Raw genomic sequence first — 54571 nt, 5'->3', positions numbered from 1 at the left:
GCAGCTTCGATCCCGCCGCCTTCGATCTCGTGCTAACGAATCAGCGGCTCTCAGAGGTCAAGTTCTGATCGTCAAGACGGCCTCAGATTGACGCTTACGACAAAGTGGTGTCCATCAAATCGAAAGTGATGGACATCATTGTGCTGCGTACTGAGGTCACCCCCTACAACGGTCGAGACGAGCCGCTTACGAACTACCCATCTGAGTAGGGTTTGCTCGCCAAGCCAATTACCCCCACAAGCTCCGCCTGTTAGCGCGTTCACATCGGAGTTCTGGAGGCAGGCCGTTGACGCATTTCCCTTATCGACAAACGGATTCGGGTTTCGCATTACTCAACGTCGTTGGCGAAGAAGGCCCCTGGCGGCATGCCGAGATTTCGTTTGAACATAAATGTGAAGGCGCTTTGTGAGCTATAGCCAAGGTCAGCGGCAACATCGATCACTCGCCGACCGTCCGCAAGCCACTCGAGTGCAAGTAGGAGTTGCGCCTGCTGTAGCCACCGCCTATAGGGCATCCCAGTCTCCCGAACGAACGCACGTTGCAATGTCCTCTGATTGATGTGCAACCGGCCAGCCCATTCCGCTAGCGAAACATAGCGATCAGGCTCTCGCAGCACATGTCGTTCGATGCGCACAAGTCTTCCGTCCTGCAGCGATGGCAAATGAAGCGGCAGAACAGGGACTTCATCTAGTTCGTCGATGAGCAGCGCGGTCAGCGCGAAATCTCGGTCCGACATGGGGGTGCCTTCTGGTCTTCCAGCAAGCGCTGCAATGACCTCCCGGAGGAGCGGTGACACGTTCAGCACACAACTCTTGGCTGGCAACAGAGCGTGGGGTGGGGTTTTCAGCAAAACCGATCGAAGCTGAACATTTCCACTCGTTCGAGTCCAGTGCTTTGCGCCAGGCGGTAGCCATAACGCTCGCGTCGGCGGCGCCACCCAATAACCCTGCACGCTGCCGACAACGATAATCCCCGTAGCAGCGTAGATCAGCTGGCCGTCCTCGTGTTCATGTGCGCCAAAGGTTAGCGGCTCCCTGTAGTCTGCCGTACTCCCTTCCACTACGAGAGAATGCTCGTCGGGCACAATACCCGATAATTGCCTCAACGAAAAAATATGCGCGAGATGAGGCACCTCTCGTCTCTTTACAGTTGCCTCCCCCATAACAGTTCCTTAGCGAATAACAGACTTATGCAATTCAATCACCCTCTGACTCCGGCCACTGCTCAAGGTTGGCCATTTTAGGAATTCGATGCCTCAGCGCCTTAAAAGACCTAAAATTCACTCCACGGCACGGGCGATTCCATCGTTTGATCAGCGCGCAAGATTACAGCGCTGCGCAGTGTCTATTCGGAAATCTCAATTCACAGCGAAATATCGTGTCGAGCGAGAGGCTCAAGTGAGAAAAGCTTCCTCTTCTGTCGGGCGAGGACTCTGCCCCTAGTTCCGATCTCAGCATCAAGATGATCGTAACGTCTTAGTCGCGGTGCGGCCCATTTCTATCGGCCATCTATTGTCGACAACAAGCCAACGAATGTTCCTTTAGGGTCACATTAACCTCGAAGAACATGACGTCCCCTAAATTGGACCAATAAGCTTGCGGCTCGAGCTAATGTGAGTTGGACAATGACTAATAGGCTCCTCGTCGAGCGACGGGTCCGATCTCAATGAGTCAGGGCCTCCGACATCGCTATGCATTCCGCCGTCACACACTTCAACACGAAGGGACTCGTGCAAAACCATTTCGCAACAAACGCCCAGGTTGGACCAGGCAAAAAATCTGTCGCAATCTCAATAACTCCAGTCGATCTGTAGAAAACTTCACGACGCGACTTTCAATAGACTTAGGGCAATGCAAAACCCCTTTTACTTTTGATATAGCCATGAGAGGCGTAGGGATATTCCGATGCGGCACATGCAATCTGCACTGACATACGACGATGTACTCCTTGCGCCCGGTCCTTCCGACCTCTCGTCCAACGATGCCGAACTGAGCACCCTTTTTAGTCGGAATATTCCGCTCAGTGTGCCGCTGGTATCAGCTGCAAGATGTGACGTTACGGAATCGAAACTTGCCATCGCGATTGCCGAGATGGGGGGCCTTGGAATCATCCATCGAGGTCTAACTGTCGAACGGCAGTCGCATGAGGTCCAAAGAGTCAAGCGCCACCAAGCCAGCATCGTTACCGATCCACTTACCGTTGATCCCGCGACCACCATAGAGCGCGTCAAGAAAATGGTCGCTGCCTCTGGCATCTCAGGGTTCCCCGTTGTTGAGACCGGTGGTTTGCTGGTCGGCGTAGTCACTAACCGTGATTTACAGTTCGCGCCTTATTCCAGCCACCTCGTTCGAGACGTGATGACCCCTCTCGAACGGTTGATCACGGTTCGGCGTGGGGAGTCCCTGAGCAAGGCTCGTGAGCTCATGCACCAATCTCGGCTCGAACGAATTCTCGTCGTCGACTCGGCATTCGAGTTGTGTGGCATCGTTACCGCAAAAGATATAAACCAAAGCATCGCCTATCCCGACCGATGTCGGGATGCCGAAGGGCGCCTACGAGTGGCCGCAGCAGCCGGAACGTCCGCCGGGGAACGTCACCGCATACGCAGCCTAATTGAAGCCGGGGCCGACGTTGTAGTTATCGAGGCGACCCACGCACACAGTCACGCGGCGCAAGATCAGGTTCGGTGGATGAAGCGAAGCTATCCTTATATAGACGTAGTTGTCGGCAATGTAGTAACTGGCGAGGCGGCACTGGCCTTGGCGGACTGTGGAGCGGATGGCATCAAGGTGGGGATGGGTTCAGGGGAGCCAAATCATCTTCAATCGAGTGCTGGCTTCGGAATTCCATTGCTCAGCGCCATTTTCGATGTCGAAGACGCGCTTGAGGGCACTCATATACCAATAATCGCGGACGGCGCCATTGCCCACTCGCGCGATGCCGTCAAAGCAATCGCCGCAGGGGCGTCTTCGATCGTACTTGATACATTATTGGCTGGCACAAGCGAGGCGCCAGGTGAGGAATTTTTAGATGATGGACGGCTCTATAAGCGGCTCGCGAGGGACCCGCAGCGTACGTTTGCTTCAAACGACATGCAGGGACGAAATTCAACAGATTTCGAAACGTACGATTTCGAATCGGGGAGGTGCCAGGAAGCCCGAGCAAACTATCGTGGCCCGCTTGCATTGACCGTAGATCAGCTGACAGCCGGCATTCGAAGGGGAATGATGTTTTGCGGGACGAGATCAGTCGCAGACTTGCAAAGAGAAGCAAACTTCGTGCGATTGAGCGCAGCCGCGATCTCGGGATCGCGTATGCGCGACGTGGGAGCCATATGAATTTTCGCCCCGTGAATTCAAACGCTCTGCCTTGTTCCTTCAATTGCGTCGTTGACAACAGACTACAGAGCCAAATCAAAATGAACAGTGTAATTGACCGGCGACCCATTTCCTTACGTACTTGCAATCGCCGGGAGAGGCGACTCATCTTTTTTCTGCGGTTGATAGTGCGTAGCAAGGTCGATGACCCAACAATCACTCGCCACGCAGCAGGTCTAAACATGCGCCGCGGAGCAGCTTACGCATTTTCTCGCCTTCTTTCTAAGATATCGTTTCTTCAACCATCATTTCAATTGATGTCTCCTCTCGCCGGCTTTGTTAGCAGCGATGAACTGAACCTATTAACTGGCTTGCGTCGCGCGTCCTTGGCAAACGTGACGAACGAGCAGCCGCTAATTGAACTAGATTTTGCCGCGATACTTTCCCTTGGCGACTTGCTATCGATCGCGGGGAGATTTCTAAGGGCGGCCGGGATCGTGTTGTCCCCCCGCCCTCTTCTTCCGGATGCTATTGACGTCCACGAGATAGCCCTAAGAGACCCGCCAACCGATCCGAGTTGCACGTTTCGGCCTGTCCACGTGAGTTCAAGCCTGCTGATTGCACCGAAGGTTCGGCGACTCCTTCTAACCGGTTCCGCCCTTAAAGAGCTCGCTCCCCACAAACCGGCGCAGTGGATCGAATTATTCTCCGAAAAGAGCCTACCGGACACGGCTGTCGGTTCAAACTCCGAACCCTACCTGTCTGGACGGGTCTATACCGTTCGAGAATTCAATCCGACTGCTTGCACAATCGCGATCGATGTGTTCCTCCGTGAAACGGGGGCCATGTCGCAACAGTTGGATACTGCAAAATCGGGTGATCGATTCGTCATCACAGGAACGCATGGTGGCTTCGCTGGAGTACCCGCAGACTGCGAAGAGTTCGCCCTCGCCGGCGACGAGACTGCGATGCCTGCAATCGCGTCAATCCTTGATTCGCTTCCAGACCACATCACGACTCAATTGTTTATCGACATTGAAGACGAGGCAAGCGTTACGTCCTGTTCTCCAGACCAAGTACGGCCGTTTGAACGAATTTTACGCCATGCAAATTGCCACCTTGTACCTGGTCGACTAGCAAGTACGCTGACTGCGTGGGCCTCTCATCACCCTGGTGCGTATATATGGGCCGCTGGCGAGGCGAATGAGATGGACGAAGTGAAGCGCACGCTTCAATCCGGACCAAAGCTCGATGCGCGACGTGTACACACGCGAGGCTACTGGCGAAGCAGCGCTATGACGTTTGGCTCGCCGAGAAGCCAATAGCTGAGCAGCGAAAGCACGAGCTAGCCGCTATCCTTTCCACGACCGCCAATTAAGAACCGCACTTCGATGCAAGAGGGTTTTCCGAATTTAAATCCTTATTCCTCGGCGGATTTTTAAAATTCCCAACGGCTCACTTCTGACGTGAAAAGAAAACACTCCAAGCACGCGGCGTTCGCGTCATTATGTGAACGTGTACTCTCGCTCTTCGACTGCACAGTTTCTCACCGCGACGTCCCGCTTCATTCATATGACACGGGCAAATCGCTATATGTTCCCGCAGGAATTGCGACATTACGTACACAAATGACTATCTGGATGCTCCGGCCCGCTCGGGAATATGGATTCCGGCTACGACTCCGCATTACCTCGGCCTTGACGACGCCAGGGATGATGGCCCTGTCCGACCACATTCCGTCGCGGAATCCAGTCGCGTTGAACGCGACCCGCTTATCTCTGCGATCGTAGTCGACGAACTGCATCGAGCAGCGACGGCGCCGATCCATCTCTCAATCCCACGAAACCCGGTTATCTTTGGGTCGAGCGAAATATTTATTGCAGATCCGACACGCTTAAATCCACTCGCAGCGGGAGAAAAAACTACATCGTAAATCTCGAATGTTTGCACAAATGTTTCGTTGAGAAACAGGGCTCACATGTGGAGAGTGGCAACGTCGCGTCCGTGTGCTTCTTAGCTTGCCCCAACTCGCATCAGGCGGCACTCTGAATGAAGTCGCTCACGCCTTTGGATACTTGGATACGAACGGCCGTAAGCGGCCAGCCAATCCGTCTTGAGTTTGGTCGAAGCGCTTGGGCGTATCGTGTCCACCTAACGAATAAGCGGACACGTGAACACTATCGAATCGGAATCACTCCCCGAGCGTCGTCGTCGACAACGCTATAGCGAGGAGTTCAAGGCGCAGGTAGTAGCGGCCTGCCAGGGAATCGGCGTATCGGTTGCGGCAGTCGCTCTGGAACACAGGCTCAACGCGAATCTGCTGCGGCGCTGGATCGATCAGGCCGAAGGCCGACTTCCCAAGAGACCGCTGGGTCGTCCACCGGCCACGCCCCCGTCGCTGCCAGCCTTCGTGCCGGTGGCATTGGGAACGCCCAGTCCGCATTCGCCGGAGATCCGCATTGAGATACGCCGAGGAGATCAGTCGATCACGGTGAGTTGGCCGGTATCCGAGGCCACCCAGTGCGCCGCCTGGCTACGCGAGTGGCTGCGGTGATCCGTGTAGACGAGATCTGGCTGGCGGTCGATCCACTGGACATGCGTGCCGGTTTCGACACGGCCCTTGCGCGTGTGGTCAAGGTGTTCGGCGCCGCGCACCCACACCATGCCTATCTGTTCGCCAATCGGCGCGCCAACCGCATGAAGGTCCTGATTCACGACGGGATCGGCATCTGGCTGGCCGCGCGACGCCTGAATCAAGGGCAGTTCGCGTGGCCGTGCATCGGCAGTGAACCGCGGCAGCGTGCCTTGACGCATGAACAGCTGGCCGGCCTGGTGCTGGGCCTGCCCTGGCAACGCATCGGCGAGGATGGCGTGATCCGCATCGTCTAAATCCGGCGGGGAGGTAAACAGTCGCGCTTCCTCCGTCTGCAGGGTTCTGGCAGACTGGCCTGCATGAACCCCGCGGACCTCGACGCACTCAACCCGGAACAGTTGCGCGCCCTTGCCGCGCAACTGATTGCCGAGGTCAGGGAGAGGGAGCGGGAAGCGAGTGAACGAAACCGGGAACTACGCTTCCGTCAGACCCGGATCGATCAACTCACCCACGAGGTCTCGATCCTCAAGCGCCAGCAGTTCGGCCGGCGCAGCGAACGGCTCAACAGCGAGCAGATGAACCTGCTCGACGAGGCGATCGATGGCGACCTGGTTGCCATCGAGATGGAGCTCGAGCAACTTGAGCCGACACGAGTTGAACGGCAACGCGAGCAGCCGAAACGTGCACCGCTGCCGCCGCAACTGCCGCGCACGGACATCCATCACGAACCGGACAGCACAACGTGCCAGTGTGGTGACGAACGCATCCGCATCGGCGAGGACGTGAGCGAGAAGCTGGACTACACGCCGGGTGTGTTCACGGTGGAACGGCACATCCGGGGCAAGTGGGTGTGCAAGGCCTGCGAGACGCTGATCCAGGCGCCGGTTCCGCCGCATGTGATCGACAAGGGCGTGCCCACCGCCGGGTTGCTCGCGCAGGTGCTGGTCGCCAAGTACGGCGACCACTTGCCCCTGTATCGCCAGGAACAGATCTTTGGTCGTGCAGGACTGGCCATCCCGAGATCCACGCTGGGTGCCTGGGTGGGCCGGTGTGGCGTGCAGTTGCAGCCGCTGGTCGACGCACTGCGCCAGGCCATCCTGCAGCACGACGTGCTGCACGCGGACGAGACGCCGGTGCAAATGCTCAGCCCCGGCAAGGGCAAAACACACCGGGCATACCTGTGGGCGTATACGTCGACTCAGTTCAGCGAACTGCGCGCGGTGGTCTACGACTTCGCCGAGAGCCGCGCCGGTGCGCACGCTCGCACGTTCCTGAAGGGCTGGCACGGCAAGCTGGTATGCGACGACTACAGCGGGTACAAAGCCTCGTTCCAGCACGGCATCACTGAGATCGGATGCGCGGCACATGCCCGGCGCAAGTTCTTCGAACTGCATGCCAACCACAGCAGCCAGGTTGCGGGGCAAGCCCTGCCGTTCTTTACCGCGCTCTACGACATCGAACGCGAGGCCGCGGGACTGGATGCTGACGAACGGCAGCGGCTTCGTCAGCGCCGGGCCAGGCCGGTTTGTGATGCCCTCCATGAGTGGCTGGTGACGCAGCGCAAACTCGTTGCGGAAGGCTCGGCGATTGCAAGACGCTGGACTACAGCCTGAAACGTTGGGATGCGCATACGCGCAATCTCGACGACGGGAACGTGCCGATCGACAATAATTGGTGTCATGCCGCTAGCGGCATGAACCCAGTTATGCCGACTCCCCGATTATGCCGCGTCGTGCACATGCGTGGCGGTGGGTGTGGCCTTTCGTGATCGCTGTGCCGGCATAAACCTATGATTTCTCAGGCTGGCTATTGCGCTGGCCAGGAGAGATCAGATGAATGCGACACGTACAGCCAGCGAATCCGGCGCGATACCGGCCCATCACATCGATGCATTTCTTGATCGTCTACGCACGGCACACTATTCCGAGGTATCTCTTCGCAAGAAACGAAGAGTCCTGTGTGCTTTCTCTGGGTGGACGAAGCGCAGGAACATCGACCTGATTGACCTCGATGAGGCTGTCATTGCTCGCTATATAAAGCGCATGATCGACGCTTCGCGAGACCGCGTCCAGCGTGCTCGTCCCACACTACGGCAGTTTCTCGCTTATCTGCGCGCGGAAGCCATTGTGTGTTCGCCGACGTCAGGCGAACAGTCCGAGATCGCGCACATTTATCGCCGATACCTGGACTATCTGAAGCAGGATCGTGGACTCGCGAAGAACTCTCTGCTCGTCTACGCTCCGTTCATTCACGACTTTCTCGACAGCCACTCGGTCAGCAGCGGGAGTTTGTTGCCAGATGCGTTTGACGCGGTAGCGATCCGGAATCATCTTCTTGCCCGCAGCAAAGGCCGATCGGCGGAATACACGCGGCTGATGGCAGTTGCGCTTCGCTCGTTCTGCCATTTCCTCTTTCTACGTGGCGATACGGCCCGAGACCTGGCTGGGTCAGTGCCCTCGGTTCGTAAGTGGCGACAGTCGACTGTGCCAACGTTCCTCACGCCTGAGCAGCAAGAAGCTCTCATTGCATCTGCCGACCGGTCGACTCCGACGGGGCTCCGTGACTATGCAATCCTGCTGCTGTTGGCGCGGCTCGGATTACGTGCCGGAGAAATCATCGCAATCGAGCTCGACGACATTCACTGGCGTTCGGGGGAACTGGTCATTCATGGCAAGGGGAACATGGTCGAGCACGTGCCGCTCTCATTGGAGGTCGGAGAAGCAATCGCAACATATCTCCGCGATGGTCGCGGAGCGAGTGCATCGCGTCGCGTCTTCCTTCGCAGATTGGCGCCCCGGGTTGGTCTGGCGGGACCGGCGGCGATTGGCAAGATTGTTTGTCAGGCCTTCGCACGTGCAGGTTTCCGCCCCGCGTGCCGGGGCGCCGCACATCTGTTTCGTCACGGTCTGGCGACCACGATGATTCGCCACGGGGCCTCGATGGCAGAAATCGCCGAGGTCTTGCGGCACCGCTCTCCCGACAGTACCGCGATCTACGCAAAGGTCGCGTTTGAAGACCTGCGCGGTGTCGCGCGTTCGTGGCCCACGGCGGGAGGTGCAATATGACTGCGATCCATGAGTCTCTCGCCCAGTACGTGGCAGTCCGCCGTGCTCTTGGGGCGTCATTCTATGAGCCTGCGTTGGCACTCGGTCATTTCGTTGATCTGCTGGAACGCGAAGGCGCCGAGTTCATTACAACCGATCTGGCTCTGCGCTGGGCGACGACGCCCGAACTCGTCGAACGCGCTACGTGGGGGCGGCGTCTCTCTCAAGTGAGAGGATTTGCCAGATGGATGAACGTGCTTGACAGTCGAAACCAGATTCCGCCAGCAGGACTCCTCAGTGCCCGCAGACGGCGCAACGCCCCGCATATTTACACTGAGCAGGAAATTGATCTGCTTATGACCCGCGCCGCTCAACTGCGATCCCGAACCGGCATGCGAGCACTGACTTATTCGACGCTCATAGGGCTTCTTGTAGCGACGGGCCTCAGGCCAGGCGAAGCGCTTCGGCTCGACCGGTGCGACGTTGACCTCGTCAGTGGGATACTCTCCGTCCGGGAATCGAAGTTCGGCAAATCCCGCTTTGTTCCAGTCGCAGAGTCTTCACGGGTGGCACTCGAACACTATGCCCGGAATCGCGATCAACTCTGTCCTGTACGCTTGAGCGAGGCGTTCTTGGTTAGTGAGCGCGGCAAGCGACTCAAGGCAAGCACTGTACGAAGCATGTTCGTCAGAATGTCGCGCGCTGTTGGTCTGCGATCGGCCACAGAGGACGGGCGCGATGGTTACGGCCCGCGCCTCCAAGACTTCCGGCATAGCTTCGCGACTGGAAGGCTGGTCGAATGGTATCGCGCTGGTCTGGACGTGAGTCGGGAATTGCCGAAACTTGCCGCGTACCTCGGGCATGTCAACATTGGCCTTACGTACTGGTATATCGAATCGGTTCCGGAGTTGCTTGAACTCGCGGCAGCCTATCTCGACAAGGACTGTTCGGGAGAACGAACGTGAGCGCCGCCAGTCTCCCAGCCCTCGTTCAGCGCTTCTTCACCCAGCGCTTGCTCGAGCAGCAAGGTCTGAGTTCGCATACGGTGGCAAGTTACCGTGACACGTTCCGGCTGTTGCTGGCGTTCGCCACGAAGCATATAGGGCGCGCGCCGTCAAAGCTGCGAATCGAGGACTTCGATGTGTCGCTGATCGCGAAATTCCTGCAGCACCTCGAACATGGCAGAGGCAACTCGGTGCGCACACGCAACACGCGGCTTGCCGCCGTGCATGCCTTCTTCCGCTTCGTCGAAGTCAGCGAGCCTGCGTTGTTTCTGCAGTGTCAGCGCATTCTTGCAATTCCATCCAAACGCTGCGAGCACGGCCCGGTTGAGTTTCTGACCGAGAGCGAGGCCGCCGCTTTGGTAGGGGCGCCTGACATACGAAACTGGATCGGCAACCGCGACCGAACGCTGCTTCTTGTAGCAGTTCAAACGGGTCTGCGCAATAGCGAATTGACCGCACTCCGGCGCCAGGATGTGGCGCTCGGCACAGGCGCCCACGTTCGTTGCCTCGGCAAAGGCAGAAAGATGAGATGCACTCCGCTGCGACGGATGTATTTGCCGTCCTGAAACAGTGGCTGCTGTATCAACCAGGCGAACCAGGCGATCCGGTCTTCCCCAGTTCGCGCGGCGGTCATCTCAGTGCCGATGCTCTTCAGCGACTCGTGTCGCGCAACGCCGAAATCGCGCGCCTCTCATGCCCCTCGCTGAAGAAGAAATCAATAACGCCTCACACGCTTCGGCACACGGCCGCAATGAGCCTGATGCATCACGGCGTCGACCTGGCCGTGATCGCGCTCTGGCTCGGGCACGAGTCCTCCGAGACCACTCAGATCTATTTGCACGCCGACATGCAGCTCAAGGAACGCGCGCTCGCGCACGCGACGGCGAGCGGTGTTGCACCGGCACGGTACAAACCTCCAGATCCGTTGCTCGCCTTCCTGGAGGCTCTCTGATAATGCCGAAAACCGGAGCGACCGGGAACAGAGATCCGCCAACCGTTGTGCCCGTGGATCCATGGCGCGGCATAATGAGGGAGTCGGCATAACTGGGTCGAAAACCAGATCCGTCCTTGGGCAGTCGGCCGGTCCAATTGGCTGTTCGCCGGATCACTGCGTGCGGGTCAGCGCGCGACCGCAATCATGAGCTTGGTCCGCTCGGCACAACTGAACGGGATCGAGCCTCTCGCCTATCTGAAGGACGTGCTGACGCGCTTGCCGACCCACAAGGCCAACGACATCGACTCGCTGCTGCCGCATCGCTGGCAGCCACTCTCGGCTGTCGCCTAAACTCGCTCGTCAAGATGGGTTGGCCGGCCGCTTACGAAAGGCCGAGTACTTTCTCCGATATGTTTAGACGCGTAGTCGGAGTGCGGCCGAGCGAATTTTTTCCTCGGGGAAGGGCCGGGAAATAAATTCGCTCAGCTTCGCTTGAGGCGCAGGACCACTCAAATTGACTGCTGGCGTTAGTCGCATTAGAGCCTGTAGGCACCACCTCCGAGCGTGGCTTAACTAAAGCCGACCTTCGCCTTGCGAGCAACGAGTGCGAAGCGATTTCAGTCATTCGTCGCGTTCAGGAGGTACTTATTTCCCTATCCCTCATCAAGGCAGCTGAAGCGTTACAGATTTTGAACCCGTCAGGTTAACGCGAGACGGCCGTGGGATGAAATCCGAATCAATAGGGAAATTCGGCAGCAATATCTCTATACGAACTACGACCTCGGTCTAAGGATGGCTGTACATCGCGTCCCAGTCGTTTCTTGATACACCCGACCGCCCAGTTTCGCTCGTGCTACCAGTGGCTCCTCCGACCCCTGTTTTCGCATAATGCTGCGAACGTTTAGCTTCCGCAGCCTGAATGTCTGCAGGATAGTTCGGATTCTCGCCAAGAGAGCCGTTGTATCCAAATTCCCTGAGTTCGGCGATTTCAGCACGCACTTGCGCGCGGGTTAACCCGTGACTCTCTTGCGCAAACCCGGCAAGTGGTGAAGCCAAGCAGAGACTAGCAACGATGGTGTGGACTAGCGACTTCAAGATATCTACCTCCAAAAATTGAACATCCGCTGCTACGACACGGTCTGCGCGTAGTCAACAAGAGTAGTTTATGCAAACACTCGCTGTGAATTAACCCCCCGAGGAGGAAAGAACCGTTGTTCGATACGATGGAGTTGAGGCCAGATGTACAGATCTACAAATGCCCGCTTTTACTTCTCTAAGCCGCTGGTCCTATTCGGCATCGCTATGTGAATAATCCTTGGCGTCCGATACCTGAACATTTATTCCGCAGGCGTGTTCTTAAAGAAGATCCAAACTCTCGTCTTTCCGGAATCTGCACCTGGGAAGCGCAAGATGGATGCAACGGCATCAGACGCGTTACTGGCTAGTCCAGCATGGATTTGCGGTTCAGTATGCGATACAAGGATTCCGAGGTAACAGAACTACCAGCTTCCTTAGGATGACTGCCGTCGGATGCCGATCCGTTATGCTTTCGGCTTCTTGTGGGCGTGACGTGCGCTTTAGATCCAAACAAGATTCCTTGCGGTTATTCTTAGAATGGAGGATAGGCACGGCGCACAGGGCGCGGCGACGCCTGTGACCAAGGCACAGACACGTATTACTCACCTATCCGTCATCCACTCGCATTTCCGATTCTTACAGGGGCGTCAGAGTTCGCTCCAGGGATTCGGTCAGCAAGACCAATCGCGTTCGCACAATTTTTTGTTGCTTATTTTTCGAGGACCTCAATGTTTTTCTTTATCGGTTAGATGCGCGAATGGTGACTATTGTGAGGAGAGTTATCGCTTCTACTTTCGACGCTAGGACAGACTGAACAGATGAGTGGTGGGGAATGTAAGGGGCGTGCGCGCCATCGACGTTCATTTTCTCCGAAACCAATGCTAATTGGCTAAATGCCCCAACTTCAGCGAGGTGCGACTCATGAGATGAGCCGCGCGCGTCGTCCAAGATCAGTTACCAGTGAGCATGCTATCCTTACCGCGCACGGCCAATTGCCATCTAACCCGTTACGGAGTTGACGGGCCCTCTGAAGTTCGAATAGCGACGAGGAAACATCACTATCTTAGAAGCGAATCCGATACACGGGCGAATTGATCTGCACAGAATTCCGCAGCGACCTCGCAAATGAGAGGGATATCGTCGAGCGATCCACAAAATCTTCCAATCCCTCGTTCAAGGCATATATCGATCAGCGTCGCAATGTCGGTTAGGCGAATACGGCCGTCGACGAAGGCAGAGACCGCCAGTTCATTCGCCGCGTTAAATATGAGTGACCCATCGCCTCCCATTCTCAATGCCTGCCGAGCGAGACTAAGGGGCCGGAATTTGTTTAAATCGATTTCCTCAAACTCGAGCTTTCTCAGCTTCGCGAGAGAAAGTTTTTCAACTCCGGTCGGTAAGCGATTCGGCCAGCTTAGCCCATATCCAATCGCCGTCCGCATATCCGGACGACCAAGCTGAGCGATCATGCTCCCATCCTGATAGCACACTGCAGAGTGCAGCACGGAGGACGGATTTATTACGACATCAATCCGGGCTTCGTTGCAACCAAATAAGTAGGCGGCTTCGATCAACTCGAGACCTTTATTGGCCAAAGTGGCACTGTCGATCGTGTTTTTAACTCCCATCGACCAGTTTGGATGGTTGAGCGCGGCTTCTGGCGTCGCTTGTGTCATTTCTCCTAGAGTCGCCGTTCGGAAAGGTCCACCACTGGCGGTTAGTAAGAGAGATTCAACTTCTTGATGGCTGCCAGCTAACAGTGATTGATAGATCGCACTATGTTCAGAATCGACTGGTATGATTTTCGCGCTCATACTATCCGCAAGTGCCAGCAGGCTTGGACCACCGCATACCAGCGCCTCTTTGTTCGCAAGCGCCACGTTATTTCTTGATCGCAGGGCCGCCAAAACTGATGGAAGGCCTTCGGAACCGGAGATTGCTGCAAGCACTACGTCGACAGAGTCCGTCGCTAACTGAGCGGCTCCGCTTGGGCCATGAAGCAGTTGAACGTTGGCCGCTATCGAATGTCCAATGAATGACCTAGCAGCTCCTTCATCTTCTATGCTCACGCCTGTGCAGCCAAATTCGTTGCATAACGCGAGGGCGGCGCGCCAGTCGCTTTTCACCGCGATATTCTTTAAAGAAAACTTATCGCGATGAAGGCGCAAAAATGCGACGGCACTCGAACCGATAGAGCCTGAGGCTCCAAGAATGGTGACATCCTTTAGCTTAGTTTCGTACATAACAATTCTTAAAGAGTGGAAGCGTTCTAAAGTCATAGACATAACAGGTGTCTAGGTGCACGATTCCTATGCTAAATCGCCTTAGGTCTTGTGCCGAGGTGCGACTACGCGCCATGCACGTTCTTTAGATGCAGGCTTCGCGTTGCCAAAACAGGAGTGCGACAACGGCGCTGAGTGCTTCGATACTCAGAATCAGCACAACGCATGCACTCCACCCACCTTGGAAATAGGCAATTCCCGGAAGCAACGCGCCAACGCTTCCGCCCGCGTAATAGGCGCAGACGTACAGGCCCGCCGCAGAAGACCTGCCTCGGTTCGCACACGACCGAGAGTGCTGCTTGCAGCCGAATTGGCCACAAAGACCCCTGTTGATACCAGCGCAAGGCCAGCGCAGATAATCACGACGTTGGGCGTAAGCGTCAAAAGCAGTCCAACTGCCGTGATAGAAAGCGCTGCGAAGAGGCCGGTTCTCGCTCCCACGCGATCCATCCAACGACCAGCAACTGGAGTGGCGACGGCCCCGAAGAGGTTTAGCAGGAACAATAGGCCCAGCGCGGTCGACCCAAGGTCGAAGGGAGCCGCAGCGAGACGGAACGTGATGTAGGTAAATGTCGCTACGAAGACGAAGAGGGTGTTGAAGCCAACAGCAGCAACGGCGAGAAAGCTGCGACTTTTCAGGTTCAGTGCCATCGAGCGAAAACCATCAACCGCATTGGGTTGGCGGTGAAAGTTCCTGGAGACCGGGAGAAACGCCCAAACCAGACATCCTCCACAAAATAGCAAGATCGATGTCGCTTCAAATGCAGCCTGCCACCCGGCGTGAGATGCGCAAATTCCTGCGATCACGCGTCCGGAGACACTCCCGAAGACGTTGCCCGACACGTAAGCAGAAGTGGCTGAAGCGCGTGTTGCTCCGGTCCACTCCTCAGAGATATACGCGAGCGAGACTGAAAAGATTCCGGGGATCAGCAGTCCTTGCATAAAGCGCCAGCCGATGAGCCCGTGAAGCGTCGACGCGGTCGCCGCAGATAACGTAGGCACGGCAAGACCCAGCGTTGCTGCCACGATTAAGATCTTCCTTCCCCACAAATCGGCAAAAATCCCGATGAACGGCGCTGCGAGAGCGACCGCGAGCGTAGTCGCAGTAATGGTGAGGCTCGCTACGGCATTCGACGCGGCAAACGACTCGGCGAGCAACGGTAAGAGCGGCTGAGTTGTGTAGACCGCAAGGAACGGGCAAAACCCACAAAGTGCGACTGCAAACATTCGCATCCGCTCCGTACCAACGGAAGCGTTTTCTGCTGCGCCTTTCCTTCGGTTTGGTAGCTTTCGGATAGCCGACATTTTCTGGCCTCACACCGCTTTACATTTCAAGGGCTGGAGAATACGCTGTCTCTTGTTCGATGAATCGCCAACATTTATCGGTAAAATGCCACAAGAGATTGCTTTCGGGGATTTGCGTCCGATTGCGGCCGGTGAGGTCCAAGTTCTGGCACGTAAGTTTGTCCAAGCCGAATTGCTGCAAACGCATACGCACGAGCTCGCGCAAATCCTCTTCGCATCGCACGGCCTGATGCAGGTCACAACGCCGAAAGGTCGCTGGCTTGTCCCCCCGCAGCGGGCTGTGTGGATCCCGCCTGCCACAATGCATTCCATCGAGATTCTGACCGGACTGGAAATGCGTACCGTCTACATACAGCCTGCGCGGGTGGCAGAGCATGCAGAGTCATCGCGGTTGGGACACGAATTTGTAGTCGCGGTCAGCGACCTGCTAAGAGACCTCATACTCGCATTCTTTACTGAACCAGTTCGGTCGGAACGCGTGGAGTTACTCGCTCGACTAACGCTTTTTGAGCTCGTCGAAGCCGAAGACCCGACGACATTTATGCCGATGCCGACTGACTCACGCGTAAGACGCGTCGCTGAACTTGCGCTTGCTGATGTTCGGGGAAGACGCGACCTGCCCGACTTAGCGCATGAAGCCGGAGTATCTCAGAGGACTGTAGCGCGCATCTTCCCTTTAGAAACCAATTTGACTTTCAAGAAATGGCGACAGCGAGTACGCATGATGGCAGCGATTGAAGAACTTGGGCGTGGTCAGGTTCTTATCAAACAAGTCTCAGCCAAGCTTGGCTATTCAAGCGTAGCCGCGTTCGCCGCCGCCTTTCATGAGGTCCTAGGTGAAACTCCGTCCGAGTTTCAGGCTCGCTGCAAAACACCACACGTCAGTTAATTTGATTTGATTAGATCGTACGTTCGCGGGCATCTGTCCTGAGGGATGCAGGGCCGGCGGCATCCCCTCCTCGCGTAGGAATCTAGACCGAACGCCGCAGGCGGGGGACGGTGCAAGAGAAAGTCGCCATCGTGCAGGAGACACTGGCTCCCGGCGCGTCGGTATCGGCAGTAGCGCGGCGGCATGGCGTGAACCCGAACCAGGTGTTCGCGTGGCGCAAGCAATATCAGGAAGGCAGTTTGGCAGCGGTGAAGGCAGGCGAGACAGTTGTTCCGGCGTCTGAGCTGGTCGCGGCCATCAAGGAAATCAAGGAACTGCAGCGGCTGCTTGGCAAGAAGACAATGGAGAACGAGATTCTCCGCGAGGCGGTCGAGTGGGGACGGTCAAAAAACCTGATTGCGCGCTCGCCCTTGCTGGCGGGGGACGACCATTGAAAACGGTCTGCGAAGTTCTCGGCGTGGCGCGCTCTGGTGTGGCGGTAAAACGGGGCCGTGCTAACGATTGGCAGGATGGTCGCTGCGCCCGGATGCCCGATGATACGGGCTTGCTCGATGAGATTCGAATGCATCTGACGGTTCTGCCGAGCTACGGCTACCGACGTATCTGGGCGCTGCTGCGGCGCAGCCGCGAGATGACCCGTGCTCCGTGCGTCAATCACAAACGGGTCTACCGCGTGATGCGCGAGCACCAGTTGCTGTTGCGTCGGCCTGGCATGCGAATCGACAATCGGCGACACGATGGTCGCGTGGCCGTCGACCGTAGCAATGCGCGCTGGTGTTAGGACGGTTTTGAGTTCCGGTGCGACGATGGTCAGCCGCTTCGCGTGACGTATGCGCTGGACTGCTGCGACCGGGAGGCCATCAGTTGGGCAGCGACGACTGGCAGCCATAGCGGCGACATCGTGCGCGATGTGATGCTCGCAGCGGTGGAGCAACGCTTCGGAAACACGCAGCCTGCGCAGACCATCGAATGGCTGTCGGACAATGGCTCGGCCTACATCGACCATCGCACACGCCGCTTCGCGCGCGAGCTAGGACTGGTGTCACTGACTACACCCGTTCGCTCGCCGCAGAGCAACAGTATGGCCGAGCGGTTCGTGAAAACGATGAAGCACGATTACGTGGCCTTCATGGACAAACCTGATGTGCCTACGGCGCTCACACATCTGGCCGCTGCCTTCGAGCAATACAATGAGCGCCACCCGCACAAAGCCCTGAAATACCGCTCACCTCGTGAGTTCAGGCGGGCTGCGGAATCAACTTAACGACGTCTGAGTGTCCTGAGATAACGGGGACAACTACACAGATCGGCATTATCTGAGTTAGACGAACAATAGTCAGCTCTTACGAGCACATCAACTAGAAGCTCACTTACATAGATTCCGCCGTTTCAACACTCACAAACCCAGCGTGAACAGCGTGTCGTGAACTCGACACATCCAGTCTTGACAGCGACAGATAGCACAGTTCTACGTCGCTAAACTGTTGTTACGCGACCGTAGCGGGCGGAGAGTCGTCTTAGATAGCAATGATTCCCATTCCGTATTTCCGACGCACACTTTCATCCCGTGTCCCGCTTTAACCTTCAAGAGGAATCTATGAGTACGATTACGCCCACTGAGACACCCCTTCAACAAGGCGATACAACTTGTGTATCGATCGAGGATGGCCGAACTACAATAGGAGTGCTACTCAGCCGGCAGTCCAGGTGGCCGCTTATTGCTCCGGCTCCTACGGAAAGCGAGATAGACACGATTTTGGACGTTGGTTTGCGTGCGCCGGACAACGGCCGCCTGCGGCCTTGGCGTTTTGTTGTCGTTCGCGACGATGCTCGAGCGAAACTGGGAGAAGTACTCGTGGATGTTGCATGTTCGCGGGAGCCTGAGTTGGCGCGCACCGTACATGAGTCGCGCGGGCAACGCGCCTTCGCCGCACCATTGCTGATTGCTCTCGGCGCGAACGTGACATTGCATCCAGTTGTTCCGGAAATCGAACAGCTTCTGTCCGTGGGAGCAGCTGCAATGAACATGCTCAACGCGGTTCACGCGTTGGGATACGGAGGGTACTGGACATCTGGTCCTGACTGCTACGAACCAGAACTCCTGGACGCGTTGGGTTTTGATGATAATCATCGACTGCTCGGCATCCTATACATTGGAACACCGAAGGATCCACCGCGCACGGCGCGGCGACCTGCACGCAAAGATCATGCGCGTGAGTGGAATTCGGCCTAGGAGCATCTATCGCATCGTGTCGAGAATGCAGGCTCTGGGGGGCGAAAATGATTTCGTCCGGTGTACCGAAATTCATCTTGGCCGGTAGTGAGGAGTCGGAGGCGCGTAGCCGCTGCAGACGACGAGCTGCCGGCGGCGCCGGATCGGCGAGGTCTAGGATGGCTGACTGAATCTTAAAAAGAGGCGGTCAGCCCATGTCTGGAACCCGCATCACCGACCAACAGGTCCGCCTCTATATGAACCAGCGCAAACTTCATTCGCAGAAGGTCGCCGCAGCGAAGGCGGGTGTGCGAGCGAACGGCGAGACGCGTCGAACGTGAAGCTGGGATTCCCTCTCAGCAGCCCCGGCGCTACTGGCGATCGCGTCCTGATCCGTTTGCCGAGGTATGGGAAAACCGAAGTCGTTCCATTGCTGCGCAGTGCGCCAAAGCTGAAGGCGATCACGCTGCTGCGCAAATTGCAGGAAGACTATCCCGAACGCTTTCCCGACAGTATGCGTCGTACGTTTGAGCGGCACGTCAGCCAGTGGCGCGCGCTTGAAGGACCGAACCGGGACGTGTTCTTCCCTGAAACGTATGAGCCGGACGGGCGAGGCCTGTCGGACTTTACGCATATGGACAGGCTGTGCGTGACGATCGGCGGCATCCCGTTCGACCACCTGCTGTATCACTTCGTGCTGGCCTTCTCGCGCTGGGAATACGCCAGTGTGGTCGATGGCGGGGAGAGCTTTCAGGCGCTCGCGACGGGTTTGCAGAACGCGCTGTGGCAGGCCGGCGGCTGCCCACGCGAACACCGCTCCGACAGTCTGTCGGCGGCTTTTAGAAACCTGCAGGAAGAAGAAGACTTCACCGCGCGCTACGCGGCGCTACTCGAACACTACGGGATGGAAGGCACGCGCAACAGCCGTGGCATGGGCCATGAGAACGGCAGTGTGGAACCTCACATCGCTATCTGAAGGATCAGATCGACCAGGCCCTGGAACTGCGAGGTCACCGTGACTTTGCGGACCGAGCCGCTTACGACGAGTTCGTGCGCGTGGTAGTGATGCGCCGCAATCGACGCAATGCTGCAGCGTTCCAGATCGAACGCGAACACCTGCTCGATCTGCCTGAACACCGCACCATCGACTTCGACGAAGAAGAGGCGCGCGTGACACGCTGTGGCACGTTCACCGTGCGTTGCGTCCCGTACAGCGCCCCGTCGCGCCTGATCGGTCATCGCCTGAAGGTACGCCTGTACAGTGACCGGCTCGATTGCTATCTGTCCGGCGCGCTCGTGCACAGCACGGCGAGAGCCACGCACACGAGCAAACGGCGCGGTCGCGGCATCGACTACCGGCACTTCATTGATTCTCTCAAACGCAAGCCGCAGGCCTTCAGGGGTCTTGCGTTCCGTGACGATCTGTTTCCGCGCGAAGCCTACCGTCGAATCTGGGAGCGGCTGGAACAGGCGCTGACGCCGCGCAGCGCATGCAAGACCATGGTGGGTCTGCTTGATCTAGCAGGAAACCACGGCGTCGAGGCGCAACTGGCCGAGAGGCTGGATGCCTTGCTTGAACTCGTTGAACTGCCCGATCTGAAGGCGCTGTTCGATGAGTTCGCACCGCGCCAAACCGCGTGTCCGGTGGTTGTCGTTGAGATGCCGTGCGCCGCGCTTTACGACGCCTTGCTCGCTGAGGAGGTGCTCGCATGAACACCGCCTACGATGCTGGACGTATCGCGCTGATGCTCAACGAATTGCGGCTGCCGATGATCGGCGGGCTGTGGCCGGACTTCGCTGAACGCTCCGACAAAGAAAGTTGGCAGGCGTCCCGGTTACTCGGCGCATTGCTCGAACACGAACTCGCCGAGCGGGCCAAACGAAGAATCGAGCGTCATCGCACCGAGTCACATCTGGATCTGACCAAGACGCTCGCCACCTTCGACTTCGGCGTGGTGCCGATGATCTTGAAGGCGCATGTGATGGCGCTGGCCACCGGAGACTCGTGGCTTGAGAAAGGCGCCACGATCCTGATGTTCGGTCCACCCGGCAGCGGGAAAAGTCACTTGGGGTCCGCCATCGGCTATGCACTGATCGACGCTGACTATCGCGTGTTGTTCACGCGCACCGGCGAGATCGTGCAGAAGCTCCAGGTCGCGCGGCAGAGTCTACAGCTACCTTCGGCGCTCGCGAAGCTCGACCGGTTCGACCTGATCATCCTGGATGATCTCTCGTATGTGAGGAAAGACCAGGCCGAAACCAGTGTGCTGTTCGAGTTGATAGCCGAGTGGTATGAGCGGAAAAGTCTTCTTATAACGGCCAACCAACCCTTTTCTGGCTGGAACGACGTCTTCCCGGACCGCGGCATGACCGTGGCGGCCATCGACCGGCTCGTGCATCACTCGACGATCTTCGAATTAAATGTTGAGAGCTATCGGCGCCGCACAGCCAGCGACAAACAGAAAGAGCGCCGCCGTCAATTACCCGCTGACACCTCCACTGGAGCGACAACCATGATTCCCTGACGCAGCGACAATCACCTCGGCCGACCGGCCAAGATGAATGTCGGTAAACCGGACTTCCTGCTTGACGCTATCCAAGGCTCCCCCCGACATTGGCCTCACCGTGACATGCAAAGTCGGAGGTGGCCGTCCAGACCCGCCTCTGACCGACGTACTACGCTAGCGACCGCATCGGCCGTCCCACTTCCACAGTGCCGCCCACTGCCCTCGCGCGCATAAATAGAAGAGACTAGAACGCGATCCAGACCAAGCAAAATTCCGGAGCAATATTCCATGCCGTCTTTCCCTTCGGACTGCGGCTCTACTCTCGCCGATCCAAGCATGTCGTTCGGAGATGCCCTACTGACGCTCACGGCTCTATCAATACCGCTCACAATACGGGCCGCCCTTGCGGTGATCGTCCCAACCATAATGATTGGCTCGTTTCTCACACGCTCTGGACCGGCCAGCCTCTCGTAGACACCTTCGAGCCATAGTTTATGGTAACCGAGGAGGTCAGTATGAGCGGCAAGCGGTACACGGATGAGTTCAAGATAGAAGCGGTCAAGCAAGTCACCGAGCGGGGGCATCCGGTAACGGAGGTGGCGAAGCGGTTAGGCATCACGACCCATAGTCTGTACGTCTGGAAGGCGAAATTCGGGAAGCCGGATATCGTGCAGCAGACCGAGGCAAATCAGAGCGCCGAGGTCCGGAGGCTGAAGGCCGAGCTCAAGCGAGTGACCGAGGAGCGCGACATTCAAAAAAAGCCGCCGCGTACTTTGCGAAGGGGTGATGGCAAGGTACGCATTCATGCGGGCCCATCTCGGCGAATTCCGTCTACGGACGATGTGTCGGGTGCTCGGAGTTCATCGCAGCGGTTACTACGTCTGGCAACGCCAGTCGGCCAGCACTCGCCAGCGCGAGGACGATCGGCTGCTCGGCCTGATCAAGCATCACTGGCTGGCCAGCGGCGGTGTCTATGGCTACCGCAAGGTCACTGTGGATCTGCGTGAGTCGGGCGAAGCGTGCAGTCGTCACCGAGTGCATCGGCTGATGAAAGGCGAAGGTCTGCGTGCTGAGGTCGGCTACGGCAGCAAGCCTCGCTATCGCGGTGGTCGGGTCGGCGTAGCGGGCAATGTCTTGAATCGGGAGTTTGCTCCTGACGCGCCGAACAAGGTCTGGGTCACCGACATCACCTACATTCGGACATACGAAGGTTGGCTGTATTTGTCGGCGGTCATGAATCTGTACTCGCGTCAAATCGTTGGCTGGGCCACACGCTCAACGATGACCAGCGACCTGGTATTGCAAGCCTTGTTGGCTGCGGTATGGAAACGCAAACCCGGACCTGGCGTCATCGTGCATTCGGACCAGGGCAGCCAGTTCACCAGCGATGACTGGCAGTCGTTCCTGAAAGCCCACCATATGGTGCCGAGCATGAGTCGGCGCGGTAATTGCCACGACAATGCCGTTGCCGAAAGTTTCTTCAGCGCGTTGAAGAAGGAACGAATCAAGCGGCGCATCTATCCGAACAGGGCTACTGCTGCCACGGACGTATTCGATTACATTGAGATGTTCTACACGCGATTCGCCGACATGGTTCCGCTGGCGATCTATCACCTATAGAGTTTGAGCGGCGCTACGCGCTAAACGGCCTGTGAGTGTCTATGAAACTCTGGCCGGTCCACTCAGCCTGTGTTTGCGTAGTCGACTTCAACGTCAAGAACACTTCCGGATCCTACCTTGGGGTTGTGGAAGCTATCCAGGCAATGATAGCGATGCTAGATACTTGGCGGGTGGCTTTCCAAGCGACTTCTTAAACATAGTTATGAATGCAGTCACGGACTCGTAACCGAGGTCGCTCGCCACGCGTTGGACCGTGGCGCCACACGACAGTTGGCGAAGCGCGACTATGAGATGAAGCTGTTGTCGCCAGCGGCCAAACGTCATCCCTGTTTCTTTCTGTACCAACCTCGCAAGCGATCGCTCGCTCATCGCAACAAAATTGCCCCATTCTGTCAGAGTACGACGGTCAGCCGGATTATCCGCAAGGAGCTTGGCGATTCGCTGCAACCGCGGCTCCCGGGACGTTGGTAAATGTGTTCTCTCTATTCGCATCCGTGCGAGTTCCTCGATCATGACTGTGGCGAGACGTCCTGTTGGACTATCCATGTCATAGTCAGGCTCGACATCAGCCATACGCAGGATCAACTCCCTCACCAAAGGTGTAACCGACAGCGTACAGCAGTCGCTCGGGAGCCCGGCAGCACTTGGTTGAACATACAGGTAACACATACGTGCGTTCGCAGTGGCATGAATACTATGTGGCATCCCGCCAGGTACCCACACCGCGCAGTTTGGCGGGACCATCCATATCGAATTGGCGACCTCACACGTAACACCACCTTTCAAGGCAAGTACCAGTTGGCTAGGGTGATGTTGGTGCACGGGCACCTCGCTTTTGTGATCCGCCACCTTGACTCGGACGCCAACCGCAAGAACGGCTAGCGGGCACCTGTCAAAGTTGTGCACCAAGCTTTCGATTTTCATTCAGCTGCGACGTTGTCAGTTTTTGGCGATTGACTGTCAATATATCTCAATCTTTTCACCGCTCCAGCCGGTATCCTACACACACATCTTCCTCGCTAGTGTTGTCAAAGCATGTTTACCCTAACTCGCCTCGTAAATCCTTCTACGGCTTGCAGTATCAGCCCTTCCGTGTCTCGAAAAGAGCAAACGTCAGCGCTCTCTAACGAGCTTCTCCTTAGGCATTCGGCAAATTCCCAGGTGCCTCCCTTGGCCTTCAGACAAAGTAGATCGAGTTGCTTATCGCTGAGCGATTGCTGTCGATACAGGTTCCGCGCTTCTAGTCCGCCTCCGATCATGATGCCGGGTAGGTGCGCGGCTAATTCAAGCGTTTCGCGACACGGCTCAGCGTATCCTTGACGCCGGCACGCAGTCGCCCGCCGCTCAAGACTACGTGGTCAGAACATCGCGTGGCGTTTGCTCCCGCGATACTCGTTTCTACGATCACTAACCTCTCTCAGCTTTTCGAACAAAGAGTGCGATTCGTTCTACGCCAGATGGCAGATCGCGCTCAATGTCTCGAATCGCACAATTGCCGCCCTTCAACTTCGGATTGTTTGTCGAGGTGGTGCCGTGTCGGCGGCCCCGATTGAACATCGACGCTTGCACATACTGATCCGCGGGACATTGACTGTTCATACATCGAAATTCGGTATGTAGGCATACTTAAATTAGGAAATCTAAATGCTTGAGAAACACCATCGACAATGGACAAGCGAAGGTGACGATTTGATCATCCGGTCCGTGGCTTTCTCACCAGAGACGCGCAAGCTCGAACTCTCGGGACAATGCAAATGCTTTTAACCCTCGTACGATATGCGCTGCAATCCGCTGGAACGAGAGCACGCCAGAGCCTCGGACAGTTCGCTAGGACGCTGGATGTCACCTCGCCAACCTCCGTGTACATCTTGCGTTCGATTCTCGCCTGCTCTCTCGCCTTGGGTCTCTCCTACCTGTTGCAACTGGACGCACCGTATTCGGCGGCCACCACGGTAACGTACGTGCTCAACCCAAACCAGGGCGCTGAGATTGGTAAGGGAGCATGGCGGCTTATAGGCACGCTAGCTGGCCTGCTTGTTTCCTTTGCCTTGGTAGCGGCATTTGCACAAATGCCATTGCTCTTCATTTTGGGATTCGGATTTTGGCTCGGCATCTGCGTAGCAGGGACAACTCTTTTCCGGCATTTCCGGGCCTCGGGAATCGTGGTCGCCGGATATACCATCGGACTGGCAACGCACGGCGCCCTTCAGCACCCGGAACTTACATTTGATCGTGTCATGGGTCGAGGATCGGCGGTCGGAGTTGGTGTGATCAGCCTCGGACTAGTTTCATCGCTGCTGAGCTCCCGCCGCATGCGAGGAAAGATCGAGACGCAATTTAGCAAACTGACGTCCTCAGTCGCTTACGCTATATCGTCCCAGCGTGGAGTTGGCCTATCCGATCCGACGAAGGTCCTGATGAGCGAGATCTATGTCGTCGATGACCTCCTGGCACTGGGAAAGGCAGAGTCTGAGGACCTCGCGCAGCGCGCAACGGCCGTTCGAAAAGGCATGGATGCTCTGTTCATGGCGCTCGTCGGCGGTGCAGCACCTCTTCCTGAAAATAGCGAAAGCTCCCGAGCATTAGCACAATTAAAGCCTCCGCTGGAGCACTATTGGCACGAAGCGAGCCAGGCGATGAAGAACGGGACCATTGGATTACCAAAAGCGCATGTCGTACTCTCGTCGGCCAAAAAATTAGTCACAAACTATCTGCAAGATACCGTGATTCAGAACGAAACCCAGAAGGCCGCGTTGCTTGTAGCCGGCGAACGACTTATAGAGCAGCTTGATGCCTATTGTGATGCATTAGGCGGTCTTGAGGCCCTTGTGAGCACTTTGCCGCCGGCACGGGAAGCGGCAGTGAGTTTTGATCGCGACTATGTGGCAGCAGCAAAGAACGGGTTGCGCGCCATGCTGGTCGTCATCACGGGTGGGATTGTGTGGCTCGCGACCGACTGGAATTACGGCGACGTCATGCTCATGATGGCCGCGACGTATTGCGCAGTGCTCGCGGCATCTCTTGATCCATTGCCTGGGACATGGGGATTCGTGAAAGGCACAATACTTGCCGTTCCGGCTGCTTTGATTTGCAAGTTCGGGTTTCTCCAACTCGTCAATGGATTCCCGCTCCTTATACTGACTTTGTCCGTCTTCTGGGTACCAGGTATATACGCCACAAGCAAACCCAAAACTGCAGCCGCGGGTATGGCTTATTTGGGCGGCTTCAACACACTGGTTGCAGCTACAAACCCGATTCACTTCAATTTCGCCGATTTTCTGAACCAGTCAGTTGCGTGGGTGTTGGGACCGACTCTAGCCTACTTGTCGTTCCGGCTGTTTCTGCCCAAAGACATCGAGCGTGAGGCAATTCGTCTACAGCGTCGAATCCGTCGAGACACTATACGTTTAATCAAAGAAACTACGCTAGACAGTGTTAGCTGGCAGCAGAGACAGCAGCATCGTTTGTCCCAACTTGGCGCGCTATTGAAAGGCAAACCTGAAACGATCGATAAACCACTTGCACAAGCTCTCGCTGCTATTCATGTCGGATATGAAATATCACGGATTCGGAAGACTATGTTAATCGATTCGCTGCCGGACAGCGTACGGCGCTGCGCATGTACAGGACTCCGCTATATGTCGAAGAGCGCCTCTAAGCCAGGAATCACGTCTCACCAAGCGAGACGCACAGCAAAGATTTTGGCACGTTTTGCTAAAAACTACCCAGAACAAAGACACAATGTCCATAAAATCGCGGCTGCCTTTTCTGACATCTACTGGTTGATCCATGCGCACACCGACTACTTTGACGGTGTAAGTCACTAGAGACTTAAAATATGCTTTCTGAATTTAACTTCTTCGGGATATATCTCCCGCCATTCTTCGTCTATTCCTGCGTCACTGCGCCGATCTTCTTTTTACTTCGCGCGTTGATGGCAAAGTCAGGTGTCTTGCACTTCGTCTGGCATGCAGCGCTCTTCGAATTCTCGCTGTCGGTAATCCTTTTGTCCGCACTGATTTTGTACGTCTGATTTAAAACACACTATCATGTCAAAATTCAGTAAATTTGCGAGATCCACACTTACATTGTTGTCGATTCTTGTAGCTGGTTTTTTTGTTCTGGGATTGTGGAACGCTTACGAAGTAGCCCCGTGGACGCGTGATGGCCGGGTTAGTGCCGAAACGGTACGTATCGCTCCAGAGGTGTCAGGGACAATCGTTGATGTTCTCGTAGCAGATAATCAGACGGTCCGCAAGGGTGAACTTCTATACAGAATAGACCCTATCCGGTATCAGTTAGCTGTGGAGCAAGCGCGCGCACTTGTCGCCGCTGACGCGCAGACGCTACGCCTCCGTATGGATGAAGCCAAGCGCCGAGTCGGATTGGACGACATTGTGCCCGGAGAGGAAATAGAAAAGACTGGCCGCGCCGTCGCGATTGCGCAGGCAGAACTTCAGAAGTCGCAAGCCCTCCTCAACACGGCTCGCCTCAATCTTGATCGAAGTGTCTTGCGTGCTCCAGTGAACGGATATGTCACGCGCCTTCGCCTACGCCCTGGCGACTATTCCGAAGCGGGAAAACCGAACATCTCTATCGTGGACGAGCAAAGCTTTTGGGTCACGGGCTATTTTGAAGAAACGAAAATACAGCGCATCCGGCTTGGCGCACCTGCCTCAATTAAGCTCATGGGCTTCGATGACCAGTTAAGTGGCAGTGTCGAAAGTATTGGCCGCGGTATCGCGGATGCAAATACTGGACTTAATGGAGAAGGGCTTCCTTCGGTGGATCCGACATTCAGCTGGGTTCGCCTGGCGCAGCGCATTCCTGTACGCATCAAGATTGAACATGTTCCTGCCAATGTCCTCCTTGCTTCCGGCATGACATGCAGCATAGATGTAACGCAGTCTGGGAAGGATTATCACTCCACGTCTCAATATAAATTGCTGTCGTGGTTGCACACACTGATATTGATATAGGCCGGACGATGAGCATCATAAACGCAATTGTTAGATCAAACGTTCTCTGTGCAGCAGCTTTCTTAAGTTCCATCGCAAATCTGACTGCCTGTTCCGTGATCGGGCCTGACTACTCTCCTCCTCATTCAGCTTATCCGGAGAACTGGGCGAGCTCACCGCGCCAACTGGCACCGGCAAGTTCAGCAGATATACAGGCGTGGTGGAAGTTGTTCAACGATCCGATTCTTGACAGCTTAGTCGAGGCAGCAATCAAGAACAATCAGGACCTCGCCGTCGCAGAGCAACGACTCGTCCGCGCGCGTGCCGAGCGCGTACAAATCGCGAGTCACCTGTTGCCATCGGTTGATATAGACACCGGCGCGCAGGCCATGCGGTCAAACACAGTACTGAACCCGCTTGGGGTGGGTCATACCCGTGTGTATTCATTGGGTCTTGATGCCAGTTGGGAGATCGACGTTTTTGGTGAGAGACGCCGAACCATCGAAGCGGCGGACGCAGAGATTCAGGCTGTGGCCGAAGAACGCCATGCTGTGTTGGTCAGCCTTTTGGCTGAATTGGCTAGCGAGTACGCCGCCCTTCGTGCGACTCAACTGCGTACTCAGATCGCACAGGGAAATGTCGAGATCCTTACTCTCAGTAAGCAGTTTGCAGAGCGCGCGTTCCAACGGGGTGTTAGATCGAGCGTGGAAGTTGCTCAGGCACGGACGGAGCTGGATTTGGCCGACGCCAAACTACCTGTGCTAAACGGCGACACCGACCGACTTATCCATACCATCGGTGTCCTTACTGGCGGCTTCCCAGGTGACCTTCTTGACACGCTACGGAATGCTAGATCGGCGCTGGTGGTCCCGCCTACTATTCCCCAGACGGTGCCGTCCGAAATGGTGCGACAGCGCCCAGACATAAGGGAGGCTGAACGTGAGCTAGCTTCAGCGACTGCGCGAATAGGAGTAGCACAGGCCGAGCGATTTCCGAAATTCGCGATACCTTTGACTATCGGCACTGCCGCTGGCGGAATTGGAGATCTACTTTCTTCGGTGGGCCTCGGGTGGACCGCTGCCATAACCTCGGTAGCGCCCCTAATTGATGGCGGTAGCAGAGAAGCTGGTGTTCAAGCCGCAGAAGCGAATGTTGAGGCTAAACGCCTAGCGTATGAGCGCACAGTTCGACGAGCATTCTTGGATGTAGAGGATGCCCGAACCGGGCTAATAGCGGAATTTATTCGACAAAAATCTCTTACCGCGGCCGTAAGCGACAGCCAGACGGCTCAAAAGCGCGTCACACAGCTGTACACCCGCGGGCTTAGTAGCTACGTCTCAGTGCTAACCGCGCAGAGAACGGCATTCGAAGCGCAAGACGCATTGGCGCTCTGTCAGTTGGCCCGAGTACAGCACGTCATCGGGCTATACAAAGCGCTCGGAGCGGGCTGGCGCGAACCATCGATCACCAAAATATCCTCGCGCTAAATAGCTACCCGACTACTTCTCATTAAGCATATGGATGGATCCACCGAATTGCATGTGAGGCCTTGCTTCAAACGTCACCACGCCAGTGGACGGAAATCGATCACAATCGGCCAGGGTCGGGAGCAATGTGAACTTGGATCCTCGAGCAAAGGTCGGTTTGAAGGTTTATCGAACACGAATCGAGCGAGGCATGGATCCGAAAAGAACATTTTCTCTCGATTGCGATGGGCTGATTTCCGATCGGGAATACCTTCCATAACTTGGAAAATCGACCTTAATAGTCGACGAATCTCTCGCCACGGCGCTCGCCTCTACGTCCGAAGAGAGGCAGATACAAAACCTCGAAAAGGATCCAATTGTCGTCACCATAACGGGGGCCTGGCTCCATCTGACTTCGGTGCTTCGACACGCCACGAGTCGCCTCGCCAGGGGACCTCGATAACGTGACCTTCGCATCCTGGCCGGCAGATACCTGACGGATCTCAGCCGGGGATCGGGGTCCGCGCAGCGACACGAACGACATGTGGCGATTAATCGAAAAGGCCGATAAATAGCCTCTTATTCAGGTTCACTAAAACCATGAAACGAGACTTCAGCAATATCGCCTTCGCACTGTTTGAAGGAAACTAATGGATACCTTGCAAAGCATGCGGATTTTTGTCCGCATCGTTGAGGCTGGCACTTTTACTGCTGCGGCTCGATCATTGATGACGTCTCCCGGCGTTTTGTCTCGAGCCATGTCCGACCTCGAGGGCCATCTGCGTACGCGACTGCTTAATCGTACGACACGACGGCTGGTACTCACCACTGCGGGAGAGCAATATCTAAAGCGTTGCTGGCAAATTCTCGCGGACATCAACGACGCTGAAGAAGAGGCCAGCGGTGCGCGCGAACACCCCGCTGGGGTGCTGCGCATGCATAGCTTCGCAAGCATTGGCCAGCAATATGTCCTCCCAGCGATCTCGAAATATCGCGCATTGTATCCAGACGTGACGGTGGAGTTGGTCCTTTCCCAGCGGAAGACAGAGTTATTCGATGGCAACAGCGATGTTTCTATAGTGACCGGCGCTGCTCTACCTGATTCAGAATTGGTTTCCCATAAGCTGGGGGCGACGTGCAGCATACTTTGCGCATCGCCAGGTTACATACAGACCCACGGCGCGCCGCGCTTACCATCCGATCTCGCGAATCACGACTGCCTCATCCTAACAACGCCAACAGCTCCAACCCATGAATGGGTCCTCGAGGGCCCAGACGGAAATGTCGAGATGCGTGTCAATGGGCCCGTTCAAGTAAACATTGCTGAGTCATTAGCCGTCGCGATCCGCGAAGGATCTGGAATCGGCATGCTTCCGGTTTATGCGGCCGTCGAAGGCTTGCGCAACGGCTCCCTCGTCCGAGTACTTCCACAATATATTCTTCACAAAAGCAATGTTTATGCGCTGTACCCGTCTCGTCGATACGTTGACGCAAAAACCAAAACATGGGTCGATTTTTTTCGTGCACATCTTCCATCCTTCATCGCCCGAGACATGGCACTGCTTGAGACACTAACCCGAGCCCAACTCGCGGACCCAGCAGCACCATTGGTCGGTGCCGATGGCTTCGCGCAGACGTCAGTCTCTGCGAGCGCTGTTCCGAGCGTCTAATATACAATAGCGCTCGTGACCGCTAGCCAAACAATAGATCCAAGCCTGCTCTCCGTACCGCAAAGTCATGACCGAATCGCGTGAGCGCCCAGTATTTTTATTAGTGTTCGGGCATTCCGCTGTGCCTGATCTTAAAATTACTGTTCTTTACACCGACGACCGTTATTGGCTGTGCCGGAGGACCGAGGACGACCCTAATCGGCCTCTCGATAATCGCTGGCTCGATTGTCTCTTGTCAAAGATTATCGGACACACACTTTGGCTTAGCTTCCCGTCCCTGTTTCAAGCGATCAGCTTCGGAGGACCTTTTGGACCCGGGATGCTCGACGGTGCAACGCGAGCGCTCCATGTATCACAGCTCCCCACCCAAGTTCACACCATCTTAGATCCGGCGACATGCTGTGAGGGGCATAGCGCCTAATCTGATCAAACAACTTCGCTCGCGGATAGCCTTTCATATCAAGAACGCCGCCACCGAGCAAGACAGTTGACGGACACATCGTTGCGATAACTATGCTGATTGCGATTGCCTGGTAATTCACGAATATGCTCAGTTCTTCAGCAACTTGGCTGCCCGTGTCAATCGCCAAAAAGACCTTTTCAATCGCAACCTCGTGTCGCTGCGCGATTGCACGAAGTGCATAGCCAGAAGCAAAAGCCTCCAAGCAAGAGGACCGCTGATCGTACGGGCCTGCGTCCGTTTCATATTGATCGATTCGGAACGGCATGGCACCAACTTCAAGCGCCCAACCAGCCCCGCGAAAGGGCGTCCCTCCGGAAATGAACGCAGCACCGATGCCCGTCCCGAAGAAAACTCCAAGGATGTGGTCTGCGTTGCGGCCCGCGCCTGCTTCGATTTCGCCGATCAGCGTGAGTACTGCGTCACGCTCAAGCAAAACATCGCATTGCGTCCGACTCCGGAGTTCAGAGGCGAGCGCTATCCCATCAAGGCTGGATACGTTCTCTGCGTGCAGAATTCGATCCCCATCCGAATCGATGAATCCAGGGACCGCTACGACAATTGAATGCGCTCGGACTCCGGTTTCTTCGAATGCAGTTCTTATCATCCGAACCAGAACACCGATTGGGTCACCAACGCGCAGTTCGTCCGTCGAAAAGAGTCGTTGATAGTCCAAAGCAGTGGCACCGAGCGCGTAGCCTAGCTTGATGTGTGTGCCACCAATATCAATGGCGAGCACCGCTGTTGACATTTCGTCTCGGAGCAGACTTTCGGTCACTGTCATAATTTGCTCGGGAGTTGCCCAACAAACTGTTTGATCACCGATTCGAACTCAGAGACGTAGCGATCCCGATTGACCGTCTTCGATGTGATCTGTTGAAAGTTCGCTCCGGAAATGAGTTCTTTGAGAGCGAGTGCAGTCGAGATTGGATGAACAAAGTCTTCACCGCATGCAATGATTAACGTCGGCACCACAAGATGAGAGATTGACTGTCGGCCAACACCTGGCCCTTGCAACGGTATGCGACTGAGGAGTTGAATCGTTGATTTCGTATTCGGGCGGGCGAAGAAGCTACGCAGCGAATTCGCGTTGTCAGGGGACGTTACTTCGATCTCTTGTAAAAGTTCGCTCCTTCCAAACCTCCTACTGCCCTCCTCGATCCCGTAGGTTTCGAGCAGTACACTCACATCGTTGTAGATGCGCAACTGAGGCGGAGCATCTTCCGAGACCCATGCTGGGCGAGCAAGTATTAGCGCCGATACGCGCCCAGGGTGCAATACGGCAATGCGCAGCGCGACTGCCGCACCGAGCGAGATGCCGCCGATCGCAGCACGCTTGATGCTCAAATGATCGCACAAGGCTATGAGATCGCTTGAGAATTGCTCGATTGAGATAGCCGATGAATCTCCGAGCTCCGACGCACCGTGCCCGCGGCACTCAAGCGTGATGCGCCGAATGCCGGGAATGGAAGGGAATACCTCCGCCGGCTGCTTGCGATCCGCACCGAGGCCATGCTGCCAGAAAACGGGCAGCCCTTTTCCTTCGTCAACGTATGCAAGCCGGCACCCGTCAGATGTTATGAAGAAGCCCTCACTCATTGAGCGTCTTCCCGGATGATTTTTGACAGGTACGCCGCAACCCCAGGCGCGTCCGATTCTTCGATGTTATGAGCAATGAGCGGCCCTGTGTAGCCCGCTTCTCTCATCTTCTTAATGAAAGCGGGGAAATCGACGACACCTTTTCCGGCCGGGACGACTTTACCTACTGCGTCCGTATCTTTGGCGTGTACGAGTCGCAGCGATCCTCCCAAGAGGTCAACCGCTTCATCGATTATTTCGGACTGGCGCCCCTGCACCTCAGGGGGCAGTAGATTAGCTGCATCGAGCACAATGCCGAGGCGCGTCGTCTTCATCTCATCAAGAATGCGTCGGGCACAACGCGAGTCTGCAACAACATTGCCCGGCTCGGGCTCAATGCCCAGCACGAGACCGAGGTCCTCTGCCATCCGAAGAGCAAGCGCCATTTCATCGCATAACGTTGTCCACGCAAGAGTGGTGGTGTTGTCTGGATGCGCGCGCCACATGTTCGAGATATCTCGCGAACCGGTACACAGTGTGACCAGAGGGACGTTCATTTCATCTGCGGCGCGAAGAACGTTCGCGAAGCCAACTCGGTCGTGCTTCCTCTGTGCATCATCGGGATGCGCCATGTTGTAGGTGCCCGACAAAGCGCAGATCGAGACACCCTCTTCTTGCAAATGGCTGACAATCTGCGCGGTTATCCCGTGTGGCAAGTCTGGCGGCAAAGAGCCGAGTCCTGCGCAGGATAGATTGAACTGAACCGCGTAGAAGCCGTCCGCCTTAACACGGGCGAACAGATCGCGAAGACCGAGCCCCGTATAGGTGCGAGCAAATACTCCAGGAGTCATCACAGCGGACCTCCGACATCTGCGAGCCTGACAGGTTTGCGAGATCTGACCGATTCGGCAATTCCCACCATGGCCCGGATGGATGCGACGCCGTCGAAAATGTCCGCTCCTGGGATTCGTGTGCCGCCTAGGACAGACGTGGCAAACCCTTCGAGTTGACGCCTATAAAAATGTCCATCCGCACCAAGGACGCGGGTCGTTACGGCATCGCGTTCATGGAAAATCTCTACATCGCTCGACTTGTAGTACCACGGGTTATAGATCTTTGCGCTAACGCTTCCGTTTTGACCATAGATCTGAAATCCCTCATGCCAGTCCATGCGCACGGCAACCGTCAAATCGAGATGCCCGAGTGCTCCACTTTCAAACTCCACTTCGACAAACCAACAGTAAGCGCCAAAACGCTCTCGCAATCGTGCATCAACCGATCGAACGGGCCCGCCGAGATATCTCGCAAGATCGACCAAATGACTGCCATGAGCGAGCATGAAATAGCGTGCCTTGTCCGCTTTGGGGTCACTTTGCGGACGCAAAGGATGCGACCCCTGTCGCGGCATGGGTTGAATCGCGTCGGTATTGGTATAGCGATGTGTGGAATCGCAATACCACGCCTTCAGTGCGAGCATCTCTCCCATTTCGTTGTCGACAAATGATTTTGCCGATTCGATGCCCTGATCAAAGCGCAGCATGTGCCCGATCTGTAACTGCTTACCACTCAAGCGAACCTGCTCTGCGAGTTGTTCTACTTCTTCGACGCTCACACCGATTGGCTTCTCGCACAGAACATGTTTACCGGCGGCAAGCGCTTTGAGGGAGGCCGGCACATGGAACGCGTCGGACGTTCCAATGATTACCGCGTCAATTTCTGGGTCGGCGAGCATCTGCTCGTAGTCAAAATACGTCTTTTTCGAGTCGTAAGCGCGTCCAAAGTGTGTCGCTAGGCCCTCGTCTGCATCGCAAACCGCATGGAGTACTGTGTTGCGCGCCTTTTGCGTCGATTCCAGATGGGCAAATTGAGAGATGGGTCCGCAGCCCAAAATGCCAACGCGAAGTTGCCGGTCGTCTGTTTTCAAGGTTTTTCCAATTTATCGAGAGTGCGCAAAATCTGTAACGGTTACGTCCCAGCGATGCTCTCACCAACTTGCTTTCCAATTTCGCAAGCTGAGATACCCATGTAGGGCACAGACGCGATTGGTTGACCGGACCCATTCACAAGGCGGTCATCAACGGTCATCATTTTCAGGCTGGTTGATTTCGCTTTGGCCACGATCCCAGGACCGAGCTTTACATCTGGCGTGCAAATTACAAATCCCTGTCCGTTTTGCGCCGCAAGATTGTCGATCGCGCTCATGACTTTTTCGCCGGAAGGTGCTGCAATCTTCACGAGCGTGAAGCCATTCTTCTGAGCGGCAATCTCAGCGAATTTCCACTCGTCCTAAAACCAGGGCTCTTCAGGTTGTTTGACGAGAAAGCCAATTTTGACTGGTTCTTCGGCGACTGCGATATTCGGTAAAGCAGATAGGATACCTAAATAGATAAACGATTTGGTTAATCTTTTGATTGCTTTCATGATATGTCTCCTTCCGGCAGTTCTATGGACTGGCGGGCCGCGTATGTCAAGAGAAAGCGCGTCGCGGCGTACGCGCCTCTCTCAATTCAAACGGCCGTCCATCCCCCGTCGATCTTTAGCGTGGCGCCAGTAATCATCGTCGCGGCCTCAGATACTAGAAAGACCACGGGCTCCGCTACGTTCTCTGGCTCTCCAACTTTGCCAAGAGGAATCTGGGCGAGCAGCGACTCTCTCGATGCCTTGTTCTCCAGCCATCCCTTCGTGCTATCCGTCTTGATGAATGTTGGCGCGACCGCGTTCACCCGGATGCCTACTTTGGCCCATTCAACCGCGAGGCATTGGGTCATGTGAATCATTGCAGCTTTGGTCATGCAGTAGATAGGCTCCCCCTCTAACGCAACGATGCCCGCCTGCGATGCAATGTTGACAATAGATCCGCGCTTTCGGGTCGCCATGTAATTCGCGACGGCTTGGGCTGCGAAATATGCACCCTTAACGTTGAGGTCAAACATCGCGTCGTAGTCTTCCTCTGTAACATCACTCGCCGATGCAGGCCGACTGTGTCCCGCATTGTTCACCAGGATTGAGATTGGACCGACCTCTCGTTCAATTTTCTGAACAGCCTCACGAATTGACCGCGTTGACAGCATGTCCATCAGCACAGCTGTTGCCTTTGCACCTCGATTTCGCAGTGATTGGGCGACCGCATCTCCAGCGATGTGATCTCGGCATCCTATGACAACCGTTGCACCTGCATTTGACAACGCTTCCACACAGGCTCGACCAATACCTCGTGCGGCTCCAGTGACCAGAGCGATCTCACCAGCAAGCCCAAGACCGGTTTTTTGTTCGATACGCACATTCGCTTCCATATTTCAGTCGGTAATCTTGCGTTCAAGCGAGATTTTCGCTCATCGCTGCTTCGAGGTCTCTGCGTAAGCCTTGTGAGCACGCGATTACACAATTTCCCTCAGTGATGCACGCGGGAGTCATGAACTCGTTCGTCCAGCCTCCAGCCTCTTGCACCAAAAGCACAGCGGCAGCGGCGTCCCATGAGTTAATGTGCAGCTCGCAGTAAGCGTCCTGCCTTCCGATCGCCACGTAAGCAATTCCAAGCGCACCTGAGCCCCGACGCTTCACGCCGGCTCCTTTCGAATGTACCTTTTCGAGAACGCATGCATAGCGTGAAAAGGCGACGCGAGGAGACCAACCAAGCTCGACAATTGATTCGGACAGGTCCTTTGCTTGACTCGCCTCGATTGGTTTTCCGTTTAACGTTGCCCCGTGCCCGCGTCGAGCTACGAAAAGTTCATCAAGCATGGGATCGTAGAGAACGCCAATCTCTGTGACCGCCTGTTGCACGAAGGCGATCGACACACAAAAGTATGGAACACCCCTAGCGAAATCGGCGGTGCCATCTATTGGATCGACGATCCACGTTCCACAATCCGCAGTGGAATTTATCCGCGGCCCCGTTTCCTCACCAAAGAATCCATCATCCGGGAAGACCTCAGTCAGTCGAGCCGAGATCAGCCGCTCGGCTTCGCCATCGGTTTGCGTTAAATAGTCCTGCGGGCCTTTGAATTCAAAGGTAAGAGCGGTGTCTCGACACCGAAAGCGCTCGCGTATCAGTTGACCTGCCTCGCGTGCAACTGCGGCTGCGACGTTCAGCCGAATGGCCATCGACACTTCGTTCATCGTTGCTGTCCTCAATACTTCAATATTCGTTCAGAGAGGCAATGTACCCTTGCGAACGAGGATGTTTCCGTACACCCGCGCTTCGCCGGAAATGATGATAGCTGCTGCTCTTGAAGCTCTGGCTTTGAAATCATTGGGAGGCAGAGATCCGACCTCCATCGCGGGTGCATGGCTTTTCACCACGTTAATGAGATCACCCATTACTTCCAACAACTCGTCGGGCTTGCTACGCACCTCCATCCGGCTCACCGCTCCATGGCCCTTATCGAGTGGGAGAACTGACAGCACCGCGTCTAGCACAGTAGGGCCGTTCGCTGCGTCCTCGCGAAGAATTCGGGGGCCGGCGCTAAGCACCGGGTAGTTGCGATCGACGACTGCAATGTCCTCTCCATGGCCCATCGCTCGAAGCACATACAAGAGGTCGGGGCCTAGGAGCGGATTGATATTCTTTAGCATATGAGACTCCAAGTGGCGAAGGTAGCGCTACAGCGCACGAAAGAACGCTATTTGTTTGTATTCTAAACAAAAAAACCTCGGCAGAAATCCGAGTTAACGTGTGCAATTTTGCTAAGATAGCAGCATGTAGGAAGCATCTGGGGTGCAAATAGGATGCAACGTATGGAGGTCTATGTCGTCAAGTCAGCCTAAGTCTCTACGGGATGCACTAGCCAAGGTCGCGGCTGGCTCCAAAGCCGCACGGGTGAGAGAAATACTGCCCGATATCGATCGGCGAATCGCCGCTGGCGCACGCATCGCGGATGTAGTTGAGGCGCTCAATGATGGTGGTTTAGATATCTCAATCGCCACTCTCAAGAGTTATCTCTATCGGTTCCGCCGAGCGCCTAACTCAGAGGCAAAGTGGTCGCCCTCGCTATCTCAGATGAGCGATCTGAGTATCGAAGATGCTAACGAACCTGCTGCTGCAGCGGATCCGTCTCCAGCGACACCGATGCTACTTCGGCATATCAACACAGCGCGATGTCTGAGATTACTTCGCCGAGGAGCCACGTACAGCCGAGCCGAACTCGCACGGGAACTGGGTCTCACCCGGGCCACGATCGGGCACGCAGTGCGTGAACTGCTCCACTCAGGCTTGATCGTTGAGACGGCGAATCGTGTGGGCGAAGTCGGAACGGGCCGCCCCGGACTTGCAATCGCACTCAATCCCGCCGGCGCCTATGCAATTGGCGTAGATTTATCTAGCATTGGGCTCACCGCCGTGATTCTAGATCTGGGTATGACAGTTGTGCATCGACTCAGCGAGCCCGTTGCTTCATCGCGTCGGCTCGACGACATTGCCACCCAGATCTACTCCCTCGCAGAAAACCTGCTAAACGATGCGAAAGTCGATCCTGCTCTTGTGCAGGGACTTTGCGTATCTGTCCCAGGGCTGGTCGATCGAAAAGGTAACGTGGTCGTCGCGCCATTTCTCCAATGGCGTGACGTCCCGTTGCGAAAGGCCCTTGCGGAGCGGATAAGGTATCGTTGGCCAATTACCATTCGAAACGACGCAGTTGCCTTTGCCACCGCGGAGCGCGCGATCTCGCGCAATCCTGATTCGGACAATATGCTGCTTGTGCTGCTCAAAGATGGGCTTGGTGGCGCCATCGTTCAGAACGGCCAGATATTTGAAGGTGCACACGGATATGCGGTTGAACTCGGGCACATGGTAATGGCACAGCAGCCGGGCTCTGCTCGTTCTCAAAGCTTTGAAACGCTAGCGGGCTTTGCCCGCTTTTCAACCTTTCTTCCGCAGGGAATGTCGGCGGACGAGGGCGCGCAGTGGCTCGCAAGCCAGCGTGTGCTTAGTGAAGAACTGACTGCCGAACTCCAGGATTGGTCCGATGTGCTTTCTACAGGCCTGCTCAACCTTACCTATTTGTTCGACCCGGAACGAATCGTATTGGGTGGCCCTTTGTGCAGGCTTTTTACAAAGATTGAAGCGCGAACCAAGCGTACACTCGCCTCCAACCTGCTTCACGGATTTCGCCCTCCAACTATCGAGGTAACGCGATTTGGCAGCGACGGTGCGGCGATTGGTGCAGCGGCCATCATTCGCGAGCAACTTTTTGAGTTACCTCAGCTCGAGGCGGCATCACGATAATCACCTCGATTCGGTCCAAGCGCAGGTTTCCGACTGGACCACAAGTTGTCATCTTTGGAAGAGCAACCTCGCGAATATGTCTCGTCCGAAGTCAAAGCAGCCGCTCAAGCGTCCGCTATCCATCTGGCGGCAATGCCTGCTCATGGCCGAGAGCCGAAGTTGATCACGCTCAAACGGTCCTGACGGGCCACGCGGAGACAGATTTATGTCAACTTATCGGAATCGTCGCAAGCGTGGCGTTCCTGAACAAATCGCCATCTGTCGGACTTGCTGCTTCTGCTTAAGCATCTATTTACAACCAAACTGCAAGGTTTGCCGGGTTAGCTTACTGTAAACCGTTGCAATTCTGTTGGACGCTGCATGCTTAACCTGTTCGGTGAGGTCGTTGTAACATATGACGACCTGATTCTTTCAGTCGAAGCCGTTGCCCCTGCTTATGCTTCCAGCCAGCGGGCATTCGATCATTACGTAAGAGCGTGGGCCGTCGCCGACAAGGTGCGTTGCGCCAAACTGCAAGGAACGTTCGAGTCAACCATCGAAAGTGCCCGTCAACGGCAAAAATCACTGGTGCGCATACTAGGCTTGCGACTGCCGTTAAGCACGTAAGAAGGAGCGACGATACTTGCACTGCGCCCGTCTCCAAGCACCTTGCCGCGCAGCGCGCCTCTAAAACGACCCATGCCAAGAGCTTCCCCATCGCCTCTGCGGAACGCGAATTGCTCGGCGTAGCTGTCATGGCTTGTTTCGCATCATGGGAAGTATCGCGACCATTATTTCGCACCGTTGCTCTGCACACCCTGCAGAACTACACCAGTTCGAGTTCAGCTTGTGCGAGGACAGCCGTGCTCCGGCGGTCGGTGTCATCACACTTCGCACCGCGCGGGTTTTGGCGCGTGAGCTCTCAGGCCTCAGCGCATTCATGAGGCTGGTCGCCGCCATTGCCGACTGCGACGAAGCCGCCTTCGACTCGCTGGTCGGGCGGTCTTTTACCGACGGCGTTCCATCGAATAAATCAGCTTAATGCGCGCATCTCGCGCTGAGCGCTTTGACTGGAGATCGACGCATGAGGCGTGCAAAGCTGAAGTATCTTGGCAGCGAAATGACGGCGCCCGCGTCGACGCAACTCTGCGCGGACGACTATGCGGTCTACGCGTCCTACATAGTCCGCTTCACGGGTGCGTATCTCGGCAGTCTCACCGTTGTTCGCAAAACGGACGGCCACGTTCTCTACCCCTTCGAGGGTTCATCTGATATCGGTCCATTTCCGGAAAAGGAGGCTGCTGTCGCTGCTGCGCTAGAGTTAGCGACTAAACTAGTAGCTGGGGATATACAGTGCCCCGAGTACTAAGGAGCGTTCCATGTACAAGATCGTTCGGCCTGCGCGCGGGCAATTGACGGTCGTCGTGTGGACGGAGGACAACAAGTTTCTGTCGAAAGTGATCATTCCCACACGCACCCAGCAACATCAAGCGTCGGACACCCTGGGACCGTTTGCAACAGAGCAAGACGCGCTCATCGAGGCGCTCAAGCATTCGCGTTGGCTTGGTGAAAATCTGCAGACTAAACACCTTCAACCTGCGCACGAGGCGGGCGATAGTTCGCGGAAAATCTCAGGGTCATCAGCAGCCGATTGACTCTCGCCGGATCGCTCAGCAGAGATTAAGCACGTGGCTCACCGTCCTGATCGGCGAAAATGTGACCGATGTCGGTCGGTCGTCGGATCGTCGCGCACTTCGAGCTCCAGCGCCGTGGAGAATCCTGCGTCGCCTGTGATCGTGTGCGTGACTTTCTTCACGAGCCACGGCGTGTCGTCGATGTCTGGCTTGAAACCACTTACCGTCACCGGCAGCTCTGGAAAGAGCTCAGCGCGGCCGCGCGCCAGCGTGTAATCGAGCGTGGCCTGCGAACTCTGTACGCGCGCAAATTCGGCCTGCGCGGCCGCGCGCGCTTCCGCCTCCCTCGGATAGTCTTCCGGCAGCACCTTCACGTTGTGATTGTTCTCGCCACCGATGACGACCGACTGCCGCTTGCCCTTGCCGTTCGAATGCCAATGAGCGCGCACGGCCGCGTAGCTCTCGCGCTGCGCGATGTGATAGCGATGCTGATCGCCGTCGCGCCGCGTGAGCGCGAGCTCGGAGAGCGCGCGCCCGCTTGCCGTCTTGCCGGTACCGATCGGCATGAAAAGCAGGTTCAGGTCTTTGACGTTCATCACCGCGTCGTAGCGCTTGGCGAGGCGCGTGAGAAACGACATATCGCTTTCATGCGTCTGATCGATGTGTGCAATCGCGACTTTCGCGAGCACGTCAGCAACGGCCGCTTTCAACGAATGCCGCGAGGCGACGGTGCGCACGATCGACCCGAGTGTTTGACCATGCCAGCTTTGTTCGCGCCGCTCGTGCATGGCGTTGGTCATTGAGGCCGATCGTGCGCGAATCGTGATGATATCCGGTGCGCCGCTATGCTCGACTTCGTCAACGGTGAACGTGCCTTTGTCGATGAGCGGCTCGCCAACCCATCCGATCATCACCTTGATATTCGCGCCACGCTTCGGAATGGCAAAAGTGCCTTTACTGTCGTCGATGACGAGATCGAGCATGTCGGATTCATCGGCGCGCGACTCAGCGAGCGTCAGAGTCATGAGGCGCGGCGCAATCAGGCGCGACAGATCGCGGCCATCGAGCGTGATGCGATAGTCCGCCAACGGTTGTTTGCGCGTACTGTCGGTCATGATGCGTCCGCCGCTTTCGATAACACGAGCGCGATCGCGCTGCTCGCGGTTTGCCCGTTTAGTTGCGATATCTGCTTCGCTGCAGACACAACATTTGCGAGCGACAGTCCGTTAGCATTGCTCAGCCCTTTCGACACCGCGCTCGCCGTGCTCGCGTCGATACCATCCGTCACACTGACGACCGCAGAACTCAGGTTCGAGACGGTCGAGCTCTTCGCCGCAGTCACCACGGCGGCCGCGACGTTAGCGACCTTCTTCGTATCTGAAAGCACCTTCGACGCTTCGCTCGCCGTCGCCTTGCCTGCGTCGGTCGTCGACTTCACATCGGACGAAAGCGACAGCACATCATCGTCGACGCGCTTAATCGACAGGTTGAATTCGATCTTGCGCGCGATGCCTTCGGCCGTGTGATATGTCGCCGCCTCGTTGAGACTCTCAATAATGAATGCGCCGTACACCGTGCCTGATCCGTCGACGAGCACATATGCGTCGCCGGTGTCGCCCATTTTGGCGAGCTCGTCGAGCGACGCGATCGTGCCGATTTCGTTGTCTTGCGCGACCATGCCGTTGAGCGTGATCGTGTCATCGCCGGCACCGGTGTATTGACTCGCATCGCGCGCGCCGACGCGCGAGCTCGTGCGGTGTTTCCAGTTGCGCTGACGTTGCAGCTCCTTGGATGGCGCAGTTTTCAGACTGAAAACGAATTGTCCAATTGAGAGCTGTTGACGGCGCTGTAGAACCGCGCTTTTTGGGCGGCGCAAGTCAGAGTGATTTGCTCAAGCACGAAGGGGCCTCGCAGGCCCCTTCGCTTTGATGCACTGTATTTAAGTCAGAACGGCGGCTCGCGTTTGTGAGAACGCGCGTGCGCCTCTGAAGAGCGCTGCTCGTGCAGCAGGTCGTTAAGCTGAGCGCCATATAAGTCGGTCACGACGACGAAGATCCTCGAGCAGTTCGAACACGGCGAGTGCCTGCTCAGGCGTCCAGTCGTTGGGAACGGTGAACGGCAATCGGCGACGGCGCCCCGATGGCAATAAGGGGCGGGTCATCACGCGGTTTCATTCTTCGTGGGGGGCTTGCGGGATTTGCGCTGCCTGGCCCGGGCTTCGTTGCGCTCACGCGCTTCCTTGAGCCAATACGATTCGCCCTCGAGATCACCTAGGAGCGATGCACGAGGCGGTCGACCGGCGACACCACGCAGGCCGCGTTCGGGAACACGTCCGACCACTCCTTAATCGGTTTGTTGGTCGTTATGATTGTCGAGCGTGCCTCATACCGGCGGCTGACGAGTTCGGACAGCAAGTCGGCATGGCGGTTCGAGTACGAGAGGTAGCCGACCTCATCGATCTACAGGATGTCCGGCGTCGCATAGTGGTGCAGACGCCGACGCAGCGCCGAATCGCTGTCGAGCGCAGGGAGCTCGCCGAGCATCTCGCTGGCTGACTTGAACAGCACCGTGTGGCCCTGGATGAGTGCATGGTGCGCCATGTTCTGTGCAAGCGTCGACTCCCCCACAGCAGCGGCGCGAGCCATGTGGCGCCGTCGATTTCGCTCCAGTGTTCGACGAGACCGTTTAGGCGCAGCGCCTTGGCGCGCAGACGCAGGACTTCATTGTTAGTCGTGGTCGAGGTCATCGCCTTCCTCCCTTGCGAGTTGATCGTAGGTATCGAGCCGGTGCGGCTGCACAGGCGCATCCTTTCGTCGCACATGCTCCGGCAGATTGATGACGACGGGCGGTGGCGCCCCTCGCGCCGCGCGACGACGTTCGAGCGCTGTCCGCACGGTGTTCGTACGGGCCGATCCCGCGCGCGGCGCGTCCTCGACGGCCGCCTGCAGTTCGACAGTGCCGTAGCGATCGAGCAGGCGCAGCAGCGAGGTCGTGAGCCCGCCGATATTCGCGCCGCGCTCAGCCGCGCGCATCAGTAAGAGCTGGCAGGAGGGAACGGCGCGAGTCAGGCTGTTAATGCCGCGGTGTTGACGCGCTTCACGCTTGAATTAGACGAGCGTCTTCAGGTGTTGTGGGGTCTTCAATCTGTTCAGCTCGGTCGTAGCTGCGCCGATGGCCGGCGATCATCTCGGCGCCGTCGAACATGCGAACCTGGTTGAGGTCAGCACGAACGCTCAGCGTGCGACGCACGTGGGTGTGGGGTAGCGTGTAGTTATTCAGACCGAAGCGCACGTAGGGAGTCTTGCCGACCTTCACGGCCACTTGCTCTTCGACCGGAAACGGATTGGCCGGTAGCGGGAGTAACGACGACTGCTCCTGAGCAAACGCCTCACGCACGGTCATCGCGCGGTCCTCGGGGCACGGGCGGTCGGCTGCCTGCGCGCGGCACCATTGCTCGGCCTGCGGGTTCAGGTCGTCGAGGTCAGTGAATGTGCGCGCGGCGAAGAAGGCTTCACGAACATGCCGTATTGCGCGTTCCACGCGTCCCTTCTCGTTACCGCGCGCGACGGCAACAGGGCGTGGTTCAAAGCGGTAATGGCCGGCGAACGCGAGCAGCGTTGGATGGAAACGGATTGCGTCGCCGACGCGTTCGAGCACCGCCGACTTCAGGTTGTCGTAGCGCAGAACTCTCGTCAGTCCGCACCACGTGTTGAACGCACCGATGTGACCACGCAAAAAGTTCTCCGTCCGCGCATCGAGGAAGAAGCGCAGATAGATGTCGCGCGAGTACGAGAGCACCATCACGAAGGCCATCAATGGCCGACGCGCGCGACCGATCTCGACAAATCCGAAGTGATCCCAGTCAACCTGCCCCTGCTCGCCTGGCAAGGTCCGCAACCGTAGGAAGGCCTCGGCGGGCTTGCGTGGGCGATGCAGCGCAAGCATGTGCCGGAAGTGATCTCGCGCCCCCTTGTAGCCGCGCTCGCGCACCATCACGTAGAGACGAATGCCCGTGAGCGTCGGATACTTCTCCAGCGTCTGCCGGATGAACGGCAGGTACGGCTCAATCATCGAGGGCTTCGGCGTCGGGCCGTATCGCGGTAGTCCGGCGCTGCCGAGCACGCGCAGCACCGTCTCACGGTGCACGCGCAACTTCTTCGCGATGGTGCCGCAGGGCCACTTCTCGACCTGGTAGAGACGCAGGATCTGCGTCTCAAGCTCAACCGGGATCGTCATCGGGGCCTCCGCGATCAGAACGACGGTCTAAGGCAACGCCTTCGAGGCGGACAACTCACCGCTGATACGAACCGGCTTTGTGCGTCGTCGTGGTCTCCATCATTTCAACTGAGGCGGCGCCGCCGGACGAACGGCGGCGTTGGCGAGTGCAACGGCGTCGTCGCGGTCCGGTTGCAGTACACCATCGGCGGGGGAGTCAGGTGAACCGTGATGCGTCACGAATTGCCGCCGGACCCGATAGCGCCGGGCGCGTGCGGCATGTGCGAAGCGTCCGCGGCGGGAACGCTGGTAGCGTTGCCCAGCTTCGCCCACGCTGTCGCGGCGTGCATGGGCGGCACAGTCGCGGCAGTGTCGATTGCCACGGTCACACTGACGGCAGACGAAGACCTGCGCCCGACAACGGGCGCACAGATACAGGCGACCTGTAGGCGGCTGCATTGGCGGTTCCCCTGGAACGCCAAAGAGACGGGTCCAGTGAAGTCGACGGGCCCCGCGAGCAATGCGATACTGGCAGCTCACACGGCTCCCCGGCCGGCCAGAAGGGCTGCCACATGGAAACCCTGTGGAGGCGCGATGCCGGACTGGTCCTGGCAGTTGAGGCCGGCGTCGCGCCTGTTGTTTCTCCTTGGCAAACGCCTTTCTACCATGTCGCTGCCGCTACGCGATGCGGGTCGCGTCTCCAGTCGCCCTACGGGCTCTCTACGCCGCGGCCCGCATCGTCGTCGTATCACTCAAAGCGCAATTACTGCTTCCGCTAGCTGGATTGTTCGCCCCATGCTGCGACGCCGACATACGATGCCGCCCGAAAAGCGCGGAACCTGACCGGGGGACTTCTCAGCGAGTTCGGACTCGTCATTCCTCAAGGCATCAGTCATATTGCCCGTCGCGTGCCCGAATCGGTTGAAGACGCGGAGAACGACCTGACCGGTTCTTTCCGGTCACTGATTGGGCGTCTGATAGATCACTTGGAGGAACTCGATCTACAAGTTCGAGGGTTGGAGGCACAAATTCGGCTCTTTTGAAAACGGAGTGGGTAACGGCCTTCAGCGGGCATGCGAGTTGAAGGCGATAGAAGTCGAGTTTGCGTGCGATGAGAAACAGTACCGGCGCCGCCACTTGAACAACATATTCGCCTTGATGCCATGCTCTCGGGCGAGCTTCGAAACCGAGACGCCAGGCTCACATGCAGCCTCGGCCAGGCGGCGTCGAAACTCCGGACTGTGGTTTGGGCTTCCTCCACGCGTCCCCGATGCCGGTTTCTCTTCTGATCCCAAAATGGTTCCCGCTACTCGAAAATGGTGGGAACCACTTCGGCGTCTCAGATTGCGCAGATCAAGACGGCCGTGCCCCGACGCTTACGGCGCAACGCCACGCTAATAAAATGAACTGCCGCGGCTAGGCTACGGCCTCGGCGACCGGCACCGACGACGCGCGGAATCGCCTGTCGCGCCGACGCGATCCGTCTGGCTAGCACTCGATCTCCGCGGTTCGCTTAAGAAAGGGGCACAGCGGGCAAAGGAACGCCGAATATGTTGCCCGGCAACGCGATACGGAGTTGCAGGCCCCCGCGGAACGACGCAAGGCGACCAAAATCAGCGACGTCTTAGCGCTTGTCATGCGTGATAAGTCGTATTATCACGCATGAGTTTAATGGCGGTGGCTTGCCACTGGCGACTAGCTTCGTCGGAGCGAGTTCCATCCGGAAGTCCATCGGCCATACTCATAAGCACTACATATCGACCTTTCCAGTAACTCAATGGACGCGGCGAATCTACGCCGCGCGGCGCCCGTCGCTCGCTCCGACGTCGACCTGTTTCTGGGCAATCTTTTCGACCTCAAGCTCAAGCGCAGACAGCCGGGCAAGTTGGACGGGAAGCAATGCGTAGGCGATGCGCAGCTCATGCAGGCGTGCCCTCCAGTAACGAACGTTTATTGGCAACGGAGCTGATGTTGCACGCACTGCCGTCACCAGTTTCCGTAAATGAGCGAGTTCGCGATCAGCTTCCAGGGAGGTCCGCTTGAGCACGCCGGGCGACGTGCCGGGGACGTGATGCTTTCGGTCGACTGCGGTGGTCTTCATACGCTGTGCATCTCCTGATCGGTTGAGACCAGCGTATTGAGATTCTCGGGATGTCAAGGACGCATGCGGGCGCGCAACCGGCCGGCCTTGGGGTCCTGGCTGCGAACGATCGGACCGTGCCGGATTCACGCACAGAAGTGCGCGACGCCCAAGGGCTGCATCAGCCGAAACCCTTCTCTTTTCTTCTCTTCTAGCGCCGAGCGGCTTCCATGCGTGTGTGCAACGCTCGGCCCACCAGCGAATTCGCATTGCTAATCAGGCTTCGCACACGGTCGTCCACCGCGGCCATCGGCACGCGACCGGCGAGCGCCGCGGCAACGAGGGCATCATACGCATCGATGACATCAGTCACCGAGATTTCGTAGCCATAGCCTGCCTCCATCCAATGCAGCGCGGAGACGGCACATTCCATCGCGAACTGCGGCTGGGTCGTCTCGTAATCTCGCGCCGCGCGAATGAGCGTTTTCGGATCGGTGGGACTCTGCCTGGACAGCGCGACCGCCTGATCAAAAAGGCGGGCGTCTTTTGCGGCGGCGAACCACTTGCCTTCCGAGCCGGGCTCACTCCGAATCAGGTCGGACAAGATCGTTTCTTGCGGTCTTTCAGGAAATTTTTTGGCGATGCCCCGGAACGTTGCGAGGTACGTCCCGGCACGATTCGCGGAAATGGCGTAGCGCTCGTAGGCTTCGTTTCTCATCCCGCACCCGAGAAGGATCGTCTCGCACGCTCGCGCGATCGCGTGCTCGGGCGCGTTCAGCCCTCGACTCGCTTCAGCCAGACGAAGCGCATCGCCCGGACGTCCGAGCGAAACCAGCGCGTCAACGGCCCAGCGTCGATACCACCAGGACTTCAGCCGATCACGCTGGGCGAGCTCAACTAGCTCCTCGAAGCGGCCGGCAGTGAAAAGCGCACTCAAGCACGGCACCGTACCGACGAAGTAGTTGAAGCCTTCGGCCTGAAGCACGTGCGTGACAAGCGGCAACAGCCGATCCGCCCATTCCGACGCCAACTCGGGCGTCACGCACAGCGTGCCCCAGTGATCACCCAGCGGCTCAATGTAGGGCATCTCATCGTCTTGCAAGGCCTCGAATAGCCTGTCCAGCCAGCGTCCGCGTACAGCAAGCGTCACGTCGGCCGCTACGATCACCGGCACTAGCGTGTCGATCGCGCGATTGACCGCACTGCCCAAGGCGCCCGAGGAACTATCGACCTGCTCGAGTGCGGGTGATAGCTTTTCGAGGAGCAGAACCGCCCCATCGGCCGCGAGCGCGCAATCCGTACGCGCGACGGAACGAATCTCAGACACCGCCTCCTTCAGACGTTGAATTGGTAGCGACGATCGCCACCCGAACGCATTGCGTCTAAAGCGTGAGGCAAATATCCATTTGGGTGAGGGCATGACAGTCACGTTTCATCAGCACGGTGCACGATCGGAACCATCACGATCGAGTCGGTGCGATATTTGAACTGGTAGTTGAGGTGGGATACCCCGTGGCGCGTGCGCATCATTTCATCGGTGGTTTCAGGACGCGGCCAGCATCGTCCCTCGACAGGCGCCCGACCCGCAGCGACACGCATAAAGCCGCTTGAGCGCGGCAGATTTGCGGCCTTCCACAAAAAGCCGATAGTCGATAAACAACTCTTCGTCGGGCGCGATGTCGCGCAGCGTGTGAAAGAACACCCGGCTGCCGTCTTGCTCGGTCTCGCAGTTCGGCGCGCAACTGTGATTGACCCAACGCGCCGAGTTGCCGCCCTGTGCACCGTCGATCACGCGCCCGTCGTCGAGATCGAAGTAAAACGTGTGACCGTCTTCGGCGGCCGAGCGCGCATACTGGCGCTGCGCTTGGGCCCACGACACCCGCTTGCCCTTGTATTCCAGGATTGTCTCGCCAGCACCGATCTGGGTGAGCGCGAATACCCCGCGTCCGTGGACCGGCGAAGAACGTACAACGATGCGGCGCATGCCTTTGCCCTTCCCTGTTGCTGTGACCCGGTGAGCGACACGATGTGTCGCCGCGGCATCTGCCGCATGATACGATCGCCGCACGCCCGTCGATACTCCTATGTCTTCTTCCGGTCGCAGCCGCATCAAACGCAAACCGCCCCGCGGTACCCTCATGCGGTACGAGGATCGCATCGTTGAGGTGCTGGGCGAAGCGCGTGGCCGACGGATCATGATCCGCTCGATTCATGCGGACGGCACGGAACGTCGCACGGCCGTCAAGCTCAATAGCCTGCGGCCGCTCAATGCGCAACTCTTCTAAGTCGGCGGCGTGACGGGCGCCGCCCTCGCTCAGGCTTGGTTGACGGCGTCCTTGAACGCCTTGCCCGCGGTGAATTTTACCGTCTTGCCTGCTGCGATCTCGATCGGCTCACCGGTCTTCGGATTGCGACCGGTGCGCGCGGCGCGTTCGCCGGCCCCAAACGAGCCAAAGCCGATCAGTTGAACGGCATCGCCTGCCGCCACCGTCTTCGCAATCGTCTCAAACACGGCATCGATGGCCTCCTCGGCGGCGAGCTTGCTCGTACCGGTTCCGGACGCCACCGCGTCAATCAGTTCCTGCTTGTTCATTGAAACGCTTCCTTTCTGTTAGAGACAAACCCGATGATACCGAACGCTGGCAACGCATCGGATCGCAGACCCTCTGCTGTCTACGAGTCTGCGTCGGTCACGTCCAAGTCGAACAAGTCGGAAGTCGCGCTGCGTGCGTCAAGCAGGTCAGGCAAATCGCCTCTTCGGACCTTGGCGAGCGTCTGCGGCGACAGCCAGATTTCCTCCATGGCCTCGATGCCCTCTTCGATCATGCGCTGCAGGAAGAACGATTGTTTACGTCCCGTGGCCTCGGCCAAGACCCGCAACCGCTGCTCGATGACGGGGTCGATGCGCACCGCCACCACCCGCAACTTGTTCTCTGCCGATCTTCTCATCTGTTCACTCCTTTGGCCGATCACGCGCATGGCGCGCCTTCTGCGTAGATTGCGCCTTCCCGCGAGCGCAATCCGATCATTATTTACGGACGACCTTTCACGCTCGCCTTTTTGCCGGCCGCTGTCTTTCGGGCGACTCGCCTCGAACGGTCTTCGCGAGCGGGCACGCGCGTCGACGGCCGCGCCGCGGTGCGCAGCGACTTCAGCTGATCCTGAAGCGCGTGTTGTGCCGCTTCGAGCGCGGCGAGCTTGCCCTGGAGCACCCCGTTCTGGTGGCGCGTGTCGCCCTGCTGCGCCTGCAGCGCGTCGACGGTGCGACGATGCTCGGCCTCTCGCTTTTCCGCCCGCTTGGCGGCCTCGGCCAGTTCTTTCTGCGCCTTCGCTGCGGCGCTGCGTTCACGATCGATTTCCAGGAGCGCGCGCTTCTCGGATGCGCGTAAGCGCTCCTCGGCACGGCTGGCGGTTTCTCGCAGCTTCTCCAGGTCGCGCGAGAAGAGGTCGCGCACTTTTTCGACTTCCCGTTCGCGCATAGCCGCCTCCGCGGCGAGACTCTGGATCTGCGCCTGCAGCGCTTTACACGTGGCGGCGTCTTCCGCCTGCTGCCGCTCTAATTCCCGGATCTCGACCTGGGCCGCCAGCAGCGCCGCCGTGCGTTGCTCGAGCGCCGTCTCTGTGCGGCCCAGTTCTTCCCGGGCTGCGATAACCTTTCGCTCAGCCTCCGCGCGCTGCGCTTCGACTTCGTCGCGCAGCGACGTCAGTTCGGCCTGGGCGGACGTCGCCGCGCGCGTCCACAGCGTCCCGATCAACTCACCCGCCGCTTCGCTTAAATCCTTGGGCAAGTCCGGATGCTCGATGCGCACCCGGCTCTTCTCGCGCAATTCGGCCCAAAATTCGCTCAAGACCGACGCGGGTGTACTCATGGTGCCGCGGCGGACCAGGTTGTAGAGGCGGTTAGCGGTGGGGGGCACGCCAAAGCGAAAGAACAGCAACGCGCACACCTCGCGATAGAGCTCGCGCGTCTTGGGGAATTCGACCTTAAGGCGCTCGATATCGACCGCGAGGCGGGTTTCGTCGGAGAGAACGTCGGGCATGGCCGCGAAAGGATAAGCGGTGCGCTCATACTACAACGTAATCCGCAAGATATCTAATGCAAGACGACTATCGATTTGACATTTTTGTCATAATGTTGACTCACGAGGCAAACTTCGAAAAGCAAACTGAGGTGACCATGAAGCTTGTCCTGCCGGAATCCATGTCATGTGCGCTTCAGCCTGCACCGTTCGAAACGCTCATCATTCCCCTTGAATTGGACGGCAGCGCGGGTCTGAGCCGCTCTTCGTCGGGACGCGCGCAAATTTCCGCAAGTAACGATCTCAACGCGAGCCGTGCGTGGCTGTCCCGCTTCATTGGCACCAAGACCACTTTCGAGAACTACCGAAAAGAAGCCGAGCGGCTCTTGCTCTGGTCCCTTGTAATGCTGGCCAAACCACTTTCCTCCCTCAACGCACGAGGACTGCGTGCGTTATCAGCAATTCCTCGCCGATCCGCAGCCGGCCGCGACTTGGGTCGCGGGCGGCGGCCGCAAGTACGCGCGCACCGACGCACGTTGGCGTCCGTTCTATGGGCCGCTCTCGCCCGCCAGTCAGCGCCAGGCCATCGTGATTCTTAATGCGCTATTTTCGTGGCTGGTGCAGGCTGGCTATCTCGCGGGTAGTCAGCTCTTGCTGTCCCGGCAACATGACCGACTGGCGGCACCGCGCATTACTCGTTATCTGGAGCCGTGCATCTGGCAAGAGGTCAAGGACCATAACGCGGCCATGCCGCGCGACACCGACCGAGCGGCCGCCCATGCGTATCGCGTGAGATGGGTCTTCACTCTGCTCTACCTTGGCGGCCCGCGCATTGCTGAAGTCAGTGGGATACGATGGGCCAGTTCTTCGTTCCCCGCGATAGCAATGCCGAGAGCCAGTGGTGGCTGAGCGTGCATGGCAAGGGCGGCAAGGAACGGTTAGTGCCGGCCACGCGCGAAATGATGAACGAGCTCTCGCGATAGCGACAGCACCTCGGACTGAGTGCACTGCCCTCACCCAACGAAGACACGCCGCTGATTTTGCCGATTGGCGCGACGGCAGACAGCGGCGGCACACAGACGTGCGCGCCCTTTACGCGCGCGGCGCTGCATGCGATCGTCAAAGAGGTCTTTGTAGGGGCCGCTACCAGACTTCGTGAGCGCGACGAGATGTTCGCCGCACGTGCCGAGTTATTGGAGAAGGCTTCGGCACACTGGCTGAGGCACAGCGCCGGATCTCACATGGCTGATCGGCGCGTCGACTTGCGCCTCGTGCGCGATAGCCTTGGACATGCTTCGTTGACGACGACAAGCCTCTATTTGCACATGGATGACGACCGACGCCATCAAGAGACCGACGAGAAGCACCGAATCGACTGGTAACGCTCCGAATCACCCTATTTGATTTCATGCACGCACGTATCAGCAATCCCGCTCTGAAAGCGCCCCTACCGGAACCGCAAGTTTCGGCGGATCAACGCACCCTCACATTCGTCCTACCCTGGCGCGGCGAATCCGTGACCTGCGTCGTCGCACGCACAGCCCTCGAAACCTACTTCTGGCTGGCGCCGAATGCAGACAACGATCGGACGCTGACAGTCTTCCGCAACGGATTCGATCGCATTCATGCTGTCGCCGCACGGAAGCTCCTGGCTCGTCCTTCCAAGCACCTCGAGCTAGACGCGGTCGACTTTGCTAAAGGCTGAATGCTTCCGATCCGGCCTCTACTGCGGGAGGTTATTAGTGAGAAAGCTGTTCGACGGGGACGTCTTATAAGTCATACCGGTTGCGACCTGCAGACGCGACACATCCTAGAGCGGCTGCACAACGCGATGCCGCCATTCGAAACACACGGGCTTCGTGCACCGGATTACTGCCGCCAGCACTGGACGCCCCTGGACCGAAATACTTGCAGCGTGAGCAAAGCCGACACGAGGTCAGCGGCATCGGTGTCGTCATCCACTGCACACCTACCCTCTGCGCACGCTTGCGCATCAGCCTCTGCCGACAAACGGCATCCTCGTTGCCATGACCGTGTGAAACAGCACGTTGGCTTCGAGCGGCAGACCTGCCAGGTACGCGACCGAGCGCCCAACTATCGCCACATCGATCAGCGGCTCGGCGGCGATTGTGCCGTTCGCTTGCGGCACACCGTGCGCCATCGCCGAGGCCAGCACGCTATGCGCATTCCCGACGTCGACCTGACCGACGGCGATGTCATGCATGCGGCCGTCGAGCGACGCGCAGCGCGTGAGGCCGGTCACGGCGTGCTTGGTCGCCGTGTATGCGATCGAATTGGGCCGCGGTGCCCACGCCGACAGTGAACCGTTGTTGATGATGCGCCCGCCGCACGGCGTCTGCTCCGACATGATCCGGAAGGCACGCTGCAGGCAGAAGAACATGCCGTCGAGGTTCACGCGGACGACACCGCGCCATTGCTGCGGCGTCCACGTCTCGAAAGGCCCCGGCGGATTGCCGACGCCCGCGTTGTTGAACAGCAGGTCGAGCCGGCCGAAATGCGCGACGACGGCATCGAACGACGTCGCCACGGCGTCGGCATCCGACACATCGCACGATAGCGCGAGCGCGCGGCCCGCAAACTCGCGGGTCTGCGCAATCTCCAGAAGAGGCTCGCGGCGCCTGCCGAGCAGGCCAATCGACCAGCCTTCCCGAAGCAGTTCTATTGCCGCCGCCCTGCCGATGCCCGAGCCAGCTCCCGTCACGATGCCCACACGCGGCTTGTTCGCGTCTTCTTGTCGATTCATGCGCGCTCCATCAATGGTTATCGCGCGCTTCGCCGCGCGTCTCGACGATGTTCAGAAACAGCGTCGCCGGTTCGAGACACGCGCCGCTGCCCTGCTGCCCCACCATGCTGCGATAGATGGCCTGCCACGGCGTCTGATTTACAAGCTCGGGCGGGGCCCACGCGGCGCGGCGCGCGGCGAGTTCATCGGCGGATACGAGCAGATCGACACGCCGCGCGTTGAGATCGATACGCAGGCGATCTCCGGTCTTCAGCAACGCGAGTCCGCCTCCCACCGCTGCCTCCGGCGACACGTTCAGGATCGACGGACTGCCCGACGTGCCGCTCTGCCGGCCATCGCCCATGGTCGGAAGCGTGTCGATGCCACGCCGGATCAACGCAGCGGGCGGCTGCATGTTCACCACTTCGGCGCCGCCCGGATAGCCCACCGGGCCGCAATTGCGCATGACGAGGATCGAGTGTTCGTCGATGTCGAGCGCGGGATCTTCGATACGCGCGTGATAGTCCTCCGGGCCCTCGAACACGATCGCCTTCACTTCGAACGCATCCGCATCGGCAGCATTCGACAGGAAGCGCTCGCGAAAGCGCGCGTCGATCACGCTGACCTTCATCACGGCGTTGTCGAACAGATTGCCGCTCAGCACGACGTGGCCGCCCGATGCCTTCAGCGGCGCATCGAACGCGCGAATCACTTCGCGGTCGGGCTCGGCTACGCCGGCCAGATTCTGCGCGAGCGTGCTTC

General features: G+C 57.6%; 46 protein-coding genes and 9 pseudogenes (1 of these 55 running past the window's edge). 27 read left to right on the top strand and 28 right to left on the bottom strand.

What is annotated here, in order from left to right:
* Positions 1 to 328: 328 nt before the first annotated feature.
* The gene (locus QCE64_RS37790; RefSeq protein ID WP_310009507.1) at positions 329 to 736 is read right to left on the bottom strand and encodes an AraC family transcriptional regulator; all 408 of its coding nucleotides are present in this window, start codon (positions 734 to 736) and stop codon (positions 329 to 331) included.
* A 1177-nt stretch (positions 737 to 1913) separates the two neighbouring features.
* Here QCE64_RS37790 and QCE64_RS37785 point away from each other — a divergent pair.
* The 9 genes and pseudogenes from QCE64_RS37785 to QCE64_RS37745 all read left to right on the top strand — a co-directional run.
* Complete coding sequence (locus QCE64_RS37785) at positions 1914 to 3338, top strand: IMP dehydrogenase (RefSeq protein ID WP_310009506.1); 1425 nt, start codon at positions 1914 to 1916, stop codon at positions 3336 to 3338.
* Between the two features lie 221 nt (positions 3339 to 3559).
* On the top strand, positions 3560 to 4642 hold the full coding sequence (locus QCE64_RS37780) for a siderophore-interacting protein (RefSeq protein ID WP_310009505.1): 1083 nt from the start codon (positions 3560 to 3562) through the stop codon (positions 4640 to 4642).
* Positions 4643 to 5487: 845 nt separating this feature from the next.
* The gene (tnpA, locus tag QCE64_RS37775; protein WP_310009504.1) at positions 5488 to 5871 is read left to right on the top strand and encodes an IS66-like element accessory protein TnpA; all 384 of its coding nucleotides are present in this window, start codon (positions 5488 to 5490) and stop codon (positions 5869 to 5871) included.
* Positions 5859 to 6206: an IS66 family insertion sequence element accessory protein TnpB gene (gene tnpB, locus QCE64_RS37770; RefSeq protein ID WP_310009503.1), complete on the top strand. Its 348-nt coding sequence runs from the start codon at positions 5859 to 5861 to the stop codon at positions 6204 to 6206. Before tnpA ends, tnpB begins: the two co-directional genes overlap by 13 nt.
* Positions 6207 to 6269: 63 nt before the next feature.
* Positions 6270 to 7585 (top strand): annotated as a pseudogene (tnpC, locus tag QCE64_RS37765) (IS66 family transposase); the annotation flags it as partial.
* A gap of 157 nt (positions 7586 to 7742) precedes the next feature.
* Entirely contained in the window at positions 7743 to 8975 is a 1233-nt protein-coding gene (locus QCE64_RS37760) for a site-specific integrase (RefSeq protein ID WP_310009502.1), read from the top strand.
* A complete protein-coding gene (locus QCE64_RS37755) occupies positions 8972 to 9919 on the top strand; it encodes a tyrosine-type recombinase/integrase (protein WP_310009501.1) in 948 nt (315 codons plus the stop codon). Before QCE64_RS37760 ends, QCE64_RS37755 begins: the two co-directional genes overlap by 4 nt.
* Positions 9916 to 10910 (top strand): annotated as a pseudogene (locus QCE64_RS37750) (tyrosine-type recombinase/integrase). The gene QCE64_RS37755 and the pseudogene QCE64_RS37750 overlap by 4 nt, the downstream one beginning before the upstream one ends.
* Before the next feature lie 87 nt (positions 10911 to 10997).
* Positions 10998 to 11243 (top strand): annotated as a pseudogene (locus QCE64_RS37745) (transposase domain-containing protein); the annotation flags it as partial.
* Between the two features lie 435 nt (positions 11244 to 11678).
* Here QCE64_RS37745 and QCE64_RS37740 read toward each other — a convergent pair.
* From QCE64_RS37740 to QCE64_RS37730, 3 genes are all read right to left on the bottom strand, one after another.
* On the bottom strand, positions 11679 to 11987 hold the full coding sequence (locus QCE64_RS37740) for a DUF4148 domain-containing protein (protein WP_310009500.1): 309 nt from the start codon (positions 11985 to 11987) through the stop codon (positions 11679 to 11681).
* A gap of 1040 nt (positions 11988 to 13027) precedes the next feature.
* Positions 13028 to 14254 (bottom strand): 1-deoxy-D-xylulose-5-phosphate reductoisomerase, encoded by a 1227-nt coding sequence (gene dxr / locus QCE64_RS37735; RefSeq protein WP_310009499.1) that lies wholly within the window; start codon positions 14252 to 14254, stop codon positions 13028 to 13030.
* A gap of 150 nt (positions 14255 to 14404) precedes the next feature.
* Complete coding sequence (locus QCE64_RS37730; RefSeq protein WP_310009498.1) at positions 14405 to 15478, bottom strand: MFS transporter; 1074 nt, start codon at positions 15476 to 15478, stop codon at positions 14405 to 14407.
* A 130-nt stretch (positions 15479 to 15608) separates the two neighbouring features.
* Between QCE64_RS37730 and QCE64_RS37725 the strand changes: the two genes are divergently transcribed.
* The 6 genes and pseudogenes from QCE64_RS37725 (at position 15609) to QCE64_RS37700 (ending at position 22819) form a co-directional block, all read left to right on the top strand.
* On the top strand, positions 15609 to 16445 hold the full coding sequence (locus tag QCE64_RS37725) for a helix-turn-helix transcriptional regulator (RefSeq protein WP_310009497.1): 837 nt from the start codon (positions 15609 to 15611) through the stop codon (positions 16443 to 16445).
* A 110-nt stretch (positions 16446 to 16555) separates the two neighbouring features.
* Positions 16556 to 17709, top strand: a pseudogene (locus QCE64_RS37720) (IS3 family transposase).
* Positions 17710 to 18042: 333 nt separating this feature from the next.
* Positions 18043 to 18678, top strand: coding sequence for a nitroreductase (locus QCE64_RS37715; protein ID WP_310009496.1), 636 nt, complete (start codon positions 18043 to 18045; stop codon positions 18676 to 18678).
* A gap of 236 nt (positions 18679 to 18914) precedes the next feature.
* Positions 18915 to 20370: pseudogene (gene istA / locus QCE64_RS37710) on the top strand (IS21 family transposase).
* Positions 20367 to 21182, top strand: a complete 816-nt coding sequence (gene istB / locus QCE64_RS37705; protein WP_310009495.1) for an IS21-like element helper ATPase IstB — start codon at positions 20367 to 20369, stop codon at positions 21180 to 21182. Before istA (QCE64_RS37710) ends, istB begins: the two are co-directional and overlap by 4 nt.
* 497 nt (positions 21183 to 21679) lie before the next feature.
* Positions 21680 to 22819, top strand: a pseudogene (locus QCE64_RS37700) (IS3 family transposase).
* Between the two features lie 97 nt (positions 22820 to 22916).
* On the opposite strand, the gene QCE64_RS37695 reads toward QCE64_RS37700, so the two are convergent.
* Positions 22917 to 23708, bottom strand: coding sequence for a helix-turn-helix transcriptional regulator (locus QCE64_RS37695; protein WP_310009494.1), 792 nt, complete (start codon positions 23706 to 23708; stop codon positions 22917 to 22919).
* Between the two features lie 935 nt (positions 23709 to 24643).
* On the opposite strand from QCE64_RS37695, the gene QCE64_RS37690 reads away from it, so the two are divergent.
* From QCE64_RS37690 to QCE64_RS37670, 5 genes are all read left to right on the top strand, one after another.
* Positions 24644 to 26611, top strand: a complete 1968-nt coding sequence (locus QCE64_RS37690; protein ID WP_404988039.1) for an FUSC family protein — start codon at positions 24644 to 24646, stop codon at positions 26609 to 26611.
* Positions 26612 to 26622: 11 nt separating this feature from the next.
* Positions 26623 to 26817, top strand: a complete 195-nt coding sequence (locus tag QCE64_RS37685; RefSeq protein WP_310009492.1) for a DUF1656 domain-containing protein — start codon at positions 26623 to 26625, stop codon at positions 26815 to 26817.
* 16 nt (positions 26818 to 26833) lie between these two features.
* Positions 26834 to 27763: an HlyD family secretion protein gene (locus QCE64_RS37680; RefSeq protein ID WP_310009491.1), complete on the top strand. Its 930-nt coding sequence runs from the start codon at positions 26834 to 26836 to the stop codon at positions 27761 to 27763.
* 8 nt (positions 27764 to 27771) lie between these two features.
* Positions 27772 to 29229 carry an efflux transporter outer membrane subunit gene (locus QCE64_RS37675; RefSeq protein WP_310009490.1) on the top strand — a complete coding sequence of 486 codons (1458 nt, stop codon included), beginning with the start codon at positions 27772 to 27774 and terminating at the stop codon, positions 29227 to 29229.
* A gap of 629 nt (positions 29230 to 29858) precedes the next feature.
* Positions 29859 to 30878, top strand: a complete 1020-nt coding sequence (locus QCE64_RS37670; RefSeq protein ID WP_310009489.1) for a LysR family transcriptional regulator — start codon at positions 29859 to 29861, stop codon at positions 30876 to 30878.
* A gap of 290 nt (positions 30879 to 31168) precedes the next feature.
* Here QCE64_RS37670 and QCE64_RS37665 read toward each other — a convergent pair whose 3' ends face one another.
* From QCE64_RS37665 to QCE64_RS37630, 8 genes and pseudogenes are all read right to left on the bottom strand, one after another.
* The gene (locus QCE64_RS37665) at positions 31169 to 32122 is read right to left on the bottom strand and encodes an ROK family protein (protein WP_310009488.1); all 954 of its coding nucleotides are present in this window, start codon (positions 32120 to 32122) and stop codon (positions 31169 to 31171) included.
* Entirely contained in the window at positions 32119 to 32937 is an 819-nt protein-coding gene (locus tag QCE64_RS37660; RefSeq protein ID WP_310009487.1) for an alpha/beta hydrolase, read from the bottom strand. The genes QCE64_RS37665 and QCE64_RS37660 overlap by 4 nt, the downstream gene beginning before the upstream one ends.
* The gene (locus QCE64_RS37655; RefSeq protein ID WP_310009486.1) at positions 32934 to 33767 is read right to left on the bottom strand and encodes a sugar phosphate isomerase/epimerase; all 834 of its coding nucleotides are present in this window, start codon (positions 33765 to 33767) and stop codon (positions 32934 to 32936) included. Before QCE64_RS37655 ends, QCE64_RS37660 begins: the two co-directional genes overlap by 4 nt.
* Positions 33767 to 34840, bottom strand: coding sequence for a Gfo/Idh/MocA family oxidoreductase (locus tag QCE64_RS37650; RefSeq protein WP_310009485.1), 1074 nt, complete (start codon positions 34838 to 34840; stop codon positions 33767 to 33769). The genes QCE64_RS37655 and QCE64_RS37650 overlap by 1 nt, the downstream gene beginning before the upstream one ends.
* A gap of 50 nt (positions 34841 to 34890) precedes the next feature.
* Positions 34891 to 35304, bottom strand: a pseudogene (locus QCE64_RS37645) (arabinose ABC transporter substrate-binding protein); the annotation flags it as partial.
* A gap of 119 nt (positions 35305 to 35423) precedes the next feature.
* Positions 35424 to 36209 (bottom strand): SDR family oxidoreductase, encoded by a 786-nt coding sequence (locus QCE64_RS37640; protein ID WP_310009484.1) that lies wholly within the window; start codon positions 36207 to 36209, stop codon positions 35424 to 35426.
* 22 nt (positions 36210 to 36231) lie between these two features.
* The gene (locus tag QCE64_RS37635; RefSeq protein ID WP_310009483.1) at positions 36232 to 37035 is read right to left on the bottom strand and encodes an inositol monophosphatase family protein; all 804 of its coding nucleotides are present in this window, start codon (positions 37033 to 37035) and stop codon (positions 36232 to 36234) included.
* A 30-nt stretch (positions 37036 to 37065) separates the two neighbouring features.
* A complete protein-coding gene (locus QCE64_RS37630) occupies positions 37066 to 37491 on the bottom strand; it encodes an RbsD/FucU domain-containing protein (protein ID WP_310009482.1) in 426 nt (141 codons plus the stop codon).
* 172 nt (positions 37492 to 37663) lie between these two features.
* Here QCE64_RS37630 and QCE64_RS37625 point away from each other — a divergent pair, with 172 nt between their 5' ends.
* From QCE64_RS37625 to QCE64_RS37610, 4 genes are all read left to right on the top strand, one after another.
* Positions 37664 to 39139, top strand: coding sequence for an ROK family transcriptional regulator (locus tag QCE64_RS37625; RefSeq protein ID WP_310009481.1), 1476 nt, complete (start codon positions 37664 to 37666; stop codon positions 39137 to 39139).
* A gap of 360 nt (positions 39140 to 39499) precedes the next feature.
* Positions 39500 to 39745: a hypothetical protein gene (locus QCE64_RS37620; RefSeq protein ID WP_310009480.1), complete on the top strand. Its 246-nt coding sequence runs from the start codon at positions 39500 to 39502 to the stop codon at positions 39743 to 39745.
* A gap of 457 nt (positions 39746 to 40202) precedes the next feature.
* Positions 40203 to 40487: a DUF6723 family protein gene (locus tag QCE64_RS37615; RefSeq protein ID WP_309935622.1), complete on the top strand. Its 285-nt coding sequence runs from the start codon at positions 40203 to 40205 to the stop codon at positions 40485 to 40487.
* 10 nt (positions 40488 to 40497) lie between these two features.
* Positions 40498 to 40773, top strand: coding sequence for a hypothetical protein (locus QCE64_RS37610; RefSeq protein WP_310009479.1), 276 nt, complete (start codon positions 40498 to 40500; stop codon positions 40771 to 40773).
* 38 nt (positions 40774 to 40811) lie between these two features.
* On the opposite strand, the gene QCE64_RS37605 is transcribed toward QCE64_RS37610, so the two are convergent.
* The 10 genes and pseudogenes from QCE64_RS37605 to QCE64_RS37565 all read right to left on the bottom strand — a co-directional run bounded on the left by QCE64_RS37605 (position 40812) and on the right by QCE64_RS37565 (position 49031).
* Positions 40812 to 41867: a phage late control D family protein gene (locus tag QCE64_RS37605; protein WP_310009478.1), complete on the bottom strand. Its 1056-nt coding sequence runs from the start codon at positions 41865 to 41867 to the stop codon at positions 40812 to 40814.
* A 305-nt stretch (positions 41868 to 42172) separates the two neighbouring features.
* Positions 42173 to 42628, bottom strand: a pseudogene (locus QCE64_RS37600) (phage tail protein); the annotation flags it as partial.
* 394 nt (positions 42629 to 43022) lie between these two features.
* Positions 43023 to 43166, bottom strand: a complete 144-nt coding sequence (locus tag QCE64_RS38080) for an ATP-binding protein (RefSeq protein ID WP_404988031.1) — start codon at positions 43164 to 43166, stop codon at positions 43023 to 43025.
* Between the two features lie 45 nt (positions 43167 to 43211).
* Entirely contained in the window at positions 43212 to 43397 is a 186-nt protein-coding gene (locus tag QCE64_RS38075) for a hypothetical protein (protein WP_404988029.1), read from the bottom strand.
* Between the two features lie 81 nt (positions 43398 to 43478).
* A complete protein-coding gene (locus QCE64_RS37590; RefSeq protein ID WP_310009477.1) occupies positions 43479 to 43784 on the bottom strand; it encodes a hypothetical protein in 306 nt (101 codons plus the stop codon).
* 64 nt (positions 43785 to 43848) lie between these two features.
* The gene (istA, locus tag QCE64_RS37585) at positions 43849 to 44988 is read right to left on the bottom strand and encodes an IS21 family transposase (protein ID WP_310009476.1); all 1140 of its coding nucleotides are present in this window, start codon (positions 44986 to 44988) and stop codon (positions 43849 to 43851) included.
* A gap of 1043 nt (positions 44989 to 46031) precedes the next feature.
* Entirely contained in the window at positions 46032 to 46262 is a 231-nt protein-coding gene (locus QCE64_RS37580; protein ID WP_404988028.1) for a transposase, read from the bottom strand.
* A 497-nt stretch (positions 46263 to 46759) separates the two neighbouring features.
* A complete protein-coding gene (locus tag QCE64_RS37575; protein ID WP_310009475.1) occupies positions 46760 to 47068 on the bottom strand; it encodes a hypothetical protein in 309 nt (102 codons plus the stop codon).
* A gap of 190 nt (positions 47069 to 47258) precedes the next feature.
* Positions 47259 to 48467, bottom strand: a complete 1209-nt coding sequence (locus QCE64_RS37570) for a hypothetical protein (protein WP_310009474.1) — start codon at positions 48465 to 48467, stop codon at positions 47259 to 47261.
* Between the two features lie 123 nt (positions 48468 to 48590).
* Positions 48591 to 49031: an SET domain-containing protein gene (locus QCE64_RS37565; protein ID WP_310009473.1), complete on the bottom strand. Its 441-nt coding sequence runs from the start codon at positions 49029 to 49031 to the stop codon at positions 48591 to 48593.
* Between the two features lie 154 nt (positions 49032 to 49185).
* Between QCE64_RS37565 and QCE64_RS37560 the strand changes: the two genes are divergently transcribed.
* Positions 49186 to 49332: a hypothetical protein gene (locus tag QCE64_RS37560; RefSeq protein ID WP_310009472.1), complete on the top strand. Its 147-nt coding sequence runs from the start codon at positions 49186 to 49188 to the stop codon at positions 49330 to 49332.
* 29 nt (positions 49333 to 49361) lie between these two features.
* Here the strand turns inward: QCE64_RS37560 and QCE64_RS37555 are convergent, their stop codons facing one another.
* The 3 genes from QCE64_RS37555 to QCE64_RS37545 form a co-directional block, all read right to left on the bottom strand.
* Positions 49362 to 49640 (bottom strand): HU family DNA-binding protein, encoded by a 279-nt coding sequence (locus tag QCE64_RS37555; RefSeq protein WP_309839579.1) that lies wholly within the window; start codon positions 49638 to 49640, stop codon positions 49362 to 49364.
* Positions 49641 to 49720: 80 nt separating this feature from the next.
* Positions 49721 to 49996, bottom strand: coding sequence for a hypothetical protein (locus QCE64_RS37550; RefSeq protein ID WP_250487477.1), 276 nt, complete (start codon positions 49994 to 49996; stop codon positions 49721 to 49723).
* An 83-nt stretch (positions 49997 to 50079) separates the two neighbouring features.
* The gene (locus QCE64_RS37545) at positions 50080 to 51087 is read right to left on the bottom strand and encodes a DNA-binding protein (RefSeq protein ID WP_310009471.1); all 1008 of its coding nucleotides are present in this window, start codon (positions 51085 to 51087) and stop codon (positions 50080 to 50082) included.
* A 161-nt stretch (positions 51088 to 51248) separates the two neighbouring features.
* On the opposite strand from QCE64_RS37545, the pseudogene QCE64_RS37540 reads away from it, so the two are divergent.
* Together QCE64_RS37540 and QCE64_RS37535 are read left to right on the top strand one after the other, a co-directional pair.
* Positions 51249 to 52448: pseudogene (locus QCE64_RS37540) on the top strand (tyrosine-type recombinase/integrase).
* A gap of 26 nt (positions 52449 to 52474) precedes the next feature.
* On the top strand, positions 52475 to 52771 hold the full coding sequence (locus tag QCE64_RS37535) for a DUF1488 family protein (protein WP_310009470.1): 297 nt from the start codon (positions 52475 to 52477) through the stop codon (positions 52769 to 52771).
* Positions 52772 to 53059: 288 nt separating this feature from the next.
* Here QCE64_RS37535 and QCE64_RS37530 read toward each other — a convergent pair whose 3' ends face one another.
* Positions 53060 to 53830 (bottom strand): SDR family oxidoreductase, encoded by a 771-nt coding sequence (locus QCE64_RS37530; protein ID WP_310009469.1) that lies wholly within the window; start codon positions 53828 to 53830, stop codon positions 53060 to 53062.
* A 10-nt stretch (positions 53831 to 53840) separates the two neighbouring features.
* Positions 53841 to 54571, bottom strand: the final stretch of a protein-coding gene (locus QCE64_RS37525; protein WP_404988026.1) for an IlvD/Edd family dehydratase. The gene runs 1111 nt beyond the window's last position; 731 of the gene's 1842 nt are visible here — the last part of the coding sequence; the start codon falls outside the window, past its right edge — the gene reads right to left on this strand; its stop codon occupies positions 53841 to 53843.

The sequence above is a fragment of the Caballeronia sp. LZ043 genome (assembly GCF_031451075.1).
Lineage (GTDB): Bacteria > Pseudomonadota > Gammaproteobacteria > Burkholderiales > Burkholderiaceae > Caballeronia.
The sequence above is the reverse complement of the archived record's forward strand: the minus strand, read 5'-3'. Positions and strand labels throughout refer to the sequence as shown.

Bases quoted from the DNA above. Each gene is read 5' to 3' on its own strand.
- QCE64_RS37620 (WP_310009480.1), top strand. From the start codon at position 39,500: ATGCTTAACCTGTTCGGTGAGGTCGTTGTAACATATGACGACCTGATT.
- QCE64_RS37640 (WP_310009484.1), bottom strand. From the start codon at position 36,209: ATGGAAGCGAATGTGCGTATCGAACAAAAAACCGGTCTTGGGCTTGCT.
- QCE64_RS37715 (WP_310009496.1), top strand. From the start codon at position 18,043: ATGAGTACGATTACGCCCACTGAGACACCCCTTCAACAAGGCGATACA.
- QCE64_RS37570 (WP_310009474.1), bottom strand. From the start codon at position 48,467: ATGCCCTCACCCAAATGGATATTTGCCTCACGCTTTAGACGCAATGCG.
- istA (WP_310009476.1), bottom strand. From the start codon at position 44,988: ATGACGATCCCGGTTGAGCTTGAGACGCAGATCCTGCGTCTCTACCAG.
- QCE64_RS37575 (WP_310009475.1), bottom strand. From the start codon at position 47,068: ATGAAGACCACCGCAGTCGACCGAAAGCATCACGTCCCCGGCACGTCG.
- QCE64_RS37545 (WP_310009471.1), bottom strand. From the start codon at position 51,087: ATGCCCGACGTTCTCTCCGACGAAACCCGCCTCGCGGTCGATATCGAG.
- dxr (WP_310009499.1), bottom strand. From the start codon at position 14,254: ATGTCTATGACTTTAGAACGCTTCCACTCTTTAAGAATTGTTATGTAC.
- QCE64_RS37550 (WP_250487477.1), bottom strand. From the start codon at position 49,996: ATGAGAAGATCGGCAGAGAACAAGTTGCGGGTGGTGGCGGTGCGCATC.
- QCE64_RS37615 (WP_309935622.1), top strand. From the start codon at position 40,203: ATGAGGCGTGCAAAGCTGAAGTATCTTGGCAGCGAAATGACGGCGCCC.
- QCE64_RS37675 (WP_310009490.1), top strand. From the start codon at position 27,772: ATGAGCATCATAAACGCAATTGTTAGATCAAACGTTCTCTGTGCAGCA.
- QCE64_RS37730 (WP_310009498.1), bottom strand. From the start codon at position 15,478: ATGTTTGCAGTCGCACTTTGTGGGTTTTGCCCGTTCCTTGCGGTCTAC.
- QCE64_RS37685 (WP_310009492.1), top strand. From the start codon at position 26,623: ATGCTTTCTGAATTTAACTTCTTCGGGATATATCTCCCGCCATTCTTC.
- QCE64_RS37665 (WP_310009488.1), bottom strand. From the start codon at position 32,122: ATGACAGTGACCGAAAGTCTGCTCCGAGACGAAATGTCAACAGCGGTG.
- QCE64_RS37555 (WP_309839579.1), bottom strand. From the start codon at position 49,640: ATGAACAAGCAGGAACTGATTGACGCGGTGGCGTCCGGAACCGGTACG.
- QCE64_RS37790 (WP_310009507.1), bottom strand. From the start codon at position 736: ATGTCGGACCGAGATTTCGCGCTGACCGCGCTGCTCATCGACGAACTA.
- QCE64_RS38075 (WP_404988029.1), bottom strand. From the start codon at position 43,397: ATGGCTCGCGCCGCTGCTGTGGGGGAGTCGACGCTTGCACAGAACATG.
- QCE64_RS37605 (WP_310009478.1), bottom strand. From the start codon at position 41,867: ATGACCGACAGTACGCGCAAACAACCGTTGGCGGACTATCGCATCACG.
- QCE64_RS37610 (WP_310009479.1), top strand. From the start codon at position 40,498: ATGTACAAGATCGTTCGGCCTGCGCGCGGGCAATTGACGGTCGTCGTG.
- QCE64_RS37590 (WP_310009477.1), bottom strand. From the start codon at position 43,784: ATGCGCGCGGCTGAGCGCGGCGCGAATATCGGCGGGCTCACGACCTCG.
- QCE64_RS37655 (WP_310009486.1), bottom strand. From the start codon at position 33,767: ATGACTCCTGGAGTATTTGCTCGCACCTATACGGGGCTCGGTCTTCGC.
- QCE64_RS37565 (WP_310009473.1), bottom strand. From the start codon at position 49,031: ATGCGCCGCATCGTTGTACGTTCTTCGCCGGTCCACGGACGCGGGGTA.
- QCE64_RS37560 (WP_310009472.1), top strand. From the start codon at position 49,186: ATGCGGTACGAGGATCGCATCGTTGAGGTGCTGGGCGAAGCGCGTGGC.
- QCE64_RS37755 (WP_310009501.1), top strand. From the start codon at position 8,972: ATGACTGCGATCCATGAGTCTCTCGCCCAGTACGTGGCAGTCCGCCGT.
- QCE64_RS37630 (WP_310009482.1), bottom strand. From the start codon at position 37,491: ATGCTAAAGAATATCAATCCGCTCCTAGGCCCCGACCTCTTGTATGTG.
- QCE64_RS37530 (WP_310009469.1), bottom strand. From the start codon at position 53,830: ATGAATCGACAAGAAGACGCGAACAAGCCGCGTGTGGGCATCGTGACG.
- QCE64_RS37535 (WP_310009470.1), top strand. From the start codon at position 52,475: ATGCACGCACGTATCAGCAATCCCGCTCTGAAAGCGCCCCTACCGGAA.
- QCE64_RS37695 (WP_310009494.1), bottom strand. From the start codon at position 23,708: ATGAAAATCGAAAGCTTGGTGCACAACTTTGACAGGTGCCCGCTAGCC.
- QCE64_RS37785 (WP_310009506.1), top strand. From the start codon at position 1,914: ATGCAATCTGCACTGACATACGACGATGTACTCCTTGCGCCCGGTCCT.
- QCE64_RS37760 (WP_310009502.1), top strand. From the start codon at position 7,743: ATGAATGCGACACGTACAGCCAGCGAATCCGGCGCGATACCGGCCCAT.
- QCE64_RS37670 (WP_310009489.1), top strand. From the start codon at position 29,859: ATGGATACCTTGCAAAGCATGCGGATTTTTGTCCGCATCGTTGAGGCT.
- istB (WP_310009495.1), top strand. From the start codon at position 20,367: ATGAACACCGCCTACGATGCTGGACGTATCGCGCTGATGCTCAACGAA.
- QCE64_RS37660 (WP_310009487.1), bottom strand. From the start codon at position 32,937: ATGAGTGAGGGCTTCTTCATAACATCTGACGGGTGCCGGCTTGCATAC.
- QCE64_RS37780 (WP_310009505.1), top strand. From the start codon at position 3,560: ATGCGCCGCGGAGCAGCTTACGCATTTTCTCGCCTTCTTTCTAAGATA.
- QCE64_RS37635 (WP_310009483.1), bottom strand. From the start codon at position 37,035: ATGAACGAAGTGTCGATGGCCATTCGGCTGAACGTCGCAGCCGCAGTT.
- QCE64_RS37625 (WP_310009481.1), top strand. From the start codon at position 37,664: ATGTCGTCAAGTCAGCCTAAGTCTCTACGGGATGCACTAGCCAAGGTC.
- QCE64_RS37680 (WP_310009491.1), top strand. From the start codon at position 26,834: ATGTCAAAATTCAGTAAATTTGCGAGATCCACACTTACATTGTTGTCG.